This window comes from Luteibacter sp. 329MFSha (assembly GCF_900111665.1).
GTDB lineage: Bacteria > Pseudomonadota > Gammaproteobacteria > Xanthomonadales > Rhodanobacteraceae > Luteibacter.
Window position 1 is genome coordinate 451,878 of the sequence record NZ_FOJE01000002.1, and the last position, 57,529, is coordinate 509,406.

Annotated in this window: 50 protein-coding genes and 1 pseudogene (2 of these 51 only partly in view); 27 read left to right on the top strand and 24 right to left on the bottom strand. The window is 64.0% G+C overall.

Going from position 1 to position 57,529, the window contains the following annotated elements:
* Positions 1-178: the 3' portion of a tryptophan 2,3-dioxygenase gene (locus BMW54_RS13315; RefSeq protein ID WP_175472864.1), read on the top strand. 677 nt of this gene lie to the left of the window's left edge; 178 of the gene's 855 nt are visible here — the last part of the coding sequence; its start codon lies off the left edge, out of view; it ends in the stop codon at positions 176-178.
* A 182-nt stretch (positions 179-360) separates the two neighbouring features.
* Complete coding sequence (locus BMW54_RS13320) at positions 361-1,866, top strand: peptide MFS transporter (RefSeq protein ID WP_090056770.1); 1,506 nt, start codon at positions 361-363, stop codon at positions 1,864-1,866.
* A gap of 87 nt (positions 1,867-1,953) precedes the next feature.
* Here the strand turns inward: BMW54_RS13320 and BMW54_RS13325 are convergent, their stop codons facing one another.
* Positions 1,954-2,400 (bottom strand): MarR family winged helix-turn-helix transcriptional regulator, encoded by a 447-nt coding sequence (locus BMW54_RS13325; RefSeq protein WP_090056773.1) that lies wholly within the window; start codon positions 2,398-2,400, stop codon positions 1,954-1,956.
* Positions 2,401-2,488: 88 nt separating this feature from the next.
* Here BMW54_RS13325 and hppD point away from each other — a divergent pair, with 88 nt between their 5' ends.
* From hppD to BMW54_RS13340, 3 genes are all read left to right on the top strand, one after another.
* Entirely contained in the window at positions 2,489-3,577 is a 1,089-nt protein-coding gene (hppD, locus tag BMW54_RS13330) for a 4-hydroxyphenylpyruvate dioxygenase (RefSeq protein WP_090056776.1), read from the top strand.
* A 127-nt stretch (positions 3,578-3,704) separates the two neighbouring features.
* Positions 3,705-5,015 (top strand): homogentisate 1,2-dioxygenase, encoded by a 1,311-nt coding sequence (gene hmgA / locus BMW54_RS13335; RefSeq protein WP_090056777.1) that lies wholly within the window; start codon positions 3,705-3,707, stop codon positions 5,013-5,015.
* 15 nt (positions 5,016-5,030) lie between these two features.
* On the top strand, positions 5,031-6,011 hold the full coding sequence (locus tag BMW54_RS13340; protein WP_090056780.1) for a fumarylacetoacetate hydrolase family protein: 981 nt from the start codon (positions 5,031-5,033) through the stop codon (positions 6,009-6,011).
* A 39-nt stretch (positions 6,012-6,050) separates the two neighbouring features.
* Here the strand turns inward: BMW54_RS13340 and BMW54_RS13345 are convergent, their stop codons facing one another.
* Positions 6,051-7,865 (bottom strand): LTA synthase family protein, encoded by a 1,815-nt coding sequence (locus BMW54_RS13345; protein WP_175472865.1) that lies wholly within the window; start codon positions 7,863-7,865, stop codon positions 6,051-6,053.
* Positions 7,866-8,604: 739 nt separating this feature from the next.
* Here BMW54_RS13345 and BMW54_RS13350 point away from each other — a divergent pair.
* A pseudogene (locus BMW54_RS13350) lies at positions 8,605-8,856 on the top strand (fumarylacetoacetate hydrolase family protein); the annotation flags it as partial.
* 118 nt (positions 8,857-8,974) lie between these two features.
* Here BMW54_RS13350 and BMW54_RS13355 read toward each other — a convergent pair.
* Positions 8,975-9,520: an SEL1-like repeat protein gene (locus tag BMW54_RS13355; protein WP_090056786.1), complete on the bottom strand. Its 546-nt coding sequence runs from the start codon at positions 9,518-9,520 to the stop codon at positions 8,975-8,977.
* Between the two features lie 83 nt (positions 9,521-9,603).
* Positions 9,604-10,620 carry a type I glyceraldehyde-3-phosphate dehydrogenase gene (gene gap, locus BMW54_RS13360; RefSeq protein WP_090056788.1) on the bottom strand — a complete coding sequence of 339 codons (1,017 nt, stop codon included), beginning with the start codon at positions 10,618-10,620 and terminating at the stop codon, positions 9,604-9,606.
* Between the two features lie 218 nt (positions 10,621-10,838).
* On the opposite strand from gap, the gene BMW54_RS13365 reads away from it, so the two are divergent.
* From BMW54_RS13365 to BMW54_RS13380, 4 genes are all read left to right on the top strand, one after another.
* Entirely contained in the window at positions 10,839-11,660 is an 822-nt protein-coding gene (locus BMW54_RS13365) for a S1/P1 nuclease (protein ID WP_254779333.1), read from the top strand.
* Positions 11,661-11,698: 38 nt separating this feature from the next.
* Positions 11,699-13,168, top strand: a complete 1,470-nt coding sequence (pyk, locus tag BMW54_RS13370) for a pyruvate kinase (protein ID WP_090056790.1) — start codon at positions 11,699-11,701, stop codon at positions 13,166-13,168.
* A gap of 160 nt (positions 13,169-13,328) precedes the next feature.
* Positions 13,329-13,769: a hypothetical protein gene (locus tag BMW54_RS13375; RefSeq protein ID WP_090056793.1), complete on the top strand. Its 441-nt coding sequence runs from the start codon at positions 13,329-13,331 to the stop codon at positions 13,767-13,769.
* Positions 13,770-13,875: 106 nt separating this feature from the next.
* Positions 13,876-14,898 carry a class I fructose-bisphosphate aldolase gene (locus tag BMW54_RS13380; protein ID WP_090056795.1) on the top strand — a complete coding sequence of 341 codons (1,023 nt, stop codon included), beginning with the start codon at positions 13,876-13,878 and terminating at the stop codon, positions 14,896-14,898.
* A 74-nt stretch (positions 14,899-14,972) separates the two neighbouring features.
* Here BMW54_RS13380 and BMW54_RS13385 read toward each other — a convergent pair whose 3' ends face one another.
* Positions 14,973-15,554, bottom strand: a complete 582-nt coding sequence (locus tag BMW54_RS13385) for a porin family protein (protein ID WP_090056797.1) — start codon at positions 15,552-15,554, stop codon at positions 14,973-14,975.
* Positions 15,555-15,772: 218 nt separating this feature from the next.
* Positions 15,773-16,501 (bottom strand): outer membrane protein, encoded by a 729-nt coding sequence (locus BMW54_RS13390; RefSeq protein ID WP_090056799.1) that lies wholly within the window; start codon positions 16,499-16,501, stop codon positions 15,773-15,775.
* A 224-nt stretch (positions 16,502-16,725) separates the two neighbouring features.
* Here BMW54_RS13390 and tkt point away from each other — a divergent pair, with 224 nt between their 5' ends.
* Positions 16,726-18,738, top strand: a complete 2,013-nt coding sequence (tkt, locus tag BMW54_RS13395) for a transketolase (RefSeq protein WP_090056801.1) — start codon at positions 16,726-16,728, stop codon at positions 18,736-18,738.
* A gap of 194 nt (positions 18,739-18,932) precedes the next feature.
* Here the strand turns inward: tkt and BMW54_RS13400 are convergent, their stop codons facing one another.
* Positions 18,933-19,583, bottom strand: a complete 651-nt coding sequence (locus BMW54_RS13400) for an HAD hydrolase-like protein (protein ID WP_090056804.1) — start codon at positions 19,581-19,583, stop codon at positions 18,933-18,935.
* On the bottom strand, positions 19,583-20,764 hold the full coding sequence (locus BMW54_RS13405; RefSeq protein WP_090056806.1) for a phosphoglycerate kinase: 1,182 nt from the start codon (positions 20,762-20,764) through the stop codon (positions 19,583-19,585). The genes BMW54_RS13400 and BMW54_RS13405 overlap by 1 nt, the downstream gene beginning before the upstream one ends.
* 174 nt (positions 20,765-20,938) lie before the next feature.
* On the opposite strand from BMW54_RS13405, the gene maiA reads away from it, so the two are divergent.
* Positions 20,939-21,595, top strand: coding sequence for a maleylacetoacetate isomerase (maiA, locus tag BMW54_RS13410; RefSeq protein ID WP_175472866.1), 657 nt, complete (start codon positions 20,939-20,941; stop codon positions 21,593-21,595).
* 87 nt (positions 21,596-21,682) lie between these two features.
* Here maiA and BMW54_RS13415 read toward each other — a convergent pair whose 3' ends face one another.
* Positions 21,683-22,792, bottom strand: coding sequence for a PilT/PilU family type 4a pilus ATPase (locus BMW54_RS13415; RefSeq protein ID WP_175472867.1), 1,110 nt, complete (start codon positions 22,790-22,792; stop codon positions 21,683-21,685).
* Positions 22,793-22,885: 93 nt separating this feature from the next.
* Between BMW54_RS13415 and BMW54_RS13420 the strand changes: the two genes are divergently transcribed.
* The 8 genes from BMW54_RS13420 to BMW54_RS13455 all read left to right on the top strand — a co-directional run bounded on the left by BMW54_RS13420 (position 22,886) and on the right by BMW54_RS13455 (position 31,362).
* Positions 22,886-23,407: a DUF4398 domain-containing protein gene (locus BMW54_RS13420; RefSeq protein WP_090056808.1), complete on the top strand. Its 522-nt coding sequence runs from the start codon at positions 22,886-22,888 to the stop codon at positions 23,405-23,407.
* Positions 23,407-24,072: a DUF4398 domain-containing protein gene (locus BMW54_RS13425; protein WP_175472868.1), complete on the top strand. Its 666-nt coding sequence runs from the start codon at positions 23,407-23,409 to the stop codon at positions 24,070-24,072. The genes BMW54_RS13420 and BMW54_RS13425 overlap by 1 nt, the downstream gene beginning before the upstream one ends.
* 358 nt (positions 24,073-24,430) lie before the next feature.
* The gene (locus tag BMW54_RS13430) at positions 24,431-24,658 is read left to right on the top strand and encodes a YdcH family protein (RefSeq protein ID WP_090056810.1); all 228 of its coding nucleotides are present in this window, start codon (positions 24,431-24,433) and stop codon (positions 24,656-24,658) included.
* A 183-nt stretch (positions 24,659-24,841) separates the two neighbouring features.
* Positions 24,842-26,212, top strand: a complete 1,371-nt coding sequence (locus tag BMW54_RS13435; protein WP_090056812.1) for a pyridoxal-phosphate dependent enzyme — start codon at positions 24,842-24,844, stop codon at positions 26,210-26,212.
* 17 nt (positions 26,213-26,229) lie between these two features.
* Positions 26,230-28,059: a glutamine--fructose-6-phosphate transaminase (isomerizing) gene (glmS, locus tag BMW54_RS13440; protein ID WP_090056814.1), complete on the top strand. Its 1,830-nt coding sequence runs from the start codon at positions 26,230-26,232 to the stop codon at positions 28,057-28,059.
* A gap of 6 nt (positions 28,060-28,065) precedes the next feature.
* Entirely contained in the window at positions 28,066-29,100 is a 1,035-nt protein-coding gene (gmd, locus tag BMW54_RS13445) for a GDP-mannose 4,6-dehydratase (RefSeq protein WP_090056816.1), read from the top strand.
* Positions 29,087-30,001: an NAD-dependent epimerase/dehydratase family protein gene (locus tag BMW54_RS13450; RefSeq protein ID WP_090056818.1), complete on the top strand. Its 915-nt coding sequence runs from the start codon at positions 29,087-29,089 to the stop codon at positions 29,999-30,001. Before gmd ends, BMW54_RS13450 begins: the two co-directional genes overlap by 14 nt.
* A 17-nt stretch (positions 30,002-30,018) precedes the next feature.
* Positions 30,019-31,362: a phosphohexomutase domain-containing protein gene (locus BMW54_RS13455; protein ID WP_090056820.1), complete on the top strand. Its 1,344-nt coding sequence runs from the start codon at positions 30,019-30,021 to the stop codon at positions 31,360-31,362.
* A gap of 58 nt (positions 31,363-31,420) precedes the next feature.
* On the opposite strand, the gene BMW54_RS13460 is transcribed toward BMW54_RS13455, so the two are convergent.
* From BMW54_RS13460 to rfbB, 6 genes are all read right to left on the bottom strand, one after another.
* Entirely contained in the window at positions 31,421-32,809 is a 1,389-nt protein-coding gene (locus BMW54_RS13460) for a hypothetical protein (protein ID WP_090056822.1), read from the bottom strand.
* Positions 32,810-32,884: 75 nt separating this feature from the next.
* Positions 32,885-34,306: a mannose-1-phosphate guanylyltransferase/mannose-6-phosphate isomerase gene (locus BMW54_RS13465; RefSeq protein WP_254779365.1), complete on the bottom strand. Its 1,422-nt coding sequence runs from the start codon at positions 34,304-34,306 to the stop codon at positions 32,885-32,887.
* Entirely contained in the window at positions 34,303-35,232 is a 930-nt protein-coding gene (gene rfbD, locus BMW54_RS13470) for a dTDP-4-dehydrorhamnose reductase (RefSeq protein WP_090056827.1), read from the bottom strand. The genes BMW54_RS13465 and rfbD overlap by 4 nt, the downstream gene beginning before the upstream one ends.
* Positions 35,229-35,786: a dTDP-4-dehydrorhamnose 3,5-epimerase gene (rfbC, locus tag BMW54_RS13475; RefSeq protein ID WP_090056829.1), complete on the bottom strand. Its 558-nt coding sequence runs from the start codon at positions 35,784-35,786 to the stop codon at positions 35,229-35,231. The genes rfbD and rfbC overlap by 4 nt, the downstream gene beginning before the upstream one ends.
* A complete protein-coding gene (gene rfbA / locus BMW54_RS13480; protein WP_090056831.1) occupies positions 35,783-36,667 on the bottom strand; it encodes a glucose-1-phosphate thymidylyltransferase RfbA in 885 nt (294 codons plus the stop codon). Before rfbA ends, rfbC begins: the two co-directional genes overlap by 4 nt.
* Complete coding sequence (gene rfbB / locus BMW54_RS13485; protein ID WP_090056833.1) at positions 36,664-37,713, bottom strand: dTDP-glucose 4,6-dehydratase; 1,050 nt, start codon at positions 37,711-37,713, stop codon at positions 36,664-36,666. Before rfbB ends, rfbA begins: the two co-directional genes overlap by 4 nt.
* A 185-nt stretch (positions 37,714-37,898) precedes the next feature.
* On the opposite strand from rfbB, the gene BMW54_RS13490 reads away from it, so the two are divergent.
* The 7 genes from BMW54_RS13490 (at position 37,899) to BMW54_RS13520 (ending at position 45,666) form a co-directional block, all read left to right on the top strand.
* A complete protein-coding gene (locus tag BMW54_RS13490) occupies positions 37,899-39,059 on the top strand; it encodes a trans-sulfuration enzyme family protein (protein ID WP_090056836.1) in 1,161 nt (386 codons plus the stop codon).
* Between the two features lie 107 nt (positions 39,060-39,166).
* A complete protein-coding gene (locus BMW54_RS13495; protein ID WP_090056838.1) occupies positions 39,167-39,865 on the top strand; it encodes an FkbM family methyltransferase in 699 nt (232 codons plus the stop codon).
* A 15-nt stretch (positions 39,866-39,880) separates the two neighbouring features.
* Positions 39,881-40,957 carry an NAD-dependent epimerase/dehydratase family protein gene (locus BMW54_RS13500; protein WP_090056840.1) on the top strand — a complete coding sequence of 359 codons (1,077 nt, stop codon included), beginning with the start codon at positions 39,881-39,883 and terminating at the stop codon, positions 40,955-40,957.
* Between the two features lie 35 nt (positions 40,958-40,992).
* Positions 40,993-42,915: a glycosyltransferase family 4 protein gene (locus tag BMW54_RS18835; RefSeq protein ID WP_254779338.1), complete on the top strand. Its 1,923-nt coding sequence runs from the start codon at positions 40,993-40,995 to the stop codon at positions 42,913-42,915.
* Positions 42,916-42,923: 8 nt separating this feature from the next.
* Positions 42,924-43,244 (top strand): hypothetical protein, encoded by a 321-nt coding sequence (locus BMW54_RS13510; RefSeq protein ID WP_254779341.1) that lies wholly within the window; start codon positions 42,924-42,926, stop codon positions 43,242-43,244.
* On the top strand, positions 43,241-44,398 hold the full coding sequence (locus BMW54_RS13515) for a glycosyltransferase family 2 protein (protein WP_090056843.1): 1,158 nt from the start codon (positions 43,241-43,243) through the stop codon (positions 44,396-44,398). Before BMW54_RS13510 ends, BMW54_RS13515 begins: the two co-directional genes overlap by 4 nt.
* A 245-nt stretch (positions 44,399-44,643) precedes the next feature.
* Positions 44,644-45,666, top strand: coding sequence for an acyltransferase family protein (locus tag BMW54_RS13520; RefSeq protein WP_090056844.1), 1,023 nt, complete (start codon positions 44,644-44,646; stop codon positions 45,664-45,666).
* 22 nt (positions 45,667-45,688) lie between these two features.
* Here the strand turns inward: BMW54_RS13520 and BMW54_RS13525 are convergent, their stop codons facing one another.
* From BMW54_RS13525 to BMW54_RS13565, 9 genes are all read right to left on the bottom strand, one after another.
* Positions 45,689-48,637: an FkbM family methyltransferase gene (locus BMW54_RS13525; protein ID WP_175472870.1), complete on the bottom strand. Its 2,949-nt coding sequence runs from the start codon at positions 48,635-48,637 to the stop codon at positions 45,689-45,691.
* A 17-nt stretch (positions 48,638-48,654) separates the two neighbouring features.
* Complete coding sequence (locus BMW54_RS13530) at positions 48,655-50,010, bottom strand: ABC transporter ATP-binding protein (RefSeq protein WP_090056849.1); 1,356 nt, start codon at positions 50,008-50,010, stop codon at positions 48,655-48,657.
* Positions 50,000-50,818, bottom strand: coding sequence for an ABC transporter permease (locus BMW54_RS13535; RefSeq protein ID WP_090057120.1), 819 nt, complete (start codon positions 50,816-50,818; stop codon positions 50,000-50,002). Before BMW54_RS13535 ends, BMW54_RS13530 begins: the two co-directional genes overlap by 11 nt.
* A gap of 65 nt (positions 50,819-50,883) precedes the next feature.
* Positions 50,884-51,300 carry a GtrA family protein gene (locus BMW54_RS13540; RefSeq protein ID WP_090056852.1) on the bottom strand — a complete coding sequence of 139 codons (417 nt, stop codon included), beginning with the start codon at positions 51,298-51,300 and terminating at the stop codon, positions 50,884-50,886.
* Positions 51,297-53,156 carry a hypothetical protein gene (locus BMW54_RS13545; protein WP_090056853.1) on the bottom strand — a complete coding sequence of 620 codons (1,860 nt, stop codon included), beginning with the start codon at positions 53,154-53,156 and terminating at the stop codon, positions 51,297-51,299. The genes BMW54_RS13540 and BMW54_RS13545 overlap by 4 nt, the downstream gene beginning before the upstream one ends.
* Positions 53,153-54,475: an NAD(P)/FAD-dependent oxidoreductase gene (locus BMW54_RS13550; RefSeq protein ID WP_090056856.1), complete on the bottom strand. Its 1,323-nt coding sequence runs from the start codon at positions 54,473-54,475 to the stop codon at positions 53,153-53,155. The genes BMW54_RS13545 and BMW54_RS13550 overlap by 4 nt, the downstream gene beginning before the upstream one ends.
* A 22-nt stretch (positions 54,476-54,497) precedes the next feature.
* Positions 54,498-55,442: an NAD-dependent epimerase/dehydratase family protein gene (locus tag BMW54_RS13555; RefSeq protein WP_090056858.1), complete on the bottom strand. Its 945-nt coding sequence runs from the start codon at positions 55,440-55,442 to the stop codon at positions 54,498-54,500.
* 2 nt (positions 55,443-55,444) lie between these two features.
* Positions 55,445-56,182: an SDR family oxidoreductase gene (locus tag BMW54_RS13560; RefSeq protein ID WP_090056861.1), complete on the bottom strand. Its 738-nt coding sequence runs from the start codon at positions 56,180-56,182 to the stop codon at positions 55,445-55,447.
* 3 nt (positions 56,183-56,185) lie between these two features.
* Positions 56,186-57,529: the 3' portion of a hypothetical protein gene (locus BMW54_RS13565; RefSeq protein WP_139206107.1), read on the bottom strand. 384 nt of this gene lie beyond the right edge of the window; only the last 1,344 of its 1,728 coding nucleotides appear in the window; its start codon lies beyond the right edge, outside the window — the gene reads right to left on this strand; it ends in the stop codon at positions 56,186-56,188.

Consider the following 57,529-nt stretch of genomic DNA (forward strand, 5'->3'; position numbering starts at 1 on the left):
CGTGGACATCGAGGAAGCGTTCCAGCTCTGGCGCTTCCGCCACATGAAGACGGTGGAGCGCATCATCGGCTTCCGCCCCGGCACCGGCGGCTCGTCCGGCGTGGCCTTCCTGCGCAAGGCGCTGGAGCAGAGCTTCTTCCCGGAGCTCATCGAGGTCCGCACCATCCTGGGCACGTGAGCGCGATCAGTGGGAGCGGACCTGGCCGCGACCGCTCTTCGCCGGAAGCGACAGGGCCTGCGACGCCTCGCGAAAAGCGGTCGCGGCCAGGTCCGCTCCAACGGGCGGTCGTCACCTTTCGATTTGACGCACGGGGCCGCTCCGGCTAAACACCCTGCACGCATTCGTCTTCAAGGGAAGCCATGACAGCCACCGCCCACGCCGCCGCGCGGCCCGTACCCGAGTATCCGCAGACCCTCGGCCACCCGCGTCCGCTGTGGATGCTGTTCATGACCGAGTTCTGGGAGCGGTTCGCGTTCTACGGCATGCGCTGGGCGCTGACGCTGTACATCGTCGCCGAATTCTTCAACGGCGACGCCTCGGGCCAGGGCTACGCCAGCCGCACCTACGGCGCCTATCTCGCGCTCGTCTACGCCTCGGCGATCTTCGGCGGCTACGTCGCCGACCGGATCCTCGGCTACCAGCGCTCCATCCTGCTCGGCGCCGCCGTGATGGGCGCCGGCCTGTTCATGGTGATGGTGCCGAACGAACAGGTGTTCCTCGCCGGCCTGGCCACCGTGATCGTCGGCAACGGCCTGTTCAAACCGAACATCTCGTCGCTCGTGGGCCAGATCTACCCCGTCGGCGACGACCGGCGCGATCGCGGTTTCACCATCTTCTACATGGGCATCAACCTCGGCGGTTTCCTCGCGCCGCTGGTCACGGGCTGGCTCGCTTCCGTGATCACCGATACGCCGCTGCAGCAGAACTACAAGGCCGTGTTCGCCGCGACCGGCATCGGCATGGTGATCTGCTTCATCTGGTTCCTGCTTGGCCGTTCGCAGCTGAAGGGCGTGGGCGTGCCGCCGCCGGAACGCCACGAGGGCAAGAGCTTCGTCGGCGTGATCGTCGGCATCCTCGTCGCCATTCCGCTCGTGTACCTGCTGATGGCGAAGGCGGGCGCGATCTTCATCGCGTGGTTGCTCGGCATCCTCTTCATCGGCGTGGCCGCGATGCTCGTGATCGAGGCCGTGCGCCACGACCGCATCCAGATCCACCGCGTCGTGGCGATGCTGCTGCTCTTCACGTTCAACGTGCTGTTCTGGATGTTCTTCGAGCAGGCCGGCAGCTCGTTCAACTTCCTCGCGCAGAACATCGTGGACCGCCAGATGTTCGGCTGGGAATTCCCCACCGGCTGGTTCCAGTCGGTGAACTCCGCCGCGATCCTCGTCTTCGCGCCGGTCGTGGCGCTGGCGTGGGCGTGGTCGTCGCGCTTCCGCAAGGAGCCGTCGATCCCGCGCAAGTTCGGCCTCGGCCTGATCTTCAACGCGCTGGGCTTCCTGGTGCTGATGTACGCGCTGAAGGGCCTGGTGGACGGCCGCGGGCTGATCCCGTTCTGGCCGCTGGCGGCGTGCTACGTGCTGCAGACGATCGGCGAGCTGTGCCTGTCGCCGATCGGCCTGTCGATGGTGACCAAGCTGGCGCCGATCCGCGTCGTCGGCCTCGCCATGGGCGGCTGGTTCCTCTCCACCGCCATCGGCAACAACCTCTCGGGCCTGCTTGCGGGCCACATCAGCGGCGAGACCGGCATGACCGTGGACTCGGCGCTCTCGGGCTTCACCTTCAGCTTCGAGCTCCTCGTCGGCGCGGGCATCGTGCTCTTCCTGATCGCCCCGCTGATCAACCGCCTGATGCACGGGGTGAAATAAGGCCCCGCATTCGCTCCCCGGCACCCCGGTCGCGACGACCGGGCTACCGGAGGGTGGGAGCCGATCGTATCGGCGATCCGGCTCGCCTCAGGCCAGGAGCTTGTCCAGGATCCGGTCCAGCTGCACCCGTTCGGCCTCGTCCAGCTTCGCCAGCAGCTCCCGCTCGTGGGCGCGGGCCAATGGCGCCACTTCGTCGTGAATCGCCCAGCCGGCGTCCGACAGCTTCAGCACCGAGCGGCGCTTGTCGCCGTCGTGCGTGCCGCGGTCGACCCGGCCCGCCTCGACCAGCCGGGCCACGGCGCGGCTCACCGCGACCTTGTCCATCGCCGTCCGCTCCACCACTTCACGGGCCGAGACCTCCGGAAAGCGCGCGAGGATCGTCATGACGCGCCACTCGGTCATGCTGAGCTGGAAGCGCTCCACGTACTCCGCCGCGATGCCCTGGCTCACCGTGTTCGACAGGATCGAAAGCCGGTAGGGCAGGAAGTGCTCCAGTTCGAGCGGCGCGTGCGCGGGTACGGCTTCGGGAATCATGCTGCACAGGTCCTTGCAAATGGTTACAGGTGAAACTATAACGGGCATCATGACGGCGCAAGCCGTCCCCCAGCCAGGAGTATCGCCCATGAGCGCCCAGCCCAATATCGGTATGGAAGTCACCACGTTCGAAAACCCGCAGGGTGTCGATGGCTTCGAGTTCGTCGAGTTCGCCGCGCCGGACCCGGCGCTGCTGCATACCTTGTTCCCGAAGCTGGGCTTCACCGCGGTGGCGAAGCACAAGACGAAGAAGGTCACCCTGTACCGCCAGGGCGACTGCAACTTCCTCGTCAACGAAGAGCCCGATTCGTTCGCCGCCGATTTCGTCGCGCAGCACGGCCCGAGCGCGTGCGGCTTCGCCATCCGCTTCAACCGCCCGGCGACGGACGTCCAGGCCACCGCGCTGTCCAACGGCGCCGAGAAGATCACGAACAAGCCGGGCACGCTCGCGCTCGACGTCCCGACGATCCAGGGCATCGGCGGCTGCGCGCTGTACCTCGTGGATACCTACGGCGACAAGGGCGAGGTGTACGAGAGCGAGTTCGAGTGGATCCCGGGCGTCGATCGCCATCCGAAGGGTTTCGGCCTCACCTTCATCGACCACCTGACCCACAACCTGCACTTCGGCAACATGGAGAAGTGGTCGGAGTACTACGAGCGCCTGTTCAACTTCCGCGAGATCCGCTACTTCGACATCAAGGGTGCGAAGACCGGCCTCGTCTCGAAGGCGATGACGGCGCCGGACGGCATGGTCCGCATCCCGCTCAATGAATCGTCGGACGAGAAGTCGCAGATCAACGAATACCTGCGCGAGTACAACGGCGAAGGCATCCAGCACATCGCGCTGTTCACGGACGACATCTACGCGTCGGTGGAAGCCATGCGGGCGCTCGACGTGGCGTTCCTCGATACGCCGGACACCTACTACGAGGTGATCGACATCCGCGTGCCGGATCATGGCGAGGACATCCCGCGCCTGCAGAAGAACAAGCTGCTGATCGACGCCGACGACGAAACCAAGAAGAAGCTGCTGCTGCAGATCTTCACGCAGAACAACATCGGCCCGATCTTCTTCGAGATCATCCAGCGCAAGGGCAACGAGGGCTTCGGCAACGGCAACTTCAAGGCGCTGTTCGAGTCGATCGAACGCGACCAGATGCGCCGCGGCGTGCTTTGACCGGATGACGAGGTGGGAGCGCGCTCGCGCGCGAATGGGTGCTCGAGGCAAGCTCCCTTCGCGCGCAAGCGCGCTCCCACCCCACCTTGCTGACAACCCCGGTCGCCATCGCACCAGGACACCACCGATGACCCACACCGACGATACCCGCGGTTACCAGACCGGTTTCGCCAACGAGTTCGCCACCGAAGCGGTGGAGGGCGTGCTGCCCACCGGCCAGAACTCGCCGCAACGCGTGGCGAAGGGTCTCTACGCCGAACAGCTCTCGGGCAGCGCGTTCACCGCGCCGCGCCACCGCAACCTGCGCAGCTGGCTCTACCGCATCCGGCCTGCCGCGCAGCATTCGCCGTTCACGGAACTGGCGCATGCGAGCTTCCACAACCGCTTCGACGAAGCACCGCCCACCCCGAACCAGCTGCGCTGGGACCCGCTGCCCGCGGTACCCGCCGGCACCGATTTCCTCGATGGCCTGTTCACCATGGGCGGTAACGGCGGCGCCGCCGATCAGGCGGGCATCGGCATCCACCAGTACGTCGCCAACCGTTCGATGGAAGGCCGCTACTTCTACGACGCGGACGGCGAACTGCTGCTCGTGCCGCAGCAGGGGCGGCTGCGCATCCGTACCGAGCTCGGCGTGCTCGACGTCGCGCCGTACGAGATCGCCGTCGTGCCGCGCGGCATCCGGTTCCTGGTCGAACTGCCGGACGGCGAGGCGCGCGGCTACGTCGCCGAGAACTTCGGCGCGCCGCTGCACCTGCCGGACCTCGGCCCCATCGGCGCCAACGGACTCGCGCACCCGCGCGATTTCCTCGCGCCGGTCGCTGCCTACGAAGACCTCGAAGGCGACTTCGCGCTGATCGCCAAGTTCCAGGGTCACCTCTGGCAGGCGTCGATCGATCACTCGCCGCTCGACGTGGTCGCGTGGCACGGCAACTACACGCCGTACAAATACGACCTGCGCCGCTTCAACACGATCGGCTCGATCGCGGTGGACCACCCGGACCCGTCGATCTTCACAGTCCTCACGTCGGCGAGCGATACGCCCGGCGTCGCGAACATGGATTTCGTGATCTTCCCGCCGCGCTGGCTCGTGGCCGAGCACACGTTCCGGCCGCCGTACTTCCATCGCAACGTGGCCAGCGAGTTCATGGGGCTGATCGACGGCGCGTACGACGCGAAGGCCGGCGGCTTCGTTCCCGGCGGTTCGAGCCTGCACAACTGCATGAGCGGACACGGCCCCGACGCGGCGAGTTTCGAGAAGGCCTCGCACGCGGACGTCTCGCGTCCGGATCACATCGTGGGCACCATGGCGTTCATGTTCGAAACACGCAAGGTCATCCGCCCGAGCCGGCAGGCCCTCGAGTCGAAGGCGCTGCAGGGCGACTACTACGAATGCTGGCGCGGTCTGAAGAAGCACTTCGACCCGTCCGCCGTCTGATCGAAAAGGAAACGCATGAAACTCGCTTCGCTCAAGGAAGGCGGCCGCGACGGCACGCTCGTCGTCGTCAGCCGCGACCTCACCCGCGCCGTGAAGGCGACCGGCATCGCCGCGACGCTGCAGGCGGCGCTGGACGACTGGCACACGCTGGCGCCGCGCCTGAACGCGTTGTCGGAGGCGCTCGACGAGGGCACGACGCAGGGCATCTTCGACCTCGACGTCGCGGCGCTGGCGGCACCGCTGCCGCGCGCGTACGAGTTCGTCGATGGCAGCGCGTACCTGCCGCACGTCGAGCGTGTGCGCAAGGCGCGGGGCGCCGAAGTGCCCGAGTCGTTCTACACCGACCCGCTGATGTACCAGGCGACCAGCGCCGGCTTCCTCGGCCCGCGCGACCCGGTCGTCGTCCGCAGCGAGGAATACGGCATCGATCTCGAGGCCGAGGTGCTCGTCGTCACCGACGACGTCCCGATGGGCGTCGCGCCCGCCGAGGCGGCGGGGCACATCCAGCTCGTCGGCATCGTCAACGACGTGTCGCTGCGCGGGCTGATTCCCGGCGAACTCGCCAAGGGCTTCGGTTTTCTGCAGTCCAAGCCGCGTTCCGCGCTGTCGCCGGTGTTCGTCACGCCCGACGAGCTCGGCGACGCGTGGCAGGGCGAGAAGTTGCACCTGCCGATGCGCACGTGGATCAACGGCCAGTGGCTCGGCGAAGCCGAATGCGGCGTAGACATGCAGTTCGACTTCGCGCAGCTGATCGCCCACGCCGCGAAGACGCGCCCGCTCACCGCGGGCACGCTGGTCGGTTCGGGCACGATCGCCAACCAGGACACCGCGAAGGGCGCGTCCTGCCTCGCTGAACAGCGCACCGTGGAAACGCTGCGCGACGGCAAGGCCTCGACGCCGTTCCTCGCTTTCGGCGACACGGTCCGCATCGAGGTGACGGACCAGAACGGCGCCTCGATCTTCGGCGCGATCGAGCAGGTCGTTCAGGTCCCCTGATGCCGGAGTCGCGCGAGGCTCGGCAGAGCGCGTATGAAACTATCGAGTGGGATGGTTTGTCGTCGCCGGTGCGCCAGCCGTTTCGGACTGGGAAAACCGTTTCCCGAGGAGAAGGTCATAGGCGACTAGTGCGTAATCGTCAGTCAATGCACTATGCGGCATGCCACGTACAGTGATCCCGGATGAATTCTTGCTGTAGATCTGCGAAAGAATGGGCCAGCTGGAAGCGGTACGCTGCATCAGGTCATCGACAAGGTCCGATCCAAGCCCGGCCATCTTTTTTACCCTATAGCCCAGATAGACTGGGCTGAACGGGCTATCGGAGAGATCGATTCGGGCGCTCGTGTTGTTCCATACCAGCAATGGTACGACGTGCATACGTTCCTGGTCCGAAGCATCCCAGTGCGACGGATTCTTGGTTCGGAGGTATCCAGTATCGACGTAGATCGCGTAGTCCTCACCGAGCGCAGGCAGGTGGTCGCCGAACATCAGGACAATGGTGGGGCGCCCCGCTTTTTCAGCGTGATCGACGACCTCGTTGAAACTCCTCACCGCATCACGAACCCCTGATGCGTACGTGCTGAGCTGGTCCACTGCATCGTTGCTAAGCGCCTTTGCGTCGTCATGCACTGCGACCCTGTTGCTGTATCGATACATTCCTCCGGTGTACGGAGCATGACTCTGAAGGCTCACGGCGAAGATGAAGTGAGGCCTGTCACCCTGCTCGAGCGTCATGTTAATTTCCCCGGCCAGCGCATGATCATTGATGAAGGGTCCGGTCATGTCTCGGTGAACGAACGCATCACGATCTTCGAACGTCTGAAATCCGAAGTCGCCGTAGACCCGTCTGCGGTTCCAGAACTTCCCGTCGAAGGGATGCAATGCCACCGCGCTGTATCCTGCTGCGATGAAGTCGTCGGCAAGCGAAGGCGTTGGACGTGTTACGTACTGCACGTACGGGATGCTTCCTGCAGGCAGAAGTGCATTCGAGACGCCACTGAGGACCTCGAACTCGGTGTTGGCCGTGTAACCCCCGAATACCGGAGAAAAGAGAGCGCCGCGCTGCGTCGTTCTTGCGGCATCAACAAGGGGGTCTTCAAATCTGACTGTGCGCAGTTTCGTCGGATCCCAGAAGGCTTCGCTCATGATGATGACGACGTCGGGAAGCGGAGCTCCAGCGCCAGCGACTGCCGTTCCGGATCCCTGTTGGAGGGCTGCACGCACGGTTTCGTCGCTATAGCCCTTGGGCGGGCGAATCATCGCGGGACGCATGTTCATCAGGAAAGCCAAGAGCTGGCCGTTGAGCTGGACATTACTCAGCGCATCGAAGTTCCGGTTGTGGATTCCCCACCCATCGAGCGCATCCGCAACAGGGCTCTGCCTGAATCTCGCCGTGTAGTAACTGTAATCAGGCAGCACGACCACGGATATCAATGCCAGGAGCACGATGACCCGTGCGGTGGTAAGCCACCATGACGTGCGACGCCGCGATCGCTTGGCTTGCACGTAGATCCACCAGATCGCTAGGACGGCTAGGCCGAGGCAAGTCGCGAGAGCGATATACGCGAGCGGTCCCCACATCATGTAGGACACGTCGAGGTATTGCTGCGAGAGAAGGAGATCAGTAGGCGTCGATGGCGTGCCGAGCCGGGCGACCTTCATCCGGTTGGCGAACGATAGAACCAAAAAGGCGGCGGCGGTAGTTGCTGCCGCACCGATGAATGAAGTTATCAACTGAAGGCCAAACAGTAGGGACCCGATCAGTGCCGTGGTCACGGCAGCGGCCGGCGTCGAGGTATTGAGCCATCTGAAGGCCTCCGCTGGCCCCCTGAACATTGCCTCGCCGACGAGCAAGATAGCGAAGCTCGTGGCAATGTGAAGAGCGAAGCGGGTCACTATTCGCCGAGCTTGCTCGGGTGACGGAAATAGCTGCGTTCGATCGTCCGAAGCAGGTGTACCCATGCATCACCCCACTGTAGACCACGTTAAAGACGTTCTTGATGTTATGTGTTTGACATGAAGTTGTCATATTTGGCTACCGCCTCGCTGAGAGCACCGCGGTTGAGGTGTCGCTTGAGTGGTTCCCGGGCTCTGTTTCCTGAGCGGTGCATGTCCATTCGCAGTGCATGGGGGCGTACATTCGGTACGCTTGCCGTCAACCACGTATCCCGCTAGGCGTCGCGGGACAGGTGGTGCTGGATGTACGCATGAATCTCGCCACATCGGTTGGCGACGGTCAGCAGATGGTCGCTTCCACGCGCGGCCACGTTCCCGTTCTATGAGGATGGCGGGTCGGCAAGCCCTTGGCGTGTGAGGCCATGCACCGCACGTCGTTGGCAAAAATTTGCGGCACACTCCCTGCGGTTGGCAGGCCGGTTACGCCAACGAGTTCGTCACCAAGCGGTGGAGGCCGTGCTACCGACCGGCCAGAACTCGCCCCCGCGCGTGGCGAAGGTTTGTTCCGCTGAACAGTTCGATGGCAGTACCATGCCACCGCAACCTGCGTACCTGGCTCCATCGCATCCGGCCGACGGCACAACAGTCCGCCGTTCGCCGAACCCGCGCATGCAAGCCTTCTCAATCGCTTCGTCGCCAGCTGATCGCCCACGCCGCGAAGACGCGCCCGCTCACCGCGGGCACGCTGGTCGGTTCGGGCACGATCGCCAACCAGGACACCGCGAAGGGCGCGTCCTGCCTCGCTGAACAGCGCACCGTGGAAACGCTGCGCGACGGCAAGGCCTCGACGCCGTTCCTCGCCTTCGGCGACACGGTCCGCATCGAGGTGACGGACCAGAACGGCGCCTCGATCTTCGGCGCGATCGAGCAGCGCATCGCGCAAGGCTGATACGTATCGCCTGTTGGAGCGCACCTGGGCGTTTATGCCCTTCGGGTACGACGGCTTTTCGCGAGGAGCAGCAGGTCCTGATGCTCCCGGCGAAAAGCCATCGCGCCCAGGTGCGCTCCTACAAAGCGGCATCGGCCTCCATGGCTTCGCGCACCGAGCGCACCTTCGCCGCGACGTCCGCGTCGAGCCGCGCATCGGGCGCGACGCGTCTCGCGATCCGCGCATGCAACGGCGCGACGCGCGCGGGCGGTGCGCCATGTATCTGCACCTCCACGCGCGACCACATCGCCGCTTCGTAAAGGTGCCCATCGGCCAGTTCGAGGCGCGCGAGATCGTGCATCGCGTGACGGCGCCCGCGGTTCGCCGCCGCCGTCAGCAGGCGGCGGGCGCGGTCCAGGTCGCGAGGTAACACGTTGCCCTTCCTGGCGGAGCCCTGGAAATACAGCTCGCCGGCGAGCTCCTGACTCGACGGATTGCCGGCGAGAGCGGAGCAGAGCAGGCGGTCGGCGAGGCGCTTGCGCTGCCCGGGCGACGCCGACGGCGAAAGCAGGCCGCGGTCGACGATCTCGGCGGTGGTCGGGTGCGATGCCGTGCAATGCATCGCGAGCGCCGTCATGGGCGGCATCATGGCGAGGCATGCGGCCATCAGGGCGCGGTGGTCCATGGGTGGTGATCTCCGGGCAAAAAAAGAGGGGCCCGCATCGCTGCGGGCCCCCCGTGGCCGTACTTATTGCGTTGTGGCGCGGCTTACTTCGCCGACATGAGCGCCTTGGCCATGTCGAGCATGCGGTTCGAGAAGCCCCACTCGTTGTCGTACCACGACAGCACCTTGACCAGCGTGCCTTCCATGACGCGCGTCTGCGTCGAATCGTAGATCGACGAGTGCGGGTTGTGGTTGAAGTCGATCGAGACCAGCGGCTGCGTGTTCACCGCGAGGATGCCCTTCAGCGAGCCGTTGGCGGCTTCGTTGATGGCGGCGTCGATCTCTTCCTTCGTGGTCGCGCGTTCGGCGGTGAAGGTCAGGTCGACCACCGACACGTTGATCGTCGGCACGCGCATGGCGAAGCCGTCGAGCTTGCCGTTGAGTTCCGGCAGCACCAGGCCCACCGCGGCGGCGGCGCCGGTCTTGGTCGGGATCTGGCTGTGCGTGGCGCTACGGGCGCGGCGCAGGTCGGAGTGGTAGACGTCCGTCAGCACCTGGTCGTTCGTGTACGCGTGGATCGTGGTCATCAGGCCGTGCTTGATGCCGATCTTCGCGTGCAGAACCTTGGCCAGCGGGGCCAGGCAGTTCGTGGTGCACGAGGCGTTGGAGATGACTTCCAGGCCCGAGTGCAGCTTGTCGTCGTTGACGCCCATCACGAACGTGCCGTCCACGTCCTTGTCGCCCGGGGCGGAGATGATGACCTTCTTCGCGCCGCCGGCGATGTGCGCGCTCGCCTTGGCCTTGGAGGTGAAGAAGCCGGTCGACTCCATCACGACGTCGACGCCGTGCTCGCCCCAGGGCAGCTTCGACGGATCGCGCTCGGCGAACACCTTGATGCGGTCGCCGTTGACGATCAGGTCGCCACCGTCCACCGACACGTCGCCCGGGAAGCGGCCGTGGGCCGTGTCGTACTGGGTCAGGTGGGCATTGGTTTCGGCGTTGCCGAGATCGTTGACGGCGACGATCTGGATGTCCTGGCCGTTCTTCTTGGCTTCGTAGAGCGAGCGCAGGATGTTGCGACCGATGCGGCCGTAACCGTTGATGGCGACCTTGATGGTCATGTGCAGCCTCCGGGTTGGGAATTGCTAACGAAGTAGGGGCGGGTGGCACAAAACTCGATGATAACGGATCGTCGTCGCGGCGGGCTGCTCCCGCGCCCCGGCCCCGCCCGGAAAGGTGAACGCGCGCAGCGGGTAGATCGATCTAAATTTCTGGTCCGGAGGCGGGGCGCGCTGTGGCACACTTGGGCGTTCGACCGTCCGGAAACGTTTACCGCCCCATGAAGATCGCCTCCAAGCGCCGCGCCGCCGCCATGCTGGCCCTGGCCATCCCCGCGTTCGCCAGCACCGTGCAGGCGTGGGGCGACATCGGGCACCGCATCGTCGCGGAGCTGGCCTGGCGCCAGCTCGACCCGTCGGCCCGCAAGGAGGTCGAGCGACTGCTCCAGGCCGACGGCGCGGACTCGCTGGCCGATGTCGCCAGCTGGCCCGACCATCTGCGCAACGAGTCGGGCAAGGAGGCGCTGGGCAAGGCGACCGGCCCGCTGCATTACATCGACTTCCGCGACGGCAAATGCCACTACGTGCCGCCGCGCGATTGCCCGGACGGCCGCTGTGTCGTCGGTGGGCTCGAAAAATACGTCGCCATCCTCGGCGACCGGCACAAGTCCAACGCGGAGCGCGCCGAAGCGCTGAAGTTCGTCGTCCATTTCGTCGGCGACGTGCATCAGCCGCTGCATGGCGGCAGCCGCGACGACAAGGGTGGCAACGACTACCAGGTCCAGTTCGACGGCAAGGGCACCAACCTGCACCGTGTGTGGGACTCGCAGATGCTCTACACGCGCGACCTCAAATGGAACGCGTACGCCGACCGGCTCGCGGCCGAAGGTCCGGTGAAACTGCCGAAGCCCATCGCGCCGTTCGACAACCCTTACGCCCAGTGGGCCGAGGAGTCGTGCATGGCCACGCTCGCACCGGGCTTCTACCCCGACAGCCACCGCATCGACGACGCCTACGTGGCGCACAACCTTCCGATCGCCGAGACGCGCCTGCGCGAGGCGGGCAAGCGCCTGGCCGACCTGCTGAACACCACGCTGGACTGACCGGCGCCCCACGCATTCAAGACCAAGAGAAAGCACCGATGACCGATATCCAGGTACGCCGCACCAAGATCGTAGCCACCCTCGGACCCGCCACCGACGTTCCGGGCATGCTCGAGAAGATCCTCGAGGAGGGCGTGGATATCGTCCGCCTGAACCTCTCGCACGGCACGCCCGACGACCATCGCGCCCGCGCGAACGCGGTGCGCGCCGCGGCCGACGCGGTGGGCCGCGAGGTCGGCATCCTGGCCGACCTGCAGGGTCCGAAGATCCGCATCGAGAAGTTCGTCGACGGTCCGATCGACCTGCTGCCGGGCGACAGCTTCGTTCTCGACTGCCGTCCGGACGCGCCCCCGGGCGACCAGACCCGCGTCGGCGTCAGCTATTACGACCTGCCGCGCGACGTGGTCGCCGGCGACATCCTGCTGCTCGACGACGGTCTCGTGGCGCTCGCCGTCATCGACGTCGTCGGTAGCGAGATCCACACGCGCGTCGCGATCGGCGGCCGCCTGTCCAACCGCAAGGGCCTGAACCGCCAGGGCGGCGGCCTCAGCGTCTCCGCGCTGTCCGACAAGGATCGCAACGACATCAAGCTCGCCGCCGAAATGGGCGCCGACTTCCTCGCCGTCTCGTTCGTGCGTTCGGCGGAAGACCTGCACGAAGCCCGCCGCCTGCTGCGCGAGGCCGGTGGCGACGCCGCCATCGTGTCGAAGATCGAACGTGCGGATGCCATCCCCGTCCTGGGCGAAATCATCGACGCCTCCGACGTGGTCATGGTCGCGCGTGGCGACCTCGGCGTGGAAATCGGCGATGCCGAGCTGCCGGGCCTGCAGAAGAAGATCATCCGCGAGTCGGTCATGCGCAACCGCTCGGTGATCACCGCCACGCAGATGCTGCAGTCGATGGTGCGCGCGCCGATCCCGACGCGCGCGGAAGTGCTCGACGTCGCCAACGCCGTGATCGACGGCACCGATGCCGTGATGCTCTCGGAAGAAAGCGCCGCCGGTGCCCACCCGGACAAGGCCGTGGCCGCCATGCGCCGCATCTGCCTGGGTGCCGAGCGCCAGTTCGAGCCGCGCGACGACCTGCGTCCGGGCACGCACTCGCTCGACCGCTCCGACCAGGCCATCGCGCTCGCCGCGATGCTGCTGGCGGCCCAGGTCGGCGTCCGCGCGATCGTCGCGCTGACCGAGTCCGGCGCGACGGCGCAGTGGCTGTCGCGCTACCGCTTCGCCGTGCCCATCTACGCGATGTCGCCGTCCGCGGTGGCCCGCCGCCGCATGCTGATGCTGCGCGACGTGCAGCCGGTGGACTTCGAGCAGAGCAACCTCGACCCGGCGCACACCGCGCGCGCCGCGCTCCAGCACCTGTTCGCACTGGGCAAGCTGACCAAGGGCGACCGCGTGATCCTGACCCACGGCGACCACATCGGTCGCGGCGGCGGCACCAACACGCTGAAGCTGCTGGTGATCGGCGACGACGGCATCGCGGATAGCCTGCGCGACCTCTGACGGGCCGCGTCCCTCGCTCGATGCCCGCTGACGCGGGATCGCCGATGCGATCGGCTCCCACCTTTCCGCGGTGGGAGCCGATCGCAACCGCACGATTTCACACGCACCCCATCCCCCGGCGGGAGTAAACTCGGCGCGCTGACCTACCTACGAGGGCGCCATGATCCGAATCAGCCTCCGCAGCGGTGCGATCGCCGCCGCGCTTCTCCTGACCGTCGGCGCCGCCGACGCGCAGAATTTCCGCAAGGTCGCGCCGGAACGGCTGCCTTACTACTGGACGCTGACCAACACCAGCGTCGACGCCGACGTGCCGAACACCGGCAAGAACCTCAACCAGCCGGGCTGCACCGCGACGACGTTCATGATCGGCTCCAACGGCCTGCCGCAGAACGTGGTCGCCGCGAAGACCGTGCCCGAGGGCGACCTCGCCCAGGTCGGCGTCAGCATCGTGAAGAACTTCCGCTACGGCCCGTCGGGCGTGAACCGCAATGGCGATCCCGTGCTGACGTACTACGTCGCCGGCTACAACCTGCCGGACGATCCCGCGCAGAAGGCGAAGATCCTCAAGCAGTGCGAGCTGCCGGGCTACCAGACCACTTGATCGCGCCGCACAACGGCTTTCGCGGAGTCGTCCCCTATACTCCGCCGGTTTTTGCTTCGGCCCCGCCGCAAGAGCGGGGCATACCACTTACTTCCATGGAGTCCTCATGAGCATCGAAAACCTCGAACAGATCGCGCAGGCGATGGTGGCACCCGGCAAGGGCATCATCGCCGTCGACGAATCGGCCTCGACCATCAAGAAGCGCATCGAGGCTGTCGGTCTCGAGAACAATGAAGAGAACCGCCGCGCGTACCGCGAAATGCTGCTGACCGCGCCGGGCCTCGGCGAATACATCTCGGGCGCCATCCTGTTCGACGAAACGATCCGCCAGAAGACCGCCGACGGCCGCACCATGGTCCAGGCGATGGAGCAGGCCGGCATCATCCCGGGCATCAAGGTCGACAAGGGCACGCACCCGCTGGCCGGCTTCCCGGGCGAAGTGGTGACCGAAGGCCTCGACGGCCTGCGCGAGCGCCTGCAGGAGTACGCGAAGCTGGGCGCGAAGTTCGCCAAGTGGCGCGCCGTGATCAAGATCACCGACGACACGCCCACCTCGGCCGCCGTCGAAGCTAACACCCACGCGCTGGCCCGCTACGCCGCGCTCTGCCAGGAAGCCGGCCTCGTCCCGATGGTCGAGCCGGAAATCCTGATGGACGACAAGGAGAACACACAGGACCTCGACACGAGCTTCGCCGTGCACAAGGAAGTCCTGCAGAGCCTGTTCGCCCAGCTCGAGCTCAACAATGTCGAACTCAAGGCCCTGATCCTGAAGGTCAGCATGGTCATCCCGGGCAAGTACGCGCCGAAGGAAGACCAGGTGGACGCCGAGGACATCGCCGAGGCCACCGTCAACGTGTTCCAGTACGCCGTGCCCGCCGCCGTGGCCGGCATCGTGTTCCTCTCGGGCGGCCAGGAAGACCAGCAGGCCACCGAGAACCTCAACGAGATCAACAAGCTCGGCCCGCACCCCTGGCCGATCAGCTTCTCGTACGGCCGCGCGCTCGTGTCGGCGGCGCTGGAGAATTGGGCGAAGGACCAGAAGGGCAACCTCGCCTCGGCGCAGAAGATCGTCGTCGAGCGTGCCAAGGAAAACAGCCAGGCCGCCAAGGGCATCTGGAAGAAGGGCTGATTCCCTTCACGAAAAAACCCGGCGCCGCGAGGCGCCGGGTTTTTTCATGCCGCCGGTGAAGCCGGCGGGTTCGATCAGAAGCGGTATTCCGCCGTAACCGAGGTCATGTTGGTCGAAAGGTCCAGACCATCCTTGCGGGCATCGTAGTGATCGAAGTTGATGCCGAGGCTCCAGTTCTTCGAGAAGTCGTAGCCCACGCCCGCGCCGGCGTACCAGCTGGTCTTGTCGAGGTTGCGGCGATCGAAGTCGTCGCTCTCGGTGCCGTGGCCCTTCCATCCGTAGATACCGGCACGGCCGCTGATGTACCACTTCGGATCGATGTTGAAGTGGCCGTTCACGCCGGCGGTCCAGCCATGCAGTTCCGACTTGCGGCGATCGACCACGCGGTTGCCGTTGAAGAAGCTCTTGGCGTTGATGTTGCCGAGGTCGTTGTAACCGGCCTCGACACCGAGGGCGGCCCACGGGCTCACGGTCCAGCGGTAGCCGCCGTTGAGGGCGTAACCGGTGTCGTGGCCGTCGTAGCGGTCCTTGTCGACGGAGGTGCGACCGACGCTGCCGTTGACGAACCAGCCGGCACCGTTGGCTTCCTGGGCGAAGGCCGGGGCGGCAACGGCGCCAGCGGCAACCAGGGCGAGGGCGATAAGGGTCTTCTTCATGGTGGATCTCCGGAATGCTTTTTTTCTTTTCGGCGCCGCGGCCCTGGGGTGTGGGGGAGGCCGTCGTCGCTGCCGCAGGGCCGGTCTGCCCTTGCGTGAACACTTAGATTGGGCGGGCCGGGATAAATTCAACACCGACCAGTTCAGTATTAAGAAACGATTAAGCCACGGTGAGGGGGCACCGTGGCTCAATCGATCGCTGAAGGGTTTTTCTTAACTTAGAAGCGGTATTCGCCGGCCAGCGAAACGATGCCGGTGGAGCGCTTCAGGCCACGCGTGACCTCGCCGGTCTCGTTGTTGCGGACCTTGCCGGCGTCGGCGTGGAAGTAGTCGTACGCGACACCCACGCTGAAGTGCTCGGTGGCGTCCCAGCCGGTGCCGATGCCGCCGTACCAGCTGCCGCGGTCGGCGCGACCGCCGCTCGAGAAGCCGAGGTCCTGGCCCACGCTGTTGTTGTAGTTCTGGTTGTTGTCGTTGGCGCGGAAGTAGCCGCCGTGCGCGCTGATGTACCAGCCCGGCACGAGGTTGAGCTTGCCGTTCACGCCGACCATCCAGCCGCGCAGGGCGTTGCGCGTGGACTTCTGGTTGACGTCCTGATCCGATTCGAAGACGTTCTTGACGCGGTAGTTGCCGAGGTCGGCGTAGCCGGCTTCGACGCCGAGGCCGAGGTCCGGGCCCACCTTCCAGCGGTAGCCGCCGAGGACGCCGTAGCCGGTGCGACGGCCCTTTTCGCCCTTCAGGAAGTTGAAACCGCCGGTGTTGCTGCCGAAACCGCCGTTGTCGCTACCGTTGGTGCGACCGACGTTGGCGCCGATGAACCAGTTGCCGCTACCGACCGACTGGGTCGGCTGGTAATTGCCGGACACGGCCGTGTTGTCCTGTGCGAAGGCCGGAATGGCCGCAAACGAAGCGCAAGAGACCGCAAGGGCAAGAGCTGCCTTTTTCATGGGAATGTTCCTCTTTTTTTCGGGGCGGCCGCCACACGTTGGGGGTGGGGGATCGGTGGTGGCCGTGGTCGATTAAAGACCTTCGAACCTGAAGAAATTCAAAAAACGAGGTCAAAAGATTAAGGCCGGGTTAACTTCCGCGCCGCGACATGAACGTCCACGACATCTTTTCGCCGATGCGCGACAATCGTCGTTTTCCCCCGCCTGCTATCTGGAGAACGCCGATGACGACACGCCGCGAACGCGCCAATGCGATCCGCGCCCTGGCCATGGATGGTGTCGAAGCTGCCAAGTCCGGCCACCCGGGCATGCCGATGGGCATGGCCGATATCGCCGAGGTGGTGTGGGGCGATTTCCTTCGCCACAACCCCACGAACCCGCATTGGGCGAACCGCGACCGCTTCATCCTTTCCAACGGTCACGGCTCGATGCTGCAGTACGCGCTGCTGCACCTCACCGGCTACGACCTCGGCATCGAGGATCTGAAGCACTTCCGCCAGCTCGGTTTCCGCACCGCGGGCCATCCGGAATACCACCACACGCCGGGCGTCGAGACGACCACGGGCCCGCTGGGCCAGGGTCTCGCCAACGCCGTCGGCTTCGCGCTGGCCGAGAAGGTGCTGGCCGCGCGCTTCAACCGCCCGGGCCATGAGATCGTCGATCACCACACCTACGTGTTCGTCGGCGACGGTTGCCTCATGGAAGGCATCTCGCACGAGGTCTCCTCGCTCGCCGGCACGCTCAAGCTCGGCAAGCTCGTCGCCATCTACGACGACAACGGCATCTCGATCGACGGCGAAGTCCACGACTGGTTCACCGACAACACCGCGGAACGTTTCGAGGCCTACGGCTGGAACGTCGTGGTGGGCAAGGACGGCAAGCCTGTCGACGGCCACGACGCCGATGCCATCAAGGAAGCCATCGGCCGCGCCACGTCGCAGAGCGAGAAGCCCTCGCTGGTGATCTGCAAGACCATCATCGGTTTCGGCGCGCCGAACAAGGAAGGCAAGGAGGAGTCCCACGGTGCGGCGCTCGGCCCGGCCGAAGTGCAGGCCGCGCGTGAGCGCCTCGGCTGGAACTACCCCCCGTTCGTGATCCCCGAGGAGCTCTACTCGTCGTGGAACGCCAAGGACGCCGGCGGCAAGGCCGAGCAGGAATGGAACGCGAAGTTCGACGCCTACGCGAAGGCGTTCCCGGAACTCGCGGCCGAACTGAAGCGCCGCCTCGCCGGCGACCTGCCCGCCGACTTCGCCGAAAAGGCGAACGCGTATATCGCCAAGCTGCAGGCCGAAGGTCCGGTCGTGGCCTCGCGCAAGGCGTCGCAGATGTCGCTCGACGCGTTCGGTCCGCTCCTGCCGGAACTGATCGGCGGCTCGGCCGACCTCGCTCCGTCGAACCTCACCATCTGGAAGGGTTCGAAGAACGTCGCCACCGGCGGCGCCGAAGGCAACTACATCCATTACGGCGTGCGCGAGTTCGGCATGACCGCGATCTCCAACGGCATCGCGCTGCACGGCGGCTTCATCCCGTACGACGCGACGTTCCTGGTGTTCTCGGATTACGCCCGTAATGGCGTGCGCATGTCCGCGCTGATTCCCGCGCACACCATCCACGTGTACACGCACGATTCGATCGGTCTCGGCGAAGACGGCCCGACGCATCAGCCGGTGGAGCACCTGGGTTCGCTGCGCCTCATCCCGAACAACCGCGTGTGGCGCCCGGCCGATGCCGTGGAGTCGGCGGTGTCCTGGAAGAAGGCGATCCAGCGCGCGGGCAACCCGTCGTGCCTGATCTTCTCGCGCCAGAACCTCAAGCACAATCCGCGCACGGAAGAGCAGGTGGCGAACATCGAGAAGGGTGGCTACGTGCTGTGGGAGCCGTCGGAGAAGTTCAAGGCGATCATCATCGCCACGGGCTCCGAAGTCGGTCTCGCCGTCGAAGCCGCGCAGGCGCTCGGCGACCAGGGCGTCCCCGTCCGCGTCGTGTCCATGCCCTGCACGGAAGAGTTCGACGCGCAGCCGGTCGAATACCGCGAAGGCGTCCTGCCGTCGTGGTGCCGCGCCCGCGTGGCGGTGGAAGCCGCCAGCGTCGATTTCTGGGCCAAGTACATCGGCCTCGACGGCAAGGCCATCGGCATGACGACGTTCGGCGCCTCCGCCCCGATCGACAAGCTCTACGCCCACTTCAACATCACCACCACGGCGGTGATCGACGCGGTGAAGAGCGTCATCAAGTAAATCCGTTCCGCTGAAAACGAAAAGCCCCGGGCGCGAGCCCGGGGCTTTTTTTATCGGGTTTCGGTGATCGCCCGCCGATAGGGGATCGGCCCGCGATACGCCGGTCCGTAGTAGCCGTGAATTTTCCGCCGCTGCAGGTCATGCGCGCCCGTTCGCGCGTGAACGCGCTCCCACCCAAGGGTAGGAGCGGTTCGTCAGCCTGCGACGAAGGAATCCGCGAGCAGGGCGATCTCGGCCGGGGCTTCCACCACCTTCCATGCGCCCGCGGTTTCCAGTTCCTCGCGGTCGCCGAAGCCCCAGAGGACGCCGACGCCGCGCACGCCATTGGCGACCGCGCCTTCGATGTCGTAGAGGCGGTCGCCGATCATCAGGGTGTCGTCGGGCGAGGCGCCGAAGTCGGCGAGCGCGGCGGCAATCATCGTGGCCTTCTCGCTGTGCGCGGTCTCCGGCCCGGGCGCGTAGACGCGTTCGAACGCCTTGCCGAAGGGCAGGTGGTCGATGATCGGCTCCGCGTGCGAGCGGGTCTTGCTGGTCACGACGGCGAGGCGGTGTCCGCCGTCGACGAGGCTGGCGATCATGTCGGCGATGCCGTCGTACACCGTGTGCTCGGACCAGCCCACCGCGCGGAAGCGCTCGGAATACGCGGCGACGGCGGCTTCGATGCGCTCGCTGTCGTCGCCGAGGATGTCCCGGTAGCTCACCCGCAGCGGCGGCCCGATCCACGAGCGCAGCGCCGCGTCGTCCGGCGCTTCGGCGCCGACGGCCGCCAGGGAATGGCGGACGCCGGCGAAGATGCCGAGCGCCGAGTCGATCAGCGTGCCGTCGAGGTCGAAGAGGACGAGCATCAGCGCTTTTCCGCCCGCGCCTTCAGCGCGGCGACGGCGGGCAGTTCCTTGCCTTCGAGAAACTCGAGGAACGCGCCGCCGCCCGTGGAGATGTAGGAGACGCCGTCCTCGATGCCGTACTTGTCGACGGCCGCGAGCGTGTCGCCGCCGCCGGCGATCGAGAAGGCCTTCGACGCCGCGATGGCGCGCGCGAGCGTTTCGGTGCCCTTGCCGAAGGCGTCGAACTCGAAGACGCCGACGGGACCGTTCCACACGACGGTGCCGGCCTTCGCGATGAGATCGGCATAGCGCTTCGCGGTGTCCGGGCCGATGTCGAGGATCATCTCGTCGTCGCCCACCTGATCGACGGCCTTGACCGTCGCCTTCGCGGTGGCCGCGAACTCGGTGGCGACGACGACGTCGGTCGGCACCGGCACGTCGGCACCACGCGCCTTCGCGTCCGCCATGATCTTCTTCGCGGTGTCGAGCAGATCGGCCTCGACGAGCGACTTGCCCACCTTGTGTCCCGCCGCGAGGATGAACGTGTTGGCGATGCCGCCGCCGACGATCAGCTGGTCGACGCGGCCGACGAGGTTCTGCAGCAGCTCGAGCTTGGTGGAGACCTTCGAACCCGCGACGATGGCGAGCAGGGGCTTCTCCGGGTTCTCGAGCGCCTTGCCGAGCGCGTCGAGCTCCTTCGCCAGGAGGGGACCGGCCGCCGCCACGGGCGCGAAGCGGATCACGCCGTGCGTGGAGGCCTGGGCGCGGTGGGCGGTGCCGAAGGCGTCCATGACGAACACGTCGCAGAGCGCGGCGTACTTCTTCGACAGGGCTTCGTCGTCCTTGCCTTCGCCGACGTTCATGCGGCAGTTCTCGAGCACGACCACTTCGCCGTCGGCGACGTCGACGCCGTCGAGGTAGTCGCGCACCAGGCGGACGTCCTTGCCGAGCTTGTCGCCCAGCCATTCCGCCACGGGCTTCAGCGACGAGGCCTCGTCGAACTCGCCTTCCTTCGGCCGACCCAGATGCGAGATGACCATGACCTTCGCGCCGGCGTCGCGGGCGGCGACGATCGTGGGCAGCGAGGCGTCGAGGCGCTGCGTGGAGGTGATCTTCCCGTTCTCCACGGGGACGTTGAGGTCCTCGCGGATCAGCACGCGCTTGCCGCGCAGGTCGAGGTCTTGCATGCGGATGACGGACACGTTGGACTCCGGCTTCTGTGTAGGAGAAACGCCGATTGTCCTTGGGTGGACCGCGTCGGCGCAAATCCGGCATCGAACCGGTAGGAGCCGATCGCATCGGCGATCCGCGCGGCAGCGCGGCAAGGCTTCCGGAAGGCGCCCCGCTAGAATCCCGGCTCGGCCGAAGGAAGCCCCATGTCGCTGATCCTGTACACCTACTGGCGCTCCAGCGCCGCCTATCGCATCCGCATCGCCCTGAACCTCAAGGGCCTGGCCTATGAGGCGCGCCCGGTCTCGTTGATCGCCGACGGCGGGGAGCACCTGAAGACGGCGTATCGCGACGTCTCCCCGCAGGCCCAACTGCCCACGCTCGTGGACGACGGCCACGTGGTGAGGCAGTCCGTGGCCATCCTGGAATACCTGGAGGAGACCCGGCCGGCACCGGCCCTGCTGCCCACGGATGCGCGGGGAAGGGCGAAGGTGCGCGAGCTGATGCTGGCCGTGGCCACCGACATCCATCCGCTGGGAAACCTGCGGGTGCTCAAGGCCATCGAGGCCGGTTTCGGCGTCGACCAGGCGGGCAAGGAAGATTGGTCGAGGCGCTGGATCGGCCACGGCTTCGACGGCATCGAGAAGCTGCTGGCCGAGAAGGGCGTCGCGGGGCGTTTCTGCTACGGCGACACCCCGACGCTGGCCGACGCGTGCCTCGTGCCCCAGTTCTACAACGCGGTGCGCTGGGGGCTGGACCTGGCCCCTTATCCGACGATCCGGCGGGTGGCCGAGGCGTGCCAGGCGCTGGAGGCGTTCCGGAAGGCCGCGCCCGAGGCGCAGCCCGACGCACCTGTGGTCTAGGCGTCCCCTGTCCTGGGCCCGCTGCCGCGGGATCGCCGATGCGATCGGCTCCCACGACAGGTGTGGGAGCCGATCGTATCGGCGATCTCAGACCCCGATACCGTAGGGATCGCTCGAAGCGAACTCGTTGCCCGTCGCGCCTTCCGACAGGCGGATCTTCAGCGCCAGGCCATCGCGCGAATCCGCCTTGTTCAGGCACTCGTCGAGCGAGATCAGGCCATCCTTGTACAGGCGGTAGAGCGACTGATCGAAGGTCTGCATGCCTTCCTGCAGGCTGCGGTCCATGGCTTCCTTGACCTCGTGGATCTGCCCGCGGCGGATCATGTCGCGGATCAGCGGAGTGTTCAGCAGGACCTCGGTGGCCGGCATGCGGCGGCCGTCCTTGCCGATGACAAGGCGCTGGCTGATCACCGCGCGCAGGTTCAGCGCGAGGTTCATCAGCACGTTCTTGTGCGCCGACTCCGGGAAGAAGTTGAGGATGCGTTCGAGCGTCTGGTCCGCGTTGTTCGAGTGCAGCGTCGCCAGGCACAGGTGACCGGTTTCCGAGAAGGAAATGGCGGCCTCCATCGTGTCGGTGTCGCGGATCTCGCCGATCATGATGACGTCCGGCGCCTCGCGCATCGCGTTCTTCAGGGCCTCGTGGTAGCTGTGCGTGTCGAGGCCGACCTCGCGCTGGTTCACGATGGATCGCTTGTGCCGGTGCAGGTACTCGATCGGATCCTCGATGGTGAGGATGTGGCCCGAGCTGTTCGTGTTGCGGTGATCGAGCATCGCCGCGAGGGTGGTGGACTTGCCCGAACCCGTCGCACCCACGACGAGGATGAGGCCGCGCGGTTCCATGACCAGTTCGCGGAAGATGGTCGGCAGGCGGAGTTCCTCCAGGGAGGGGATCTCGCTCTTGATGGCGCGGATCACCATGCCGATCTCGCCGCGCTGCTTGAAGACGTTGATGCGGAACCGGCCGGCTTCCTTCACGGCCAGGGCCATGTTGAGCTCGAGGTCGCGCTCGAACTGGGGCACCTGGCCCTCGTCCATCAGCGAATAGGCGATCTTCTTGACCATGCCGCTCGGCAGGCCGGTGTTACCAAGCGGGTAGAGCTTGCCCTCCACCTTGATGTTCACGGGGGCGCCGGTCGTCAGGAACATGTCCGACGCGCCCTTGTCCACCATCAGCTTCAGGAAATAACCGATATCCACCTAAACCCCCGGGCGTTCGCATTACAATCGAGTAGACGGTCTCACTGACCTGTATATCGACAATATCTCGCAAATCTGTAAGAGGAACGAGTGATGGTGCACATCTTGCCGTCGAAAGCCCTGTACCGGGGCCGCCGGCTCATCGGCCTGGCCGCCCTGGCCATGGCTATCGCCACCCTCGCTGGCTGTGCCAGCGCGCCCCCGCCCGACGGCGCCATGAACCAGGCGCTCGCCCAGTTGCAGGCGGCGCGCGATGCCGGTGCCGCCGATTATGCGCCGGTCGACCTCGACTACGCGCAGTCCAAGTTCCGCCAGGCCCAGGCGGCCATGGCCAGCCGCAAGTACGACGACGCGGCCCTGCTGGCCGACGAATCGCGTGCCGACAGCGAACTGGCGCGCGCCAAGGCCCGTCTGGGCGCCGCCCGCGCCCAGAATTCGGCCAAGAGCCAGGAAAACTCGCGGATGCGCGTCGAGATGATCGACAACCACGCGAACGACACGGTGCCCATCCCGAACAACGTGCAGGAGACCGAGACGGTCCTGCCGGAAGCCACGGACACCACCCCGCCGCCGGTCGGCGGCCAGACCGAACCCCTTAAGGACGGAGGCCAGTGATGAAGCGCCACACCATCCTCTTCTCCGCGCTCGTTCTTGCCGTTTCCGCGGGCGGCGCGCTGGCGGCCACCGACGACCTCGACGTCCGCCGGCTGAATTCCAGCCTCGACCAGCTCTCGTCCGATCCGACGCTGGGCGGTTACGCCCAGGGGGAGCAGGCCCGGGCCCGCGAAGCCATCAACCAGCTGGGCCAGTTCAAGCCCAAGGACAAGCTGCACGGCCATTACCTGTACATCGCCGAGCGCCGCGTGGACACCGCCAAGGCCGTCGCGCAGTTCCAGGACGCCCAGGCCAAGAGCGCCCAGCTCGACCGCGAGCACGACGCCATCCTGCTGGAATCCAGCCGCCTCGACGCCGAGATGGCCCGCCGCCAGCTGGAACAGCAGCGCATGCAGAACCAGATGATCCAGGAAGAGGCCGCGCGGCTGCAGCAGCAGGGCGTGGAGTATTCCCAGGCGCTGGAGCAGGCCAAGGCAGAGGGTGACAAGGCTCGCCAGGTCGCCGCGGCTCAGGCCAAGGTCGCCAACGCGGCCAAGAAGCAGGCCGCCCTGGCCGAAGCCGCCGCGCGCGCCATGCGCGACCTGAACTCCTCCGACGGCGGCGCGCCGGCCAGCAGCCCGGCCACGGCCACCCCGAAGAAGTCGAAGAAGTCCGGCGGCAACTGAGCCGAAAAACCGCCGTAGGAGCGCACCTGGGCGCGATTGGGGCTTGAGGTAGGGCCCCATCGCGCCCAGGTGCGCTCCTACGAGCCAGGCCCGGAACCTGCCACGCAAGTCGTTGCGTCAGCAACCATTTTTTCGTGCGGCATTTCAGAAAAATCGCCCTTGCACGCCTCCGGCAGCCGGAGTAGCTTCGGTAGCCCGTCACGGAAAAACCACGTGGCGGCCCTGCCGGAGCATGCGTACGTTCACCCAGGCACATCGCATCGCCAGACCCGCTTCTTCCGATGCGAAGGAAGTGCCCGCATGGCTCCCCTCACGACCGTCCCGCAGCCGGGGCGGCCCCACCGCGAGGAGTTTTGCTATGTTCGAAAACCAGCAGCGCGACGACGTCGAGAAGTTCATCCACGCCAACGCGGAAACGCGTCGCCTCTTCTACCGCCACCAGGAACTCGATACCAAGCTGCACGACGCCAACATCGGCTGTCTGCCCATCGACGATGCGAGTCTGGCCGGCCTCAAGAGAGAAAAGCTGCAGGCGAAGGAGAGGCTCCAACGAATGTGGGACACCTGGCAGAAATCCCCGCACTGAACTCGCCTGAGGGTTTGGCGGCAAGGAAAACGGGCACGGGAACGTGCCCGTTTTTTTTGGTCGACCATACGCCCTTTCGGCTCGGCCGATCAGCCGGGCATCGGTTCAGCGCCGCAGCCATTATCATGTCGGCCCAACAGGTGGCGGTCGAAGGGGCCGCGCCGGATCAATCACGGAGTTCCAATGAGTGTTCATGACAGCGTCCTCGACCTGATCGGTCGCACCCCGATGGTGCGTGCCCAGCACCTGGATACGGGTCGTTGCGAACTGTTCCTCAAGCTCGAGAGCGCCAACCCGGGCGGTTCCGTGAAGGACCGCATCGGCATGTCGATGATCGAAGGCGCCGAGCGCGCCGGGAAGATCAAGCCGGGCGACACCCTCGTCGAGGGCACCGCCGGCAACACGGGCCTCGGCCTGGCGCTGGTCGCCCAGCAGAAAGGCTATCGCCTCGTGCTCGTCGTGCCCGACAAGATGAGCCGCGAGAAGATCTTCAACCTCAAGGCGATGGGCGCCGAGGTGGTGCTCACGCGTTCCGATGTCGCCAAGGGCCATCCCGAGTACTACCAGGACATGGCCGAGCGCATCGCGCGCGAAACGCCCGGGGCGTACTTCATCAACCAGTTCGGCAACCCGGACAATCCCGCCGCGCACGTGCAGACCACGGGCCCGGAGATCCTCGAGCAGTTGGACGGCAAGGTCGACGCCATCGTCGTCGGTTGCGGCTCGTCGGGCACGATGAGCGGCCTCACGGCCTATCTGCGCGAGCATTCGCCCAACACGGAGATCGTGCTGGCCGATCCGGTCGGTTCGATCCTCGCGCAGTACATCAACGAGGGCACGCTCTCGGAAAAGTCGGGCAGCTGGATGGTGGAAGGCATCGGTGAGGACTTCCTCCCGTCGATCAGCGATTTCTCGATGGTCAAGAAAGCCTTCGCCATCAGCGACAAGGAAAGCTTCCTGGCCGCGCGCGAGCTGCTGGCGAAGGAGGGTGTGCTGGGTGGCTCGTCGACCGGCACGCTGCTGGCCGCCGCGCTGAAGTACTGCCGCGAGCAAACGACGCCCAAGCGCGTCGTGACGCTGGTGTGCGACACCGGCAACAAGTACCTGTCGAAGATGTACAACGACTACTGGATGCTCGACAACGGCTTCATCGAACGCGAGCAGTACGGCGATCTGCGCGACCTGATCCTGCGCCCGTACGCGAAGCGCGACACGGTCGTGGTCAAGCCGGACGATCTCCTCGTCACCGCGTACAACCGCATGAAGCTGTACGACGTGTCGCAGCTGCCGGTGATGGAGGGCGACCGCATCGTCGGCATCCTCGACGAATCCGACGTGCTGCTGCACGTGCACGCCGATGAAACCAAATTCCGCGACCCGGTGTCGACGGCGATGATCGCCTCGCCGGAAATGATCCAGGTGACGTCCTCGATCGAGTCGCTGATGTCCGTCTTCGAGAAGGGCCACGTCGCCATCGTGGTCGACGGCGAGCAGTTCCTTGGCCTCATCACGCGCATCGACCTGCTCAATTACCTGCGTCGCAAAGTCAACTAAGGAACAGGGGAAGCACCATGTGTGGAATCGTCGCCGCGGTCGCGCAGCGTGACATCGCTCCCATCCTCATCGCGGGCCTGAAAGCCCTCGAATACCGCGGTTACGACTCCGCGGGCATGGCCATCGCCGACGCCGGAGAAATCCGCCGCGTCCGCGCGAAGGGCAAGGTCCGCGAGATGGAAGCGCTCTACGATGCCGATCCGGTACCGGGCGGCACGGGCATCGCGCACACGCGCTGGGCGACGCACGGCGTGCCCAGCGAGAAGAACGCGCACCCGCACGTGCAGGGCCGCATCGCCATCGTGCACAACGGCATCATCGAGAACTACGCCTCGTTGCGCGAATCGCTCCGGGCCAAGGGACGCGAGTTCCATTCCGAGACGGACACCGAAGTGATGGGCGCCGTCATCGACGAGCATGTGCAGTCCGGCAAGGGCCTGCGTGAAGCGGTGACCGCCGCGGTGCGCGAACTGGAGGGTGCGTACGCCATCGCCGTGATGAGCCTCGACGAGCCCGAGCGGATCGTCGGCGCGCGCCGCGGCTGTCCGCTGCTGGTGGGCATCGGCATCGGCGAGCATTTCCTCGGCTCCGATGCGCAGGCGCTCATCAAGGTGACGAACCGGATGATGTACCTGGAGGAAGACGACGTCGTCGAGATCACCCGCGACAGCGTTTCCGTGTACGGCCTCGATGGCCAGCCGGTGGACCGCACCGCCCACGAGAGCGAGATCAGCGCGGACTCGGTCGAGCGTGGCGAATACCGCCACTACATGCAGAAGGAAATCTTCGAGCAGCCGCGCGCCGTGGCCGATACGCTCGAAGGCCGCATCGGCCCGCACGGCGTGTTGCCGAACATTTTCGGCATCGACGCCGACCCGATCCTCGACAAGACCCGCGGCATTCACATCGTCGCCTGCGGCACCAGCTATCACGCGGGCATGGTCGCCAAGTACTGGATCGAGCAGCTCGCGCGCATCCCGGTGGTGGTGGAAGTCGCCAGCGAGTACCGCTACCGCGACGTCGTGGTGCCGGAAGACACGCTGTTCGTCGCCGTGTCCCAGTCGGGCGAAACGGCCGACACGCTCGCCGCCATGCGTGAATCGCGTCGGCGCGGCTACCTCGCGACGTTCGCCATCTGCAACGTGCCCGAATCCTCGGTGGTGCGCGAATCCGACCTGCGCCTCATGACGCGCGCCGGCCCGGAAATCGGCGTGGCGTCGACGAAGGCGTTCACGACCCAGCTGGCCGCGTTCGCACTGCTGGCCCTCGACCTCGGCCGCCGCCGCGGCCTCGACGAGGCGCGTTACCTCGAACACTGCAAGGAGCTCCAGTCGCTGCCGCGCTACATCGAGAACGCGCTGAAGAGCGAGCCGGAGATCCTCAAGATCGCCGATCACTTCATCACCAAGCAGCACGCGCTGTTCCTCGGCCGCGGCGCCCAGTTCCCCGTGGCGCTGGAAGGCTCGCTGAAGCTCAAGGAAATCTCGTACATCCACGCCGAGGCCTATCCGGCAGGCGAGCTGAAGCACGGCCCGCTGGCGCTGGTGGACGAGAACATGCCCATCGTCGCGGTGGCCCCGAACGGCCCGCTGCTCGACAAGCTGAAATCGAACCTGCAGGAAGTGCGCGCGCGCGGCGGCGAGCTGATCGTGTTCGCCGACGAGCGTGTGGACATGGACGCCGATACAGGCACCCTGGCCACGGTGCTGGTGGACGGCGGCGGCGACCTCATCGCGCCGGCCGTGTTCACCGTGCCGATGCAGCTCCTTGCGTACCACGTGGCGGTGTTGCGCGGGACGGATGTGGATCAGCCGCGCAACCTCGCAAAATCAGTAACGGTGGAATAGGACAGAATGAAAAAAGCTTTGATCACAGGCGTTTCGGGCCAGGACGGTGCATACCTGACGGAGTTGCTTCTTGCGAAGGGATACCGCGTTTACGGTACGTACCGACGTACCAGTTCAGTGAATTTCTGGCGCCTCGAGGAGCTCGGAGTACGCGATCATCCGAACCTGGAACTTCTCGAGTTTGACCTAACGGATGCCGGCTCGGCCATTCGTATCCTCCAGCAGACGGAGGTCGATGAGGTCTATAACCTCGCGGCGCAAAGCTTTGTAGGTGTTTCGTTCGATCAGCCCGCAACCACCGCCGCTATTACTGGCCTCGGCGCGCTTCACCTGCTGGAGGCAATCCGGATCGTGAATCCGCGTATCCGTTTCTATCAAGCCTCGACGTCTGAAATGTTCGGCAAGGTTCAGAGCGTGCCGCAGCACGAGGACACGCCGTTCTATCCGCGAAGCCCATACGGTGTGGCGAAGCTTTACGCGCATTGGATGACCGTCAATTATCGTGAGTCCTACGGCATATTCGGGTCGAGCGGTATCCTGTTCAATCATGAGTCGCCGCTGCGCGGCCGCGAGTTCGTGACACGGAAAATCACGGACGCCGCAGCGCGCATCAAGCTTGGCAAGCTCGATACTCTCGAGTTGGGGAATCTGGATGCCCTTCGCGACTGGGGTTTTGCTGGCGAGTACGTCGAGGGCATGTGGCGAATGCTGCAAGCCGACGAGCCCGACACCTTCGTGCTAGCGACGAACCGCACCGAAAGGGTACGAGATTTCGCATCGCTCGCTTTCGCCGCGGTGGGCATCGGGCTCGAATGGCGTGGCAGCGCGGCCGACGAAACGGGCATCTGTCAGGAGACGGGGAAGACGCTGGTGCGTATTAATCCGAGATACTACCGCCCTGCTGAGGTCGAGCTACTGATCGGTGATGCTTCAAAGGCCGAATCCTTGCTCGGCTGGACGCCCCGGATGACCCTCGAGGAAATGTGCCGCCTCATGGTGGAGGCGGATCTGCGTCGAGTGGACACTAATGCTTCGTTCTGATTCGGCTCCTCGCCGTGTTCTGGTTACCGGTGCATCCGGCTTCACCGGTCGTTACGTCGCGGATGCGCTTGCTGCTCAGGGTGATCTCGCACTCGCCCTCACGGAGCGACCCGGCGATCCCGGCGCGAGGTCGGTCGATCTTCGCGATCGGGCGGCCGTGGCATCGTCCGTGGCTGCCGCAGCGCCCGATGCAGTCATTCACCTCGCCGCGATTCCCTTCGTCGCACACGGCGACGCGGATGCCATGTATCGCACCAACGTGGTCGGAACGAGGAATCTCCTCGAGGCTTTGTCCACGCTACCGCGAGTGCCGGATGCGATCCTGCTTGCGAGCAGCGCGAACGTTTACGGAAACAACGCTGTCGAGTTTCTCCATGAGTCGGTGCCGCCTTCCCCTGCCAACGACTACGCAGTCAGTAAGCTCGCAATGGAGTACATGGCGAATCTATGGGCCGAGAAGCTGCCGCTGACATTGGTTCGTCCGTTCAATTACACGGGCATCGGACAGGCAGAGCACTTCCTCATCCCGAAGATAGTCTCTCACTTCCGTCGGGGCGATAGGATTATCGAGCTCGGTAACCTGAAGGTCTCGCGTGATTTTCAGGACGTGCGATTCGTCGCTCAGAGTTACGCAAGCCTTCTCGATGCCGACTCTGCGGGGAGCGTCGTCAATGTCTGCTCCGGAGAATCGGTGTCTCTACTCGAGATCGTCGCCATGATGGAAGATATCGCTGGGTACAAGATTGATGTGCGCGTCAACCCGGCATTCGTGCGTGGCAACGAGGTTGCGAAGCTGACTGGCGATAACTCCCGACTGCGTAGCCTGATTGGTCCACTCGATATCATTCCACTGCGGAAGACGCTCGAGTGGATGTACGCTTCGCGGTCGGACGATCGGTGAACCTGGGGTTGAGCTCAATGAAATGTTTCAAGGCATACGATATTCGCGGGCGCGTTCCCGACGAACTTAACGAAGACGTCGCCTACCGTCTGGGGCGAGCGCTCGCTCGCACCGTGGAACCTGGCGCCATCGTCGTGGGTCACGACATTCGTCGGGACAGTCCGGCTTTCTCGGAAGCGGTGATCCGGGGCCTGAACGATGAGGGTAGGGATGCGATCGATATCGGGCTCTGCGGAACGGAGGAAGTGTATTTCCAGACCTTTCATCGCTCGGTGGCTGGCGGTGTGATGGTCACTGCAAGTCATAATCCTATCGATTACAACGGCATGAAGCTTGTCAGGGAAGGCGCGCGCCCGATCAGCGGCGATACGGGTCTTCGTGATATCGAGCGACTCGTCGAGGAAAATGCGTTCGGCGATGTCGCAGCGGTGCGAGGCTCCGTCACTCGCGACCACGACAAGGCAGCGTACATCGCACATCTGCTGACCTACATCGATATCAGCGTGATGCGTCCGATGAAGATCGTGGTGAATGCAGGCAATGGAGGCGCGGGCGCGATCGTCGATCTGCTCGCCGCGCATCTGCCGGTCGACTTCGTGCGCATCAACCATGAGCCCGACGGCACGTTCCCGAACGGTATTCCGAATCCGCTGCTCCCCGGGAACCGGGTGGCGACGGCGGAAGCGGTCGTTCGGCATGGCGCGGATTTCGGCATCGCATGGGATGGCGACTTCGACCGGTGCTTCCTGTTCGATGCGGATGGTGAGTTCATTGAGGGGTACTACATCGTCGGGCTGCTGGCAGCGCAATTGCTGGAAACGCACCCGGGGGCGAAGATCATTCACGATCCGCGTCTGACCTGGAATACCGTCGACATGGTGACGGCCGCCGGCGGTGTGCCGATCGAGAGTAAGACCGGGCACGCCTTCATCAAGGAGCGCATGCGTGCCGAGGACGCCATCTACGGTGGTGAGATGAGCGCTCACCACTACTTCCGTGAGTTCGCCTACTGCGATTCCGGGATGATACCTTGGCTCCTCGTGGCGCAGCGCCTATCCAGCACGGGCAAGAGCCTCGCCAGCATGCTGCACGAGCGCATGGCTGCCTATCCTTGCAGCGGCGAGATCAACTTCGTGGTCGATGACCCGAAGCGTGTTACGACGCGCGTGCTCGAATACTATGCGGAGGCATCGCCGCGACTCGATTTCGTCGACGGTGTAAGCGCGGATTTCGGGATGTGGCGATTCAATCTGCGTTCGTCCAACACGGAGCCGTTGCTTCGACTGAATGTCGAGACGCGAGGCGACGCCGCGCTCCTTGAATCCAGGACTGCGCAGCTCTCGGAGCTTATCCGGCGTTGATCGTGTCTTGGTAGCTGCACGACCTGATCGTCGTGCAGCGCTCTGGGACAAGCGCCCCTCAGAGTGGCGCTTGCCCCGCGGTGATCGGCCGGATGGAGCCGTCCCGCATCAGCTCATGCGTCGCTTTCGCCCGGTCGGCTACGGGCAGCGGACTGTACAAGTGGAGTAGCCGTGACACGTCCCCGAATGGCGCCATCCACGCGGGCATGATCGACTCGGGAACGGTTCCTTGCAGAATCACGACGTCTCGCCGGCCCTTTAGCTGCCGGAGCGATGCCTTTAGATGCCGGATATAACTACGGGTCTCGTCGATAGGGTAGGCGATCAGTACTCGATTCCGCAGATGAGCCTGGGTGTTGATCAGGACGAGGGTGGCGATGAGGAGCGTGACGAAAATCGCCGCGCGTCCCAGTTGAAGCGATGAAATGCCGAGCATGAGGCCGAGGACGAGGAACGTCGCCCCTTCGACACCATATCTCAGCGTAGCGCCTGCGTCGGGGAACGTACCTGCGCGGTTCCAGCCGATGATGGCGGCCGATGCAAGCACGTAAATCAGTGTTGCGCCCCAAAGCAATGCCAGCCCACGATCCTTTTGAATGGACCAGCCTGCGAACAGGATCATCCCCAGAGCGGATACCCATCCAGGTAAATCGAATCCCCACGCATCCAAGCCGAAGCTGGCTCCGATTGTCGCTTTGACAAGATTGGTCCAGACGTAGGTCGCAAGCAGTGACGCGCTCGGGTGAGCGTTGCCCAGCTGCGGTCCAAATACCGCCAGGCCCACCATGTAGAGCGCCGTAAGTGCGGCGACAGGAACGATGGCTCGTAATGCCTCGCGCAGAGCGGGAACGAACTCCCGAACGACGCGCCACTCCCGGTAGAAAGCAATCGCAGCGAGAATGACGGGGCTGCAGACGACCTTCGCGGTGAAGCCGAGCGCAATACCGAACCAAAATGTGCCGAGCGCGATCCGGTGGCGATGCGAGCCTGCCAGGCAGTAGCTCGCTGCCAGGATGGCGGTCAACGAAAAGATGGTGTGTACGGCTGCCGCCCACCATTGTTGCGTCTGCGTGAATTGCGGAAGCCCGATGAAGATGAGCAATCCCGCGGCGATGGCGGGATTGCTCGCACCGAGCCGCCTGGCGATACCTGCAAGGAGAGCGCTGCACGTCATCGACAAGGCCGCGATGATGGTGGCGGTTGCGATGAAGCTTGGTCCGAAGAGGCGGAAAACGATGCCCTGTACCAATCGGTAGCCAGGGGCTACCTGCCCAAAGACGTCGCGCAGCAGGTAGCTGATTGTCAGCCCGCTCTCGTCGAAGATGGCGAAGTTCAGGAAATCGTCCGAAAAAAGCGACGACTTGTGGACGCGGACGTAGATCACGACCGCCTGGAGCGCCAGCATGGCGACAACCAGCCGGCGGTGGTTTCTCAGAGTTTGCAGCATTCCGGGCGGCCCCTATGACGTCCGTTGCAACGTTGCCGGATTCCCCAGCAATTCGTGGTACCTATGGCTCGCTGCTCAGGCCCTGCCGTAAACGTCGTCGAACCGCACAATATCGTCTTCGCCAAGATAGCTGCCGGACTGCACTTCGATCAGCTCGACCGGCACTTTGCCTGGGTTGCGCAACCGGTGGCGCGAACCCAGCGGGAGGTAGGTGCTTTGGTTTTCGGCCAGAAGAAACACCTTGTCGTCGCAAGTCACTTCCGCGACGCCCTTGACCACGATCCAGTGTTCTGCGCGGTGGTGATGCATCTGCAGGCTCAGAGCCGCGCCCGGCTTTACGACGATGCGCTTGACCTGGAAGCGGTCGCCCTGTTCGAGGGAGTCGTAGCTGCCCCAGGGGCGCCGGACAACGCGGTGCAGGTCGTGTTCCGTGCGCCCAGCCGTCTTGAGTTCATCGACGATCCGCTTCACGTCCTGCGATGCGTCGCGACGCGCGACCAACGTGGCATCCGGGGTGGTCACGACCACTACGTCCTCGAGGCCGATCGTGGCCACGAGGTGGCGATCGTGTGATCGCACCAGTGTGCCTTTCGTGTCGAGCGCGATGACATCGCCTTCGAGACGATTGCCGTTGGCATCCTTATCGGCAGCGGACCACAGCGCATCCCACGAGCCGATATCGCTCCAGTCGCAACCGACAGGCACCACCGCCGCACGCGATGTTTTTTCCATCACGGCGTAGTCGATCGAGTCGGCGGGAGCCGCGGCGAAGGCCGTGGCGTCGAGCCGGGTGAAATCTAGATCCGCGTTCGCTTTCTCGAACGACGCCCGGGCCGCCTCGAGCATGGCGGGCGCGTGGAGCCGCAGCTCCTCTAGGTAGCGATTCGCGCGGAACAGGAACATGCCCGAATTCCAGTCGTATTCGCCGCTCGCCAGATAGCGCTCGGCGACATCGAGTCGCGGCTTCTCGACGAACTGGTCGACCTCGAAGGTAGCGTCGTCTATCGCCTTGCCGCGGTGGATGTAGCCGAAGCCGGTCTCCGCGTGATCGGGTCGGATACCGAACGTGACGAGCCAGCCGTCGAGTGCCAATGGGCGAGCTTTCGCGACCGCATCGGCGAACGATGCTTCGTCGCCGATGAGATGGTCGGCAGGTAGTACAAGGATCAGTGCCTCGGGATCGCGGACGATCGCCTGCAGAGCCCCGACGGCGATAGCGGGTGCCGTATTGCGTGCGACCGGCTCTAGCAGGATGTTCGCACCCTTGATCTGAAGCTCTTGCAGCTGCTCCGCCGCCAGAAAGCGGTGGTCATCGCTTGCAACGACGACCGGAGCGTCGGTGTCGGGCAGCTTTGCCGCACGGACCACCGTTTGCTGGAAAAGAGTCTCCGTACCGGCCAGGGAAAGGAACTGCTTCGGGAGGTTGCGGCGGGAGATCGGCCACAGGCGCGTGCCGCTGCCGCCGCTGAGAATGACGGGGATAAGCATGTCGGTCAGTCCGGGGGGGTGATGAGTGCGTCGAGCGTTCGGTCGACGCCGGCTTGCCAGTGAGGAAGGTCCAGTCCGAAAACCTCGATGAATCGACGGTTGTCGAGCACGGAATACGCCGGTCGTCGCGCAGGCGTCGGGAACTCGGCCGTAGAGATCGCCTCCAGTGCGGGCGCTCTGGCGAGTATGCCGCGCTTAACGGCGCCTGCGAAGATCGCTGTCGCGAACCCATGCCACGTGGTCTCGCCGCTAGCGGTGAGGTGATACGTGCCTTCGAGCTCGTGGCGCGAGTCCGACGCCATCCAGCGATCGAGGGCAGCAAGCGTGCCGTCGACGATGAGCGTCGTGTCCGTCGGCGTGCCGCGCTGGTCTGCCACCACCCGGAGTTCGTCGCGCTCGGCGCCGAGGCGCAGCATCGTGCGAAGGAAATTGTTGCCGACCGGCGAATACACCCAGGCGGTCCGAAAGATGAAATGGGCGGCGCCGCTTGCGCGCAGGGCGAGTTCGCCGGCGAGCTTGCTCCGCCCGTAGGCGCCCGCGGGCGACGTGGTGCTTTGGTCGGCGTAGGGCGTCGACGCGTCGCCAGCGAACACGTAGTCGGTCGAATAATGTACGACCAATGACCGGTGTGCCGCGGCCCACGTGCCCAGATGGCCCACGGTATCGCCATTGACGATCGTGGCGGCAGCTTCGTCCTGTTCTGCGCGATCCACAGCCGTATATGCGGCGGCGTTGATGATGACGTCGGGTCGCTCGCGTTCGAGCAGATCGAGCACCGTCTGAGGAGCGCCAAGGTCGGCAATGCCCCCGTCGCCCCCCTCGGTCAGAACACCGTCGCGACTTGCCGCGACGACCGTGCCTCGCGACGACAGGCCGTCCTCACGCAGGAACGTGCGGCCAAGCTGGCCATTGGCACCCAACAGCAGAATCTTCAACCGCGATACTCCGGAAGGCGTCCGTCCACAACATCCGCAAGGAGCGGCGCCCTGGCATCCTTTTCGGAAAGAAGCGGCCCGGTCACCGGCCAGTCGATGCCGATCGTTGGATCGTCCCAGCGAACCGCGCCGTCGGCTTTCGGGTCATAGAGATCGGTGCATTGGTACGAGAACGTCGCGTGCTCGGAAACGACGCAGAACCCATGCGCGAAGCCCTCCGGAATCCAGAAGTGCCGATGGCTTTCCGCCGTGAGCATAACGCCGGTCCACTGGCCGAACGTCGGCGAGCCTTGACGGATGTCGACGGCGACATCGAAGACTTCGCCATCGAGGACGCTGACGAGCTTGCCCTGCGGGTGCGGCCATTGATAATGGAGCCCGCGAAGGACACCGCGTGCCGAGCGAGAGACATTGGACTGGACAAAGCGGCGGTCGATGCCCGCTTCCCGGTACTTCGCCTCGTTATAGCTCTCGTAGAAAAAGCCGCGGGAGTCGCCGAACACCTGTGGTTCGATGACGACGCAACCGGGCAGGGAGGTCTCGATGAACTTCATCCGACGTAGCCTTGCTTGATCAGGTGCTTGAGGTACTGACCGTATCCGGTCTTGGACAGCGGCTCGGCGAGGCGCAGGAGCTGCTCCGCGTCGATCCACTTGTTGACGTAGGCGATTTCCTCGGGACAGCAGACCTTGAGGCCCTGGCGGTTCTCGATGGTCTGGATGTATTCGCCCGCTTCCATCAGCGACTCGTGCGTGCCCGTATCGAGCCATGCATAGCCGCGACCGAGCTGTTCGAGGTGCAGGCTATGATCGTCGAGGTAGCAGCGATTGAGGTCGGTGATCTCGAGCTCGCCACGAGGCGAGGGCTTGAGCGCCGAGGCGAAATCGACCGCGCGGTTGTCGTAGAAATACAGGCCGGTGACGGCGTAGTTCGACTTCGGCCGCGCAGGCTTCTCCTCGAGACCGATGACCTTGCCAGTCGCGTCGAATTCCGCCACGCCGTAGCGCTCCGGATCCTTGACGAAATAGCCGAACACGGTTGCGCCATTCTCACGAGCCGCCGCGCGCTTCATGCGCTCCGTCAGGCCGACGCCGTAGAAGATGTTGTCGCCCAGCACGAGGCAGCTGGGATCGTTGCCGATGAATTCCTTGCCGATGATGAAGGCCTGGGCGAGCCCATCCGGCGAGGGCTGCACGGCATACGTGATGTTGATACCCCACTGGCTGCCGTCACCGAGCAGGCGCTGAAAAAGCTCCTGCTCGTGCGGCGTGTTGATCACCAGGATGTCCCGGATGCCTGCCAGCATAAGCGTGGCGAGCGGGTAGTAGATCATCGGCTTGTCGTACACCGGCAGCAGCTGCTTGCTGACCGCCTTGGTGATCGGATAGAGGCGCGTGCCCGATCCGCCCGCGAGGATGATGCCCTTGGTCGTCATGCGCCGAGCCGCTCGAGACGGTAGCTGCCATCGAGTACGCGATGCACCCACTCCGGGTTATTCAGATACCAGTCGACGGTTGCCTTGATGCCGCTCTCGAAGGTCTGCGATGGCGTCCAGCCCAGCTCGTCCTTCAATTTACTGGCATCGATCGCGTACCGTCGGTCATGGCCGGGACGATCCCGGACGAACGTGATCAGTTCCTCGCGGCAGCGGCCATCCGCGAGCGGGCGCCTCTCATCGAGCAGTGCGCAGATGATGCGGACCACGTCGAGGTTCTTCTGCTCGGCATTTCCACCCACGTTGTAGGTTTCGCCGACACGGCCCGCATCGAGTACACGACGGATCGCCGTGCAATGGTCACCCACGAAAAGCCAGTCGCGCACGTTCTGGCCATCGCCATAGACCGGCAGCGCTTCTCCGGCCAGCGCCTTATGGATCACTAGCGGGATGAGCTTTTCCGGGAACTGATAAGGCCCGTAATTATTTGAACAGTTCGTGGTGAGGACGGGCAGGCCGTACGTGTGATGAAACGCGCGGACCAGATGGTCGGATGCCGCCTTGGACGCGGAGTAGGGGGAGTTCGGCGCGTATTGGCTACTTTCCGTGAAGTAGCCCTCGTCCCCGAGCGATCCATACACTTCGTCCGTCGAAACATGCAGGAAGCGGAAGCGCTCGCGGCGAGCATCGTCGAGTGCGCGCCAGTAATCGCGCGTCGACTCGAGCAGGCCGAGTGTTCCGACGACGTTCGTCTCGATGAACGCGGCCGGGCCGTCGATGGATCGATCGACGTGCGATTCCGCGGCGAAGTTGACGACAGCATCGACGCCGTGCTCTGCCAGCAGGCTGGCGACGAGCGCGCGATCACCAATGTCGCCCTCGACGAAGACATGCCGGTCGTTGCCCTCGAGCGCCTTCAGCGTATCGAGGTTTCCAGCGTACGTGAGCGCATCGAGGTTCACGACGCGCAGGCCGTCCTGAACGGCCTGCAGCACGAAGTTGGCCCCAATGAATCCCGCGCCGCCTGTGACCAACAATGTCTTCATGCCGCCGTCCTTATTCTGCAAAGTTCCGCATTTTGGCATGTCATCGCCGGGGGCGGCCACATCCATGCTGAATGAGGGACCGGGCTCCCGAACCGCACTTAACCAAAATTTAATTCTTGGAAGCGGCGTGGTTTAAGATACTTGGTTCTTTGGGGCGCACGCGCCTCCTTTCTCAAGGATTCCCCGTGGTCAAATCAGCCGCTCCGCTTGGTCTCGGCACCAGGGCCATTCACGCAGGACAGTCTCCGGACCCGTCGACCGGTGCGATCATGACCCCGATCTACGCGACCTCCACCTACGTCCAGAGCAGCCCGGGGCAGCACCTGGGCTATGAGTATTCGCGAACCCAGAATCCCACGCGCGGCGCCTACGAGCGATGCGTGGCCGATCTGGAGGGCGGCGTGGCGGGGTTCGCTTTCGCGTCGGGTATGGCGGGCTCGTCGACCGTGCTCGAGCTGCTTGATTCGGGTAGCCATGTCATCGCGATGGACGATCTCTACGGCGGAACGTTCCGCCTGTTCGACAAGGTGCGCAAGCGCACCGCCGGGCTGGATTTCAGCTTCGTCGACCTGAACGATTCCGGTGCCCTCAAGGCCGCCCTGCGTCCGGAAACCCGGATGATCTGGGCCGAGACTCCGACCAATCCGATGCTGAAGCTCGTCGACCTCGCGAAGATCGGCGCCTTCGCGAAAAAGCACGGCCTGATCTTCGTCGTCGACAATACCTTCTGCTCTCCCATGGTGCAGCGCCCGATCGAGTTCGGTGCCGATCTCGTACTGCATTCGGCGACCAAGTACCTCAACGGCCATTCGGACATGGTCGGCGGCATGGTCGTGGCCGCCCATACCGAACTGGCCGAACAAATGGCGTTCCTGCAGAACTCCATCGGCGCGGTGGCCGGGCCGTTCGACGCTTTCCTCGCCATGCGCGGTCTGAAGACGCTGCACCTGCGTATGCGCCAGCATTGCGAAAGTGCGCTCGATCTGGCGCGCTGGCTCGAGCGCCACGAGCACGTGCAGCGGGTCATCTACCCAGGCCTGAAGAGCCACGACCAGCATGCCCTGGCGCGTCGGCAGATGGATGGGTTCGGGGGAATCATCTCCATCGAGGTCAAGGGTGGCCTGCGCAAGGCGCGCAGGGTACTGGAGCGTTGCAAACTGTTCGCGCTCGCCGAATCACTGGGCGGCGTCGAGAGCCTGATCGAGCATCCCGCGATCATGACTCACGCATCAATTCCGGCAGCGAACCGCAAAAGGCTCGGCATTTCGGATTCGCTTATCCGTCTGTCCGTGGGCGTCGAGGACGTTGCCGATCTGAAAAACGAGCTGACCTGGGCGCTTTCGTGAATTCGCTTCCTTCACCATATGTCATCCCAAACGGAATTCAGGGGATCGAGCTCGAATCCGTAGCGACCGACGCCGGCGCCCTATGGTTCCCCGTAGCCGATCAGGTCATGCGCGACCATATCCGGAGTGCAGGGACATGGGAGCCCGAAATCGGACGCGTGCTTCGCCAGATATTCCCCGCGCGCGGTGGCACGTTCGTCGATGTGGGAGCGAACGTTGGCTACTTCAGCGCGTTCATGGCAAACGCCTTCGCGGATGCCTCGATCCATGCGTTCGAACCGCATCCGATGACCTACGGAGTGCTGCGACTGAATTGCTGGCCCTACGGCGAGCGAATCCGTACCTACCCGTGCGCGATCTCCGATCGACGCGGCACGGTCGCGCTGGTTACGTCAGACAACAATCTGGGGGATACGAAGGGGCTGCACGCCGCCGACCGGCAGCGTGCGTCGGTCGTCGCCGCCGCCGCCACACTCGATGAAGTCCTAGATGGCGTCGTTCCCGATGTCGTCAAGATCGATGTTCAAGGCGCGGAGTTCGCGGTCCTGGGAGGAATGACCCGATTGATCGCGAAGTCGCCGCACCTGCGCGTGGTGATGGAGTTCTCGCCCGACATGCTTGCCGCGGACAAGGTTGAGCCGGTAACGATGCTCGCTGCGATTCGCGCGAAGGGCTATGCCCTTTACCTGATCCGGCAGGAAGGCTTCATCGAGGCGACGGATCAGGAAATCATCGCGTTCTGTCGTTCCGCCGGCCCACTGGGGCAGGCCAATATTCTTCTGAGCTCGCTAAAACGACCTCTTTGATTTGTGGAGAGCTTGATGCAAAAAGCCATCGTCATTACTGGCGGAGCCGGGTTCATCGGAAGCGCACTGGCCGCGCGTCTGGGCGCCGAAGGCCTGCCCATCGTCGCCGTCGACAACCTGCATCCGCAGATCCATCCGAACGGAGAGCGACCCGAAGCATTGCCGGACTTCGTCGAGCTGCATGTCGGGGATGTGACAAAACCGCAGACCTGGGCGGAGGTTCTGGCCCGGTTCGAGCCGGAGGTCATCGTGCATCTCGCTGCCGAAACCGGCACGGGACAGTCGCTGACGGAGGCGTCGCGCCACGCGGACGTCAACGTCGTCGGCACCACCGCGATGCTCGACGCGTTGTCGCAACGGGGTATCGTTCCTCGCCACATCGTGCTCGCTTCGAGCCGGGCCGTATACGGTGAGGGCGCGTGGGCTGATGCCGACGGAACCGTCTTTTATCCGCCTGCCCGCTCGCATGACGTGCTCGCCGCGGGCCAATGGGACCCTACGTCCCCGTCGGGTTCGGGGCATCCCACGCCTGTTCCACATAAGGCGGCATCCGTGTTCCCGCAGCCGACGAGCGTCTACGGCGCCACCAAGCTTGCGCAGGAGCATATTCTGGCGGCGTGGTGCGGCGCGATGCGCGTACCGCTCTCCGTGTTCCGCTTGCAGAACGTTTACGGCCCCGGCCAATCGCCGTTCAACGCCTATACCGGCATCATCACGCTCTTCCATCGCCTTGCCCGCAAGGGCCAGCAACTGGAAGTGTATGAGGATGGAAACATCGGGCGCGATTTCGTCTATATCGACGACGTGGTCAGTGCGCTTGCCGCCGGGATCGCCGAGCCGCCGGCCAGCCGTCGCACGCTCGACGTCGGCCACGGCGTGTCCACCACGATCATGGATGCGGCCCGCGTGGTAGCCGGGCTTCACGGCGCGCCGGAACCGGTGATCTGCGGCAAGTTCCGTGATGGCGACGTCCGGTGGGCAGTGGCGGATGCGGAGCCGCTCGCGGATGCGCTCGGCGTCAGGGCTATGGTTGGCTTCGACGAGGGTGCCCGTCGCGTAGGCGAATGGTTGATCGAGCGGGGCTACGCATGAGCCGCTCGCGGACCGCAGCGAATGGCGGGGTAGGCGTGCTCGCGATCGTCAACGAGAATCCTCGTGACTGGGTGGACTCGTTGCGCACGCTTGCAGCGCTCGACGCCGCCGACTGCGCGGCGATTCGCGTATGTGCGCTCGATCACCTTACTCTGCAGAACGTGCTGGGCGGTCCGGCTGCGTCGATTCAGGTCGCGCCGGAGTGGACCCTGTCGGCCGGGCTGACGGCGATGCTCAACGAGTATCCCGAGCTCGAAGCTGTGCTCATTGTGACGTCGCCCATCGCGGTCCCGGCGCAATTGCTGAGCAGAGCCCGCGAGTGGCTGCGTGAGGATCCGCGCATCGCCACCTGTTCATTCCTTTCGAATGCCGCAGGCTACCTGAGCTTCCCCCATCGCAACTCGCCCACCCCCTACGGTATCGGCGGGCATGACGAGACCAGCGCCACGCGTGTGTTGCGTGAAGCCGGCCCGGACGACGGCGCCGTTCCGATCCCCCTTCCGTCGGGGGCGGCCATCCTGGTGAATCGCGCGGTACTGACGACGGTTGGTGGCTTCGACGCGTCCCTCGATGCCAATCCGCGCGAGTCGCTCGCGGAGTTCGCGCTGCGTGCCTCGCGACGCGGCTTTCAGCACCGGCTCGATGCCGGCACTTACCTGACGGCGCAGTGGTACGAGGGTTTTCCGGCGACGGATGGTCCGGAGGATCCTGGTGTCCGGCATCGGCTTCACGAACGCGACTCGTCGTTTCCTGCGGTCTACGACTATCAGCGCAATGGCAGCGATGCGCCGTTGGCCCTGGCAATGGACGTCGCCCGCAGCAAACTGTCTGGACTTCGGATCCTGATCGACGGATCGTGCCTCGGGCCGATGGAGATGGGTACCCAGGTTCAGACACTCGAACTGGTCCGCGCCCTCGCAAAGCGTCCGGATGTCGCCTCGATCGGCATCGCGGTACCGAATGGCACGTTGCCGTCATACGCGCACGATCTGATCGGGTACGCAAAGATACGGCTGCACGATGCGCGCGACCTGATGTTCGCCGGCGCGGGTCACGCGGATATCCTGCATCGTCCGTTTCAGCCGGACAGGCCGATTCCATGGGCTCGTTGGCGGGCGCTCGCCAAGAGGATCGTGGTCACGCTGCAGGATCTGATCGCTTATCGCATCGGCTCGTATCATCCCAGTGGCGAGGCGTGGCTGGCTTATCGGAAGAACATCGCAGACGCTTGTGCGCAGTCGGACGGAATCGTTGCCATTTCGGACGACACTCGCGCGTCCATCGTGGAAGAGCGATTCAACGTCGCGGCAGAGCAGATTTTCACGGTGAAGAACGGTAGCAACCACCTCGACGATCTGACGGTGGAAGAGACGCCACCCGCGCTCGTCGAGAGAGGACTGGTCGCGAGTCCGTTCCTGCTGGTACTCGGTGCGAGCTACGCCCATAAGAACCGCGATCTGGCGATCCGCGCCTGGCAGGCCCTGCGGGCCCGCGGCCACGATCTGACGCTCGTCATGGCCGGTGCCGTGGTTGCGAAGGGTTCGTCGCGTTTCGAAGAAGCCGTTGCCCGCCGCGAAGGCGATGACCTTCTCGTGACGATGCCCGACGTGAGCAGCGGCGTACGCACGTGGCTTCTCCGCCATGCCTCGGTGGTTCTCTACCCGACCTCGGCGGAAGGTTTCGGCCTCGTTCCGTTCGAAGCCGCCGCCATGGGTACGCCGACCGCACATGTCAGCTTCGGTCCGCTTAGGGAGCTGATCGACGACGAAGGGCTGCCGCGCGACTGGTCGGTCGAGGCCCTTGCCGATTTTACAGAACGGCTTCTGACGGACCCTGCTATCGCACAAGCCAATATCGCAGGCATTCTTCGTAATGGCGCTTCGCTGACATGGGATGAAACGGCTGCCGGTCTCGTGGACGGGTACCGAGCATCGCTGTCGCGCGCGCCCCGGGCCTGATTCTTTCAATGGACGACACGTTTATCATGAATACAACCAATCTCGACGACATCTCACTCGAACAGGCCCTCATCGACTTCGAAGTCGCCAATGCCCGAGTCATGGACCTCACCGCTCGTCTGACTTCTCTCAGCCGGGAGCTTCTCGAGGCGCGGACAGAGCTCGCACGCGCGCAGGTCGCCGGTGCTACCGACATAAATGCGAAGCTCGCCGGCCCGGAAGTGGCAGAGCTTGAGCACCTGCGCAACGTTGTCGCGCAGGTTCGCGCGTCGCGTATCGTCCGCGTCGCCTCGATCTTTAGCGGCAAGCTGCACAAGGTCATCGCATGACGTCGCGCCCACGCATACTCCACTGCATCACTGTCTATAACGGTCGTGCATTCGTGCCAGCCGCCATCGAGAGTGCGTTGCGGCTGGACCAGACCGATGCAGACATCGACATCCTGATTCTGGACGATGCCAGTCCGGAGCCTGGCTGGAGCGAGGAACTCGCCGCGTTCTGCAAGGAGCGTGGAGTCATGTACTACCGGACGCCGCGAAACCTCGGTATTCCGCGCAATGTCAGTCTGGGCATGCTGACGGCCGTGAAACGCGGCTACGACTACGTCGTGATCAGCAACTCGGATGTGATCTATCCCAAGACGCTGATGTCCGCGATGCTTCCTGTCGCACGGCAGCCGAAAGTTGGTTCGGTGACGGCATGGTCGAACAACGTGTCGCTATATTCGCTCCCGAACCTTGATCCGAATAAGCACCTTCATTCGCAGGATGTCGTCGATTGGTTGCATGCGACGCTGAACGGCCATTTCGGCGATGCTGCCATGGACATTCCTGCCGGGATCTCGTTCTGCATCCTGATCCCGACGGACGTCGTGCGGCAGGTCGGCATCATGGATCCGTGTTTTGGTCGCGGATATTGCGAAGAGACCGACTGGAGTCTGAGAAGTCTGCAGGCTGGCTATCGCATCGCGCTGGCGCCAGGTAGCTTCGTATTCCATCACGGGCGCGGCTCGAACCTCGACGCAGGCATCGTTTCGCCGAACGCGACCACGGTTCCGGCGAACGAGGCGATCATCGATCTCCGATATCCGCAGTTTCGCAGTCAGGTTGAGGCGTTTGTGCATTCGGGCATCCTGCAGTCCGCCCATAAGGATGCCATTGCGCACATCGTAAAAAGTGCCGGCAGGCAGTTTGGCTATTCACTGGTCATGAGCGGCGCGTCCGTAGCAGCCCCCGGAAGTGATGAATCGGAAGTCATCGTATCGATCGGTCGCGACGGCGGGACCGCCGACGTTCGCTTGCTCGGATTCAGGGGTGAAATCCCGTTCGATGCGAAAGATCCCTCGGCAAGTGTGCAGGCGTACTTCGGGGTCGGGCCGACCCATGTCACCGTCTCCGATCGCGGCACCGTGGCAGGTGCCTTGCATGAAGCATTTCCGGAACAGACTAAGCAAACGTTCGCTGGCTACCCCCGTATAATCTGATCGTGAAAGAGTGGGGGGCGGGCCTGATGGAACGGATGATGTCAGGCCCCGACGTTTAACGTGCGGGTCTCATCGGCGCGCCGCAAAAGAGGGGAACTCGACGTCTAAGTCGACGCAATTGGCGTAACCAGAATCGAAGCCGGGGTCGGGGTTTGCCTCTCGATTCGGGTACTTCGCGCTATCGTCCCACCGCGCAAGGCCATCCAGACGGCGCGGTTGCAAGCATCCCTTCTGACAAGCAGGCCATGGCCCATCTGACAAACACCCATCGAAGCAATAACTTCGATTTTATAAGGCTTGCAGCGGCACTTTCCGTGCTCTTCAGTCACCAGTTCGCGCTGCATGCCCTTCCCGAGCCACTGGTGCTCCGCTACCAGACGCTAGGCGGGTTCGCCGTGATGGTCTTCTTCGCGGTGAGCGGGTACCTCATCACCGGGAGCTGGCAGCGAGATCCCAATCTAAGGCGATACGCCATCCGGCGCCTACTCAGGATATGGCCTGGCCTCGCGTGCACCGTGTTGCTCTGCGCTCTGGTCCTCGGCCCGCTGGTCACCGAAATACCGCTGTCGGCGTACTTTTCCGATCCGACGACGCACTCTTACTTCCGAAGCCTTTACTTCTCGATCCAGCCCTTTCTCCCCGGGGTGTTCCCGCACAGTCCGCTGGCGTACATTCCGAACGGCGTGCTCTGGACGATTCCGATCGAACTGCGCTGCTACGTCTATCTTGCCGTACTCGGCATTCTGGGCATCCTGCGATATCGCTGGGCACTTCTTGCCCTTCTTGCTGCGACGGCAGTCTGGTACTACGGCATCCATGGCGCGGAAGCGGTGTTCCTTGCAGACCATACGCATCTGTTCGAGGTCGAGTACGCGACGTTCTTCTTCGCGGGAAGCTGTCTGTACTATTTCAAGGATGTGTGGGATCGCCCTCGCGCGAAGCTGATCGCCGCGGCGATCGTAATCGGTGTGGGCGCGGTGGCCTATTTAGCCGACCATCCGCTGATTGCCGCCTTCATCTTTGTGCCGTACCTCGTCGTGGCATTTGGTACGTCGTCCTTCCCTGTGATTCATCGGTTCGGCCGCTTCGGCGATCTATCCTACGGCGTCTACATCTACGCCTTCCCGATTCAGCAGACCGTTATCTGGGCGACGCCCGGCTGGGGCTTCTACGAGCACCTGCTCCTGGCCATACCGAGCGTGCTCCTGATGGCATGGCTGTCCTGGCACCTTCTCGAGAACGTCGCTCTACAGTACAAGCCGCGCTGATCCGAGGCGACTGTGCAACAAGCTACTTGAGCTTGTTGCGCAGACCACGGCGCACGGAGCGTGCAATCTTCAGGGTGCGCAGTACGCCAGGTACGCGCAGGGCCCGTTCTATGAGTGGCGCGATGCGAAGCGCGATGTGAAGGCCGATGCCGCCCGCAGGGGCGGGCACGCCATTCGAGGTAGCAAGCTTCATGCGCTCGATGCGGCCCTCGATGCGTGCGGCGGTCGTGCGCCACATCGCTGCCTCGAGGCCGTGCCAGATCTCCATCGCCGATACCTGCCAGTCGTGGACATCCACCACCTGTTCCGCGGCGTTCCAGACAGGGATGCTCTTGAGTCGTTCGATAAGGTCTGTCGTCGTCTTGTAAAGATGGATGTTTTTCCCTGCGGCAACGAGCTGTGCGAGCTCGCGGTTCAGCTTCGTATCTCTCGCAAACACGATCTTCTCGCGCGCAAGCGCATGGAACATGGGGAAGCCAAAGCCCTCGTAGTGGCTGGGAAACACGACGGCACTGGCATCTGCGTAAAATCGTTCGAAGGTCGCGTCGTCGATACGGCCTGCCGCGTATGCCTTCACCGATTTCGGCGGCTGCAGGTTCGTGGGGTAGCCGACGGCGACGATGGGAAGATCCGGAAGCGCCTCGGCGATGGCGTTGACGGTCGGCTCGACGAATTTATGAGCGAAGTGGTTCCCTACGACAAAAACGTGTTCGGACTTGCCCTGTCCAGGCAGCAGGGGCGGGGCGAAGTCGGACGGCAGCAGGGAGTGCCGGGAGATCCGGAAATCGACGTCCGCACCGATCCGGAAACGACGCAAGATTCGATCACGGGTAAAGATCGAGTTGGTAAAAACGATGTCCGAGTCTTCGAACACCGTGCGCCATACCGCCTCGTCGAAGTCGAGCGAAAGATAACCACAGTCCGCCGAAATCGTGTCGAGCATGAAAATTCCGACCACCGCCGAGCGTAGATAAAGCCGGCTGAGTTCGTGGAAGTGGAATGGCTGGCCCATGCGAAATACAGCCGCGCAGCGCGTGTCGCCATCCGGATCGATGCGCGTGACGCGGGCGAATCGATCGAGACGATGAAAGGTCCACGCTTCAGGCGACATCATAACGCCTAGCCGAAGGCTACTTGGCCACAAGCGCGTCGCGGCGTCTAGCAGTTTCAACCCCGCTTCGAATGTACCGTTGTGGTACGGACCAAAATTGGAGTAATCGAAAGCCACCAGGCTTCCGATGTCGGGGCGATGCAGTTCATCGAGAAGCTCTTCTGCGCGGAACCCGGCCGACGAGAAGTAGCGCGACAACATCCGATCATATTCTGGGTACCGCTCACGTAGCACTACCCCATTTGTCAATTCCGCATCCGTCCGGTTGTCGGCGGTCGGCCCGAGTGACACTTCGCCCTTGTGCCACACGAATGCGTGATTCGCGAGTACAGCCCGATACCCGCAGCGGCTGCCGCGCATGATCAGGTCGTTCTCCTCGTTGTAGCCCCGCCCATACACAGTATCGAACCCGCCCAGTTCGGCGATGATTGACCCCCGAATCCAGAGCGCGAAGCCGATGGCTGTGGGCGCGAACGTATAGCGTCGCAATTTGCTCGAGAGAGCTACGAAGTCGGCATAGGCGGCGTCAGGCGAGCGGTCGCGCCCAATCGAACTCTGGGGCAGGCTGGCGATGGTCGCGTTGTTGCTCCGCGGGGAAACGAAACCGATCATGGCATCGAGTGCGGCAACCGAAACCATTTCACGAAGCGCGCCCGGGAAGACGATGGTATCGGAGTTCAGGAGGATGACGTCGGCACGCTCCTCGATAGCCGTTCTGAACGCCCGGTTGCAGGTGCCGACGAAACCAAGGTTGGCGTCGTTGGTGACGACAGCCAGATCGTCGCCGTTCCACCGTGCCTTCAGCTGGGAAAGTGCTTCGGCGAGCGGCGCATAGTCGGGACTGTCGTTGTATAGGTAGAGTTTCGCGCCGAGTGCCGCGAGCTCGTCGCGGACCTGGAGTAGCGACTCGCCGATCGCAGTCACGAGCTCTTCGTTTCGGTAGAACGGTACGATCACGTGCAGGGGCGACGCCGGATCCGGGCTGTTTTCCGACGGGAGGTTCTGCCCCTCGCGAACGGGCGCCTTGCCCGCCAGGTGCGGCAGGACTTCCGGCAGGTACTGTGGTTTGCTCATGAGAAGACCCACGACATCGTCGAGCGTGTCAATCACCATCATGTCACTGCGGGGAATGTCGCCCAGCTTTTCGTTGGGAACGAAAATCAGCGCGCACTCCCGGCTCTCGCCAAAGATGTTGGACTCGTTCTCGCGATAGTTTCGCTTGTTGAATGCGGGGTACGTCGCGCCAAGAGTGGTATAGCCGTCATGCGCGAAGGCGGAGAGCACCGCACTGGCACCCTCCATGGTGTTGCACTCAGCGAAAACGACGGGACGGAGCGTCGTGATCGTCGCCTGCGCGCCCCGTAACACCTCCGCTTCCATGCCTTCGACGTCGATCTTCATGAGATCCAGTCGATCGAGCACGAGACTGTCGATCGTTACGAGCTTCGCTTCCACGCCGACATCGGTGGCGGTCAAGGAAAAGCCGCCGGGGTTCACGTGATCACCGACGGAAAGCGAAGCGATGGTCAGCACGCCGGCCGTATCGGAAATACCGACGTTAAGCCTGCGCACGTTCGCTAGCCCGTTTCGCTCGACGTTGCGGTCGAGCACGGCGAAGATTTCCGGCCTGGGCTCGAACGCGATTACCTCGCCGTGCCGTCCGACATGGCGCGCAAACGCAATGGCATGCGTGCCGATGAACGAGCCGATGTCTGCGACGACGTCACCATCGCCTATGAAGCGACGCAGGATGTCGAGTTCGTTCTCGGCCCATTCGCCGTACCACCGCATCGACTCGGACACGATCCGGTCGCCGGCGATGAGTTCGAAGGTGCCGTACTTAGCTTGGATCAGTTCCATCGAAACAGGCATTCCCACTAGCCGATGGCCAGTTTTACGTTGAGCGACGGCGCACCGGCGATGCCATGCACCACGTTATTGTTGATGACGGTGAGGACCATCACGTCGTGAAGCCAGTGATGCTGCACGTGGTCGTCGCCAGGCCCCTCTGCGAAAGCGACGTCGAGTGTGTACTCACCGCGGACCAGCGGGGGAAACCGCAGCCGGAATTCGGCTTCCAGGTTCTGCCCTGGTTCGAGTGTGATTGCCTCGTCGCGCAGGTAACTGTCGGTGCTCTCGGTGAGCACGAACTGCCCCTTCCGATCCTTCAGCATGAATCCGATGGCCGGGAACGTCATAGCCTTGCCGGTCACGGCGGTGATCACCAGGGCGACGTCCTCGTCCGAGGTGAATTCACTCAGCGCGGCCCCCTGAGGGCCGCGGATGAAGGCCGAGGTAATCGTCCCGCCGCCCGCACCGAAGCCCTCCGCGTCGACGCGGAACGGCGATGCGTGATATCGGGCGGGGTGGATGTCGGTGACTTCATACACTCGCCGCTTCTCGTCGATGGTGAACGAGGTGTCCCCGTGCGCCGACTCGGGGGCTTGCGCATCGAACGCCACGCTGGCCGACGAGGCACTGGTCCGGTCGTCATACAGTTCGCGCAGGTAGGTAGTGGAAATCTGTTTTGCCGTTCCGACGTCGCAAAGATATCGGCTACCAATCCGGCGTAGAAGAATGGCGCTTCCGCACAGCGCGTTGACCGCGCCCATGTCGTGACTGACAAAGAGCAAGGTGCCGCCCCGACGCTGGAACTCGCCGAGGAATCGCATGCACTTCTGCTGGAAGTACGCGTCACCCACGCTGAGGGCTTCGTCGATGACAAGGATTTCGGCATCGACGTGCGTAATGACGGCGAAGGCGAGGCGAACGAACATGCCGCTCGAGTACGTCTTGACCGGCTGCTCGATGAACTCGCCGATGTCCGCGAACGCAGCGACTGAATCAAATCGAGCGTCGACGTCCTCTTTCGTCAGTCCATACAAGGAAGCGGCGAGATAGACATTCTCGCGGCCGGTGAATTCAGGATTGAATCCCGCACCGAGCTCGAGCAGGGCGGCGACCCGTCCGTTGACTTCGATGCTTCCGCGCGTCGGGTTCAACGTGCCGCAGATCATCTGCAACAGCGTCGATTTACCGGCCCCGTTCCTGCCGATGATGCCGACGGTTTCCCCGCGGCGAATCTCAAACGAGACATCCTCAACGGCCCAGAACTCCTTGTAATAGTTGCGACGCCCACGCCATAGCATCTGCAGAAGACGGTGAGCAGGCTTCTCGTAGACGTGATAACACTTACCCAGTCCAGATACCTTGATGGCGAGGTCAGATGACATCGGCGAACCCCTTGCGGACCTTCTGGAAGAAGGCGAATCCGATGAATAGGGAAGCGATCGCTGCGAGCATGGTCAGCGCGTATGTCATCGGCTCGATACCTCGCCCGAACATCAGTACGTCGCGGATTTGATGAACCGTCGGTGCAAGTGGATTCAGATTGAGGATGGGCTGGAACCGCGCGGGAATCGCATCCACTGGAAAGAAGATGGGGGTGAGGAACATCATGGCGGTCGTTATGATCGCCGTGATCTGGGTGATGTCCCTGAGGTAGACACCCAGCGCGGCGAAGAGCCAGGACACACCCGTCAGAAAAATCATGAGCGGCAGGATCACGATCGGCGCGAGGAGTGCCGTCGCGTGCGGCATCCCGAAGGCGACGACGTAGAAGACGATCCACACGGCGAGGCTCACGACCAGATTGAACAGGGCGGTTATGACGCTGACGCAGGGGAGGATCTCGAGCGGGAACACCACACGCTTGACGTAGTTGGCATTACCTAGAATCAGCTGGGGCGCCCGGTTGAAAACCTCGGAGAACATGTTGAAAACGAGGAGTCCGGCGAAAAGGACCAGCGCGAATTCAGCCTTGCTTCCCGTACCACCTGGCCAGCGGGCTTTAAAAACTTCGCTGAATACAAAAGCGTAGATTCCCAGCATGAAAACCGGCTGAACGATGGCCCAAGCGAATCCAAGCGCCGACCCGCGGTATCTGGCGGCGATCTCACGGACCGCCAGCGCGCGAATCAGGCGCCGGTTGGCTACCAGGCTCCGCAGGAGCGCCTGGGGTGCAGCGGAAAAGGATTCCATGGCTATCTGGTCTTGTTCTGACGACCCTATATGATAGCTCATGCGGGGTAGGCAGCCTGGATGGCCTACCGCGCCTGGAAGGTGATGTGTTTATGGCCGAGGTAGCTTGTGGCGATCGGTACTACGACCCCCACCATATGCGCGGTCAGCTCCGGCTGCCAAGTCCAGCCGGCCCAGGGCAAAAGCCACCGTTCGAGGAGCACGCTGACCACCAAGGTCTGAAGGGCCGCGACCAGATTGATGACGACGAACCATGACGCCTGGTGCTTCAGCGAGCGGGCCGGTGCCTTGAATACAAGTGCGCGATTCAGCAGGAACGCGGTCAGCATGCCTACCACGTAAGCGATCACCACCGCCGTTTCGAACCCGACGAAGCGACTCAAGATCACGCGTGCCCCCACGTTCACAGCGGCGGCCACGCCGCCGCATACAACGAAGAGCACGAGCTCCTTATGACGGTGCGCTCTGTCGAGTACTCTCATGTGGGAGTTTTCCGCGCGGAAAGGACGACGAGGCCGGCGAAGAGGGTAGCACCCAGGAAAATGAGCGCTCCGATCAGCTTCGAGGCGATCATATTGAAGAGCGCGCTGAGCCGGCCCGTCTCCACTGGCGCGGTGAAGGCTATCCACGCATCGGGGTTGGTGTCGACCGCTTCCAGTGCCATCCCGGGTTCCGCTCGGAACGAGACCATCGACCAGGTTTCACCTGGGTTGGAACTCGTCCTGAGTGAATGCTGTCCTCGTCCTGACGTCTCGCGTACGTCCAGGCGTGGTGGGTCGAAGTAACCAGCAATCCGTATGCTGACATAGGGGGTGCTGGCGGAGAACGGCCCCGTCTTGCATTGCCCGGATTCCGAGTCGCCGCCCGGCGCGTGATAGGAGCCGCGACTGTCGGGGTACGGCATGCGCGGCATCCGGGGGTACGTGCCATCCGGCTTGAACCCGTCGCACCGAAGCCATTCGATACCGATGGGACGTCGGATGTCGGCGGGCATCATCGCCGCGACGACCGGCATATCGAGTGTCCGGGCGATGCGTCGGCTATCGGGGTATGCAAACATGCCCGGATTTCCTTCAAGGCTGGCTGGATTGCCCGTTGCGACATAGGCACGAAGCATGCGCACGACACGTGCCCCGCCATCCTGCCTGCCGCCCATGCTCGCCATGGCGCCGGGCGTCGCGAGAGCGAGAGCGATGACGAACTGAGACATATAGATCGCGCTCAAAAGTACGGCGGCGACCCTCCCGCGCCCCTGGAGGCCGAAGGCTGCGGTGAGTGCGATGGCGACGTTCGCGCAGATCCCCACGCTCAGGATATCGAGATACCTCGATGCAATGTCGACCATGTCATGGCCGCGCGAGTACGCCATGGCGGCTGCCTGCAGCAGAACCCATGCGAGGATGCCCGCGAACAAGCGGTGTCCGGGAAGTAGCGCGCGGCGTGCGATCAGGTCGCGCGCAGCCCGAAATCCAAGGAAGAACGTAGGCAGCCAGACAAGTGCAACGTGCAGCCAAGTGGCCGATTTAGGCCACGACAGCACCATCTTCAGCGCGCTCAGCAATTCGCGGGGATCCCGGGCATGAAACGACGCCCCCATGGATTCCGGAAGGATGAGATAGCCGAACACGACCAGAAGCGCCTGCGAGATGAGGAGGATGATCGCGGCGCGGCGCGGCGCGGATCCGTCGATCCATCGCAGCACGGCGAGCGCACAAAGCGTCATTGGAACGAGCAGGCCAGAAGCCATCGAAAACATGGCGCACAGCGCCATCAGGAACAGCGTGCCGACCTTTGCGAGCCGAAGCTCGGCGGTCGACGCGATCCAGATAGCGGCGACGGAGAAGCCCAGGAGAAAGTAGAACTGGCTCTGGAAGCCGCCGACGATGTTCTCCCAGCTGAAGGGCAGCGCGAGCACGAGGGCGAAGAAGAGAGCGAGTACCGGACGTGCTGCGCCGTAGCTATGCCTCAAGAGGGCGATCGACATCACGAGGACGGCCAAGCAATAGAGCAGCAGGTTGAACAGACACTCGACACGGGCATCGAACTGGCCTCCGTTGAGGCCGAACAATGCCATCGTCATCAGCCGGGTGAAGAAGATCCGGTGCTCGTTATGAGCTTCGAAGAGCGAGGTCCATGTGTAACGCTCCTGCGCGATCGGCACGAGGAGCCGATCGATCTCGGCATCCCACTGATCCCAGAAAGGCGCCGACGTGGCGTATCGGGCGACCCAGTACAGGCGAACCGCGAACACGAGGAGCACGAGAAGCGCTGAAAGGTAAACGACACCTCTCAGGTCGCCCGGATCGCGCGCACCTGGGCGCAGGTCGCGCCAGCTCATTGAACTGCCCCGGCCGACGCGGTTGCCGTTCCTGCCACTTCGCGAGCGAGCATGCGACCGAAATCGATGCTTTCCGAAATGCCGCGGTCCTCTGGGTAGTAGTGCGAGGTATCGGCGGCCCACAGGCCAGTGACAGGCAGCTTGCGCGGCGGAATGGTCTCCAGGTAGCCGGGCGGACAAATCGGTTGCGCGTAGCGATATCGATTCGCACGGATGTCGATGAAATCGTGGTCGGTAAGCGCGGGATTTATGGTCTTCAGGTAGCTGCGCACCTTGCTCGTGAACACTTCGTCGGCGTCGCCGTACTTCGGATGCTCGCCGGGCATGTAGAACGGGACGTAAACGACGTGGTGGTCGAGGGGACGCAGGTTCGTGTATTCGACAAGCCCGGGAATATCCATGTCGTCGTCATTCGTATTCAGCCAGAAGTTCTCGCTGACGGGCTTGCGGAGCTTGGCGATGACGCAGACCACGGCGACGTTTTTCAGCGACGAGAACTGCGCGATGATTTCCTGGGGCAGCTCTGGCATGATCCGCGGCACGAACGGCAGGGGCACGGTACTGACCACCTTGTCGAACTCCTCGAAGCCTGCCGCGGTCTCCACACCTTGTACGGCGCCGCGTTCGATTACAACGCGCGTGACAGGCGTCGAAAGCCGGAACTCGCCGCCATGGGACGCGATCCAGTCCTGCATGCCGTGAAGCAGGGTGTCCGACCCACCGTCGAGGTAGCCGAGCTTTTCGCGGAAGAGGTCGTAGCGTGAGTTACCAATGCGGCGGATGCGGCTCCAGATCCACGCTGCCGAAAGGTTGTCGCTGTAATCATAGAATTTGTAATCGAACAGGCGCTGCCAGAGGGAACGCCATGCTTCGTCGCCCACCCACCGTTTGATCCAGCCGGTTGCCTCGACGTGGTCCAGCGGGCGCCAGTCCTTGCGCTTCGTGGAAAGGAAGGCGTGCAGCCCATAGCGGATTTTCGCGGTCAGGCTCAGCCCCTTGAATTTCAGCAAAGCGATTGGGTTACCCCAAGGCTGCAGCCGCTTGCCGAACCAATAGCCCATCTTTGTTTCGGTCCAGCGCATGCGATCGGCCAGCCCGAGCTCGTCCAGCATCGTCAGGAAGCCAGAATCGGAAATGCAATGGAAATGGTAATAGCGCTCGATCCTGAGACCGGAGAAATCGAACGATGCAGTCATGCCGCCAACGCGATCGTCGGCTTCGAAGACCACGGGATGATGGCCGTCCTTCGCCAGCTGGTAGGCAACGGCCAGGCCCATAGGGCCTGCGCCGAGGACGGCGATGCGCTTGGGGTTCGTCATATGGAATTTCCCGTTACGTAGATCAGCGCTTCAGCACGATAGCCGAATAACGCGGGTCGCAATAGCTCTCTCTCACCGCCTCGGCGAACGGCGTCTGCTTCACGCCGAACGTGGCTTCGGTGTCGACCCCCTTGAAGTCGTCCCCGGCACTCAGTGCCTTGAGCTGATCTTCCGTGAACGGGGGCTTGCCGCTGAACATCGCGTAGACGCGCAGCAGGAATCCGAAAAGTCCGTAAGGAATGTGAAGGATGATCGTCTTCAGCCCCTTGGCCTTCTTGATCGTATGGATGATGTCGACGTAGTCGATACGCGTATCGCCGACGACGTCATACACCTCTCCGTTACGCTCGCGAATGATGCAGTCGGCGATGCAGCGGCAGAAATCGCGCTCGTACAGCGGTTGACGCATGTATCGGCCATCGCCGGGAATCGGGAACACGGGCGTCTTCGCCATGAAACGCGAAAGCCAGCCGAAATGCTTGGGGTCGAACCAGCCGAACATCAGCGTCGGACGCAGCACCGTGTGCCGAATGCCCGACTCGACGACGAGCTTCTCCTGCGCCTTCTTCGTATTGGTGTAGTCGTCGTTGGCGACCGACACCACGACCGAAGAGCTGATATGCACCATGTAGGGCACGCCGTGGCGCTTGAATGCGTCGAGCACCACGCGCGTGGCCTCGATATTGTTGCGGACGAATTCTTCCGGATACTTGCTGGTGATCTGTGCATGGAGCTGCACGACGCACGCGGCACCGGCGAACGCGTTCTCCCAGTCGCCGGGAACGGCCACATCGGCCTCGATCGCGACGACGTCCGGATGCAGTTCGCGCAGGATGCCCATGTTGTAGGCATGCTTGTCGATGGCCACGAGCTGCGTGAAGCCCTGGCTCTTGAGCTCGACGATCAGGTTCTGCCCGACGAGGCCGGCGGCGCCGGTGATGACGATCTTGCTGTTCTTGTCTGCCATGGTCAGAGGCTGAGGCGCTTGAAGAGGAATTCGGGGATGCTGCGGATGACCGTCATGATGCCGAACCAGAACCACGGCAGGTAGGCGACGGGACGGCCCTTGTCGATCGCCTTCACGATACCGGCGGCGACGTCCTCGGGTTTCGCCCAGAGCGCGCCCTTCTTGAAGTCGCGCGTCATCGGTGTGTCGACGAAGCCCGGCTTGATGGTCACGACATCGACACCGTGCTTAGCCATGCGCTGGCGCAGGCCGCTCAGGAATGTCGTCACCGCCGCCTTGGCGGAGCCGTAGAGATAATTGCTGGCGCGACCGCGGTCGCCGGCTACCGATGAGATCACGGCGATGCTTCCGCGGCGCGCTGCCTGCATGCGATTCGCTATGAGCGTCAGCAGTGCGATGGTCGAGGTCCCATTGGTCGCGAACTCGGCCAGCGCGGTTTCGACCGAAGCCTCGCACGCTTTCTGGTCGGGCAGGGTGCCATGAGCGATCAGGACGACGTCGACCTCGCCGAGCGCGACCCACGCGTCGTCGAGCGCCGCCGCGTGCGCGGCGAAGTCGCCGACGTCGAGACTGGCGCGGGTGACTTCGGGCGCGCCGCGAACGAGCAGGTCGTCGGCAATCGTGTCCAACCTCGGCCGATTGCGGGCAACGAGATGGAGGCGTGCGCCGCGTTCGGCATACAGGCGTGCCGTGGCTTCGGCGATCGCCGACGTCGCACCGATGATGAGGACTCGTTGCATGGCTTACTCCGAAAACGCGAAAGGTGCCCCGGCGGGGGTCTGGCAGATGCGCAGGGATGGTGTGTGCGACCGGGCCACGTCCGGTCGCGCGTCGCGGACGTAGCCGCTGAAGCGCCTCCGTCCGACGGTGTTTTCGCGTGTGCGAGAGGCCTCGGGCCCGAGAAGCACCCATCCGACGATTGTATCGTGCTCGTCCAGAACCAGGGCCGGAACGTCGGTAGACTGGTCGAGTGGCTGTTGAAGATGGCCAGCAATGCGGTAGTCCGCGGGAGTCGACGAGAGGGCCTCGCCTGTCTCGACACCCGCCTGACAGACGGCATGGGTGACGCTAAGGCCGAGCCAGCCTGGCGCGCTTGCGATCGCGGGGCGTCCGAAAGCCGGTACACCGGCCCGTCGGGCCTCGGCAGCGAAACGCATCGCGGTCGCCGCAGCGGGTTCCGGATAGACCGCGGCGATGGCCGCGGGATCGTCGAACTGCGCCGCGAGGGCGAGAGCGGCGAGTTCTCGTGCGTAAACGACGTTGGTCTGCGCCCTCGTCGCACGCAGCTGCCAGGGCATCAGACCGATGAGGAGCGCGATCAGTGCCACGATCACGACGGACGGGCGCACTGGCCGCAGCGCAGGCAGCCAGGCGATGAGCAATGCCAGCCATGCCGTAAGCGCGAGGCCCGTGTACCGGCTGACAAACGCGCCTTCAAGGCCGGCCGGGAGAGGCAGACGCCCGATGGCCGTTCCAAGGGCACTCGCCGCGACATAGGCAATTGTCGCGAGCATGGCCAGGCGAAGCGGCAGTCTGGACCGGTCCCGCCACGCCGCGGGAAGGCAACACAGCGCGCCCATCAGAAGAAGCGCTCCGCTGGCCTCGACGATGCCGGAGGCCCAGGACGCATTCTTGAATGCAAAAAAAATCGGGCTACCGAGGTATCGGAATAAGAAATGCGCGACGTCGAGCGGTCGTTCGACGAGCACCGAAAACGCCGGCGTCGGAACCTGTGCATCGTGGAATGCGTAGCGAACGAGAAGAATGGCTGCGAGGGTGATCGCGGCGGTGGCGATCACCCATCGACGCCCCAAATCCAGGCACATGCCGAGCACGAGGAGAATAGGAAGAGCGAGGATGCCGTTGGCCATGGCTCCCAGCGCAAGCATGCCACACCCTGTCGCACACCCGGCGAGAAGGACTCGCCTGGGGCTACCCGTCGCTTGCGCAGCGAGGCAGAACGCGAGGAGGGGAAGGAGCTGCGCCAGGAAAAACTGAGTCTGGAAGGCCCAGGTGAAGTTTTCGCGCTGCGACCAGAAGAAGGTGACGCCGACTATGACGGCGTAGATGGCGCGCATGGATGCGAC

Excerpts from the sequence above, each read along its gene's own strand:
- BMW54_RS13320 (WP_090056770.1), top strand. The coding sequence starts at position 361 with ATGACAGCCACCGCCCACGCCGCCGCGCGGCCCGTACCCGAGTATCCG.
- BMW54_RS13325 (WP_090056773.1), bottom strand. The coding sequence starts at position 2,400 with ATGATTCCCGAAGCCGTACCCGCGCACGCGCCGCTCGAACTGGAGCAC.
- hppD (WP_090056776.1), top strand. The coding sequence starts at position 2,489 with ATGAGCGCCCAGCCCAATATCGGTATGGAAGTCACCACGTTCGAAAAC.
- hmgA (WP_090056777.1), top strand. The coding sequence starts at position 3,705 with ATGACCCACACCGACGATACCCGCGGTTACCAGACCGGTTTCGCCAAC.
- BMW54_RS13340 (WP_090056780.1), top strand. The coding sequence starts at position 5,031 with ATGAAACTCGCTTCGCTCAAGGAAGGCGGCCGCGACGGCACGCTCGTC.
- BMW54_RS13355 (WP_090056786.1), bottom strand. The coding sequence starts at position 9,520 with ATGGACCACCGCGCCCTGATGGCCGCATGCCTCGCCATGATGCCGCCC.
- gap (WP_090056788.1), bottom strand. The coding sequence starts at position 10,620 with ATGACCATCAAGGTCGCCATCAACGGTTACGGCCGCATCGGTCGCAAC.
- BMW54_RS13365 (WP_254779333.1), top strand. The coding sequence starts at position 10,839 with ATGAAGATCGCCTCCAAGCGCCGCGCCGCCGCCATGCTGGCCCTGGCC.
- pyk (WP_090056790.1), top strand. The coding sequence starts at position 11,699 with ATGACCGATATCCAGGTACGCCGCACCAAGATCGTAGCCACCCTCGGA.
- BMW54_RS13375 (WP_090056793.1), top strand. The coding sequence starts at position 13,329 with ATGATCCGAATCAGCCTCCGCAGCGGTGCGATCGCCGCCGCGCTTCTC.
- BMW54_RS13380 (WP_090056795.1), top strand. The coding sequence starts at position 13,876 with ATGAGCATCGAAAACCTCGAACAGATCGCGCAGGCGATGGTGGCACCC.
- BMW54_RS13385 (WP_090056797.1), bottom strand. The coding sequence starts at position 15,554 with ATGAAGAAGACCCTTATCGCCCTCGCCCTGGTTGCCGCTGGCGCCGTT.
- BMW54_RS13390 (WP_090056799.1), bottom strand. The coding sequence starts at position 16,501 with ATGAAAAAGGCAGCTCTTGCCCTTGCGGTCTCTTGCGCTTCGTTTGCG.
- tkt (WP_090056801.1), top strand. The coding sequence starts at position 16,726 with ATGACGACACGCCGCGAACGCGCCAATGCGATCCGCGCCCTGGCCATG.
- BMW54_RS13400 (WP_090056804.1), bottom strand. The coding sequence starts at position 19,583 with ATGCTCGTCCTCTTCGACCTCGACGGCACGCTGATCGACTCGGCGCTC.
- maiA (WP_175472866.1), top strand. The coding sequence starts at position 20,939 with ATGTCGCTGATCCTGTACACCTACTGGCGCTCCAGCGCCGCCTATCGC.
- BMW54_RS13420 (WP_090056808.1), top strand. The coding sequence starts at position 22,886 with ATGGTGCACATCTTGCCGTCGAAAGCCCTGTACCGGGGCCGCCGGCTC.
- BMW54_RS13425 (WP_175472868.1), top strand. The coding sequence starts at position 23,407 with ATGAAGCGCCACACCATCCTCTTCTCCGCGCTCGTTCTTGCCGTTTCC.
- BMW54_RS13430 (WP_090056810.1), top strand. The coding sequence starts at position 24,431 with ATGTTCGAAAACCAGCAGCGCGACGACGTCGAGAAGTTCATCCACGCC.
- BMW54_RS13435 (WP_090056812.1), top strand. The coding sequence starts at position 24,842 with ATGAGTGTTCATGACAGCGTCCTCGACCTGATCGGTCGCACCCCGATG.
- glmS (WP_090056814.1), top strand. The coding sequence starts at position 26,230 with ATGTGTGGAATCGTCGCCGCGGTCGCGCAGCGTGACATCGCTCCCATC.
- gmd (WP_090056816.1), top strand. The coding sequence starts at position 28,066 with ATGAAAAAAGCTTTGATCACAGGCGTTTCGGGCCAGGACGGTGCATAC.
- BMW54_RS13450 (WP_090056818.1), top strand. The coding sequence starts at position 29,087 with ATGCTTCGTTCTGATTCGGCTCCTCGCCGTGTTCTGGTTACCGGTGCA.
- BMW54_RS13455 (WP_090056820.1), top strand. The coding sequence starts at position 30,019 with ATGAAATGTTTCAAGGCATACGATATTCGCGGGCGCGTTCCCGACGAA.
- BMW54_RS13460 (WP_090056822.1), bottom strand. The coding sequence starts at position 32,809 with ATGCTGCAAACTCTGAGAAACCACCGCCGGCTGGTTGTCGCCATGCTG.
- rfbC (WP_090056829.1), bottom strand. The coding sequence starts at position 35,786 with ATGAAGTTCATCGAGACCTCCCTGCCCGGTTGCGTCGTCATCGAACCA.
- rfbA (WP_090056831.1), bottom strand. The coding sequence starts at position 36,667 with ATGACGACCAAGGGCATCATCCTCGCGGGCGGATCGGGCACGCGCCTC.
- rfbB (WP_090056833.1), bottom strand. The coding sequence starts at position 37,713 with ATGAAGACATTGTTGGTCACAGGCGGCGCGGGATTCATTGGGGCCAAC.
- BMW54_RS13495 (WP_090056838.1), top strand. The coding sequence starts at position 39,167 with ATGCGCGACCATATCCGGAGTGCAGGGACATGGGAGCCCGAAATCGGA.
- BMW54_RS13500 (WP_090056840.1), top strand. The coding sequence starts at position 39,881 with ATGCAAAAAGCCATCGTCATTACTGGCGGAGCCGGGTTCATCGGAAGC.
- BMW54_RS13510 (WP_254779341.1), top strand. The coding sequence starts at position 42,924 with ATGGACGACACGTTTATCATGAATACAACCAATCTCGACGACATCTCA.
- BMW54_RS13515 (WP_090056843.1), top strand. The coding sequence starts at position 43,241 with ATGACGTCGCGCCCACGCATACTCCACTGCATCACTGTCTATAACGGT.
- BMW54_RS13520 (WP_090056844.1), top strand. The coding sequence starts at position 44,644 with ATGGCCCATCTGACAAACACCCATCGAAGCAATAACTTCGATTTTATA.
- BMW54_RS13525 (WP_175472870.1), bottom strand. The coding sequence starts at position 48,637 with ATGGAACTGATCCAAGCTAAGTACGGCACCTTCGAACTCATCGCCGGC.
- BMW54_RS13530 (WP_090056849.1), bottom strand. The coding sequence starts at position 50,010 with ATGTCATCTGACCTCGCCATCAAGGTATCTGGACTGGGTAAGTGTTAT.
- BMW54_RS13535 (WP_090057120.1), bottom strand. The coding sequence starts at position 50,818 with ATGGAATCCTTTTCCGCTGCACCCCAGGCGCTCCTGCGGAGCCTGGTA.
- BMW54_RS13540 (WP_090056852.1), bottom strand. The coding sequence starts at position 51,300 with ATGAGAGTACTCGACAGAGCGCACCGTCATAAGGAGCTCGTGCTCTTC.
- BMW54_RS13545 (WP_090056853.1), bottom strand. The coding sequence starts at position 53,156 with ATGAGCTGGCGCGACCTGCGCCCAGGTGCGCGCGATCCGGGCGACCTG.
- BMW54_RS13550 (WP_090056856.1), bottom strand. The coding sequence starts at position 54,475 with ATGACGAACCCCAAGCGCATCGCCGTCCTCGGCGCAGGCCCTATGGGC.
- BMW54_RS13555 (WP_090056858.1), bottom strand. The coding sequence starts at position 55,442 with ATGGCAGACAAGAACAGCAAGATCGTCATCACCGGCGCCGCCGGCCTC.
- BMW54_RS13560 (WP_090056861.1), bottom strand. The coding sequence starts at position 56,182 with ATGCAACGAGTCCTCATCATCGGTGCGACGTCGGCGATCGCCGAAGCC.